Below are 57,671 nucleotides of genomic sequence, written 5' to 3' on the forward strand. Positions count from 1 at the left end.
AACTCAGAAGTGAAACGCGTCATCGCCGATGGTAGTGTGGGGTTTCCCCATGTGAGAGTAGGTCATCGCCAGGCATTTATTTAGAGAAGCCCCTGATTCCATGAGTCAGGGGCTTTTTGCTTTTACACAATTTAAATTGAAATGAAAAAGAGTACCTTTGGGATGATTTTAGGAAAAACTCCTATATACACACCAAGGTGAATCGCTGAAAATAGCCTCAAGACAGAGTGCAAAGGATTGCGACAGCCCACAGGGAGTGGGCCTCTGTCTCCTTCAAGGAAGGTGTATGGCTGCAAGGACGCAGCTGCATGGATGCAAAAACACTCTCTATCAAATGTCTCTACTAAGATTTAAATCCCTTCGCAACAACAAATATCTCACGCGAGCGCGCTCTTGAAGCTTCTGGTTTTCGGACGACTACGCTTGTAAATGATTCACGTATGTCTTTGATGAATTCTTCATATCCTTCGCCTTGAAACACCTTGGCAACAAATGCGCCATTCTTCTTCAACACGCTTCGTGCCATATCTAAGGCCAACTCTACAAGATACATTGACGCAGCTTGGTCAGCGGATGCAACGCCACTAATATTGGGTGCCATGTCAGAAATGACGACATCAACAGGCTCTTCACCTATCGCATCCAGTATCTGTTGGAAAACGCTTTCCTCTGTGAAATCCCCTTGAATAAACTCGACGTCAGCTAGCGAATCCATTGGCAAGATGTCCGAGGCAATAACACGTCCGTTCGGTGCAACTAATTTAGATGCAACTTGAGACCAGCCACCAGGAGCAGACCCTAAGTCAACCACCAGCATTCCAGACTTTATGAGCTTATCTTTTTCGTTAATGCCGAGCAGTTTATAACTGGCCCTTGAGCGATACCCATCGACTTGAGCTTGCTTAACATAAGGATCATTGACATGCTCCATTAACCAACGACCACTGCTTTTAGAACGCGCCATAACCGAATAAAACCATCAAATTAAAAAGCGAATTGTACTCTGTCCATCCTTAATGAGCAAAAAGCTAAGGGTCTCGTCCATCGCACAGCCTGACTTTAGATAAAGGGACAGGTATAATCACGCACCTGTTTTGTTGACATTTTTACTTGCTGGAACCCCTTAATGATTCGTCTTATTGAGCTGTCGTTACCTCTTGATCATACTGATTTGGATTTGAAATCTGCCATTCTACGGCGCTTGAATATTTCCGAAGACAAGTTGGTTGATTACACGATTTTTAAACGCAGCTACGATGCACGAAAAAAGAATACAGAAATTCGCTTTGTCTACATTATTGATCTGACCACTGACGACGATGAACGTCTTCTGCAGGATTTTAAAGATGATGTTCATATTACCCGATCGCCTGATACTCACTATTATACTGTTGCGAATGCGCCTGCCAATTTAACGGAACGTCCTATAGTCGTCGGCTTGGGTCCTTGCGGTCTATTTGCAGCCTTATTGTTGGCGCAAATGGGGTTTAAGCCAATCGTTCTGGAGAGAGGTCGTGATGTTCGTCAGCGTACACAAGACACTTGGGCTTTATGGCGTAAAGGTGAACTGACTCCGGAGTCAAATGTTCAGTTTGGAGAAGGTGGGGCTGGGCTTTTTTCTGATGGAAAGCTCTATAGCCAAGTGAAAGATCCAAAGTTTTATGGTCGAAAGGTCATGTCTGAGTTTGTCAAAGCCGGGGCGCCAGACAATATTCTCTATGTTAACAAGCCACACATTGGCACCTTTCGCTTAACGGGTATAGTCGCAAAGATGCGGGAGGAAATCATCGCGCTCGGTGGTGAAATTCATTTCGAAGCGAAAGTAGCCGATGTTATGTTGGAAGACAATAGGGTGCAAGGCGTTCAACTGGCCGATGGTACTCAGTATTTCAGTCGTTATGTCGTATTGGCTTTGGGTCATAGCGCGCGTGATACCTTTCGCATGCTGCATGAAAAGCAAGTGTTTATTGAAGCCAAGCCCTTTGCCATTGGCTTTCGTATCGAGCATCCACAATCACTGATTGATCAGGCCCGCTTAGGTAAGTATGCCGGGCATCCAGAGCTTGGGGCCGCTGATTATAAACTGATTCATCATGCCAAAAATGGACGTGCTGTATACAGCTTTTGCATGTGCCCAGGCGGCACTGTGGTTGCAGCCACATCTGAGGTAGGGCGTGTAGTAACGAATGGCATGAGCCAATATTCTCGTAATGAGCGCAATGCGAACTCAGGTATTGTCGTGGGAATTAGCCCTGAACAGGATTTTCCAGGTCATCCACTTGCCGGTATTGAGTTGCAAGAGCGTTTAGAGTCTGTAGCTTACACCTTAGGTGGCAGTGATTATAAAGCGCCTGCCCAACTAGTGGGTGATTTTCTACAAGGGGTTCCGTCAACGTCGCTTGGCGGTGTAGAGCCATCCTATAAGCCAGGTGTTCATCTGTGTGATCTTGCTGCTGCCCTGCCAGAATATGTAATCGATGCCGTTCGCGAAGCCTTACCTGCTTTTGGCAAGAAGATTCGTGGCTTTGATCGCCATGACGCAGTGTTAACAGGCATTGAGTCTCGTACTTCATCTCCGATTCGAATCACTCGAGACGCAGAATCTTTTGAAAGTTTAAATACCCGTGGTTTATATCCAGCAGGTGAGGGTGCAGGCTATGCTGGTGGAATTCTTTCAGCCGGCATCGATGGCATTAAAGTGGCAGAAGCGGTTGCTTTAAAAATGTTACGAGACATGAGTGAATCTGCATGAAGCTGGACGATATCAAAAAACTCCATCAGAAGAAATATCGTTATGAATTCGGATATTGCCTTGTAGAAGGTGAGCATTTGATACAAGAGTTGCAGGCGGTTCATCAACAGCAGCCAACGTTGTCGTCGACTGAAATTTACGTAACCAGTGCCTACGAAAACTGGGACACGCCTTTTAAAAAGCATCTGATCACTTCAAAGCAAATGTTGGCAATATCCGATACTAAATCCCCACAAGGAATTGTGGCGGTTGTACCCATTTCAGCAATAGAACCGAAAGCTTCAAATGCTGATATCGGTATTTATCTGCACGAAGTGCAAGATCCTGGAAACTTAGGCACGATTTTACGAAGTTTAGCTTGGTTTGGCGGTTTTCGATGTCTATTGGCTCCAGGTAGCGTTGATCCATTTAACCCGAAAGTGATTCGTTCAAGCATGGGGGCTGTTTTTCACGTGCCGATCGAGCAAGACGTTTCAATTGCCGAGCTAAGCCAACGTTATCACACAATTGGTTGTTTGGATTTAAGTGGCAAAGGCTTGGACTCCAAGGAGTTCAAGGAGTGTGATTGTTATCTGTTTGGTAATGAAGCGCGCGGTATTCCGAAAGAATTAATCATGGATCTCAAAACCAACGTCTTCAGTATTCCAGGTAGCGGTGCGATTGACTCCCTAAATCTCGCCAGTGCTGTCAATATTTGCATTTACGAACGGCAGCGTCGTTCGTAGGCTATCGTTCGTCAGTCCTGTTGACTGCCCTCCATTTTCTAGGTTGTGCATTTAAACCTTCAGCCGTATTAAGGTTTGTTTTTTATGATGGGTTATTCTCACATCGTTGTTGGTGTTACCAGTTGGACTGTGGTTGGGCATCTATTCTCTATTCCTGTTGATCTTCCAACATTAAGTATGGCGGTTCTGGGTAGCTTGTTGCCCGACATTGATCACCCCAAGAGTATGATCAGTCGTCATTTCAGACCCTTTAAATTAGTCGGTCGGCTGATTCCACATCGAGGTCCAACGCATTCTTTACTGTTTATGCTGGTCTTAACGATTGGTTTGGCGATGGCGTATGAACGCTACGATGCCTATTATCAAAATTGGTGGATAGCAATATGGGTGGGGAGTGTTTCGCATCTTGTAGCGGATTGGATGACACGTGGTGGAGTGCCGCTTTTTTGGCCGAAAAAAACTCGGATCAGCATGCGCTTTGCTTTTTTAACGGGAAGCTGGCAGGAGCGATTGATCGTTGCGTGCTTGATGGCAGGGCTGTTTCTGTTTTATGCGGATGTTCTTCCTGAGCATTTGCTTAGCTCGTTTTAGAAAAAACGCGTAAACCCTCAAGATGCCCCAAGGATTCTTCCATTGGGGCGTGGAGCTGATAGTCTTAAGCATCAAGCGCAATGCGTCCTGTTGCAACCACTTGCCTACGAATCCCCGGTTGCGGAGCGATTAGGTATAAATCGCCATTTAAGCCAGCCAATTGAATGGGGACACCGTAGCTTTTTGCGAGCTGAGCATGCTTTTTAATGTGCTCAGCTTCACCATGCACGGGGATAGATATTTTGGGTTTTACCCAGGAATAAAGTGCTTTGAGCTCATCCTGACAGGGATGCCCTGATGCATGAATGCAATACTCAGCGCTTTCTGCCTGCAGGGTTTTAATCCCCCTATGTTTAAACTCTTTTACCAAGCGCTCAATTAACAGCTCATTGCCCGGAATAATAATGGAGCTGAAAATCACTGTGTCATCTGGCTCAAGCAATAGATCTGGGTGATGTCCCGATGCAAGACGGCTTAAAATAGCTCTGGGTTCGCCTTGGCTTCCTGTCGCGACGGCTAAGACTTCTTCTTTCGGCAAATAGCCCAAATGGCTTGAGTCGATTAAGATCAAATCCTTTGGCCAGTGCCCTGTGACTTTTGCTGCGCTCACCATATTTTGCAATGAGCGTCCTAAAACGGCCATGTAGCGTCCCGTCTGCTGTGCAATCCGTGCTAAGGAAATTAACCTGGCGATATTACTACTGAAGCATCCCACCACCACGCGCCCCTTAGCTTGCTCAACGACTTTTAAAAGACCCTCTGCACACTCTGCTTCGGATGCTGAATGCCCTTCACGAAGAGCATTGGTTGAATCACACACCATCGCCGTAATATCTTGTTGTCCAAGCTCTTCAAATATTTGAGGTGCGAAGGCTTTACCCGTAACAGGCTGCGCATCAATTTTCCAATCTGCCGTGTGAAAAATACGGCCTGCCTGGGTTTTGATAAGCAAACCGTATGGCTCAGGTATTGAATGCGTAATGGCTTTCCATTCAACAGAAAAGACACCTATTTGTTGAGGAGTCTGAGGATTGACTTCAATAATGGGAACCTTGCCCGCAAGCCCTGTTTCGGCCAATTTACGTCGTAGAATCTCAGCCGTAAAACGTGTTGTGTAGACAGGGCATTTAAATCGACGCCATAAATAAGGCAGAGCACCTAAATGATCTTCATGTGCGTGTGTGATGACGATGCCCGCCAGCCGATTAATTTGTTGGGCAATAAACTGCGGGTCGGCACAGACTCGGTCATGTAAGGTTGGATCTGTCTCAGAGAGTGGTGCTTTAAAGGTAAGGCCGCAGTCTACCATTAGCCATTGATGGTCATGACCAAAGAGGTTCAGGTTCATACCAATTTCACCTGTACCACCCAACGGCAGAAACCAAAGATCAGAGGCGTTAGGGACTAAACTATTAATACATAATCTCCTTTTATCGTTTGGCTATATTCTAAACCTCCAGTCGTAATATTTCATCAGATGTTTTAACGCACATTGAAAAGGCAAAGAAGGTGTGTGCTGCCTTCTTTGCCGCTTACGTGTTACAGGGTTTTTGCTTTCTCAAACACGACGTGAGTGTAAGCACCTGTTGGACGCTCGGTAATGACAGGGGTGGAGTCACTGTCTAACAACACATCTACGGTGCGTTCGAAAGCAGCAGGATCAAGATATCCGATGCCCATCTCTTGAGTGCTGAGCAGTTTAGCAACTTCTTGCATCATCCGAACTTGGTGAGCTTCTGTTTGAGCACCTGAGTCATCATTATCAAGTACGATCATCGCGGCCGCTTCAGGGTTTTCTTTTGCCCATTCCCAACCCTTGATAGTGGCACTTAAGAAACGCGCCAGTGCATCAACCTTCGCGTCATCCTCAAGGCTGGATTCCAAGACATACAAGCCATCTTCAAGGGTTGCAACACCTTCGTCTTCATATGGAAATAAAACCAAATGATCGGGTGTGAGCCCGCCGTCTAAGACTTGGCCGTATTCATTGTAGGTCATGGTGGAAATGCAATCCGCTTGGCCATTAAACAGTGGATCAACGTTAAAGCCCTGTCTAAAGACTCGCACACCCTCGGCACTACCGTCGGTTGCATAACCGAGCTTAGACATCCAACTTAAAAAGGGATACTCATTGCCCGAAAACCAGACACCCAGTGTTTTTCCTTTGAAGTCATCAGGGCTGCTGATCTCACTTGATTTAAGGCAGGTGAGCATCATGCCTGAGCGATCAAAAATTTGCCCGATATTGACGAGCGGTAAGCCTCGTTCACGTGTTGCCAGCGCAGACGGTAGCCAATCAACGACAACATCAGCGCCACCACCTGCTAAAACCTGTGCAGGTGCAATATCAGGTCCACCTGACTTGATGGTTAAATCAAGGCCTGCATCCTTATAAAAGCCTTGATCCAATGCGGCGTAGTAACCTGCAAATTGTGATTGCGTTACCCACTTTAACTGTAATGTAAGCTTATCATTGGCTTGAACAGTCAAAGCAGATGCCATAAATGCCAGTCCAACAGCGGTACTCATTAGATTTTTTTTCATGCTCTACACCTCTATAGTTTCTTGATTTACTGACAACTTAAGAACGTTTATCTCGAATAGACGGGTGCCAGAAGGTCACCCATCGTTCCAATAAGGCCAACGCGCCATAGCTTAATGAGCCAGCTAGAGCTGCGACAAAAATAGTGGCCCAGACCATATCCATATTCATGCGGCCCACTTCAGCGGATATTCGAAAGCCCATGCCCACAATGGGTGTTCCAAAAAACTCGGCCACGATGGCACCGATTAGCGCCAGTGTAGAGTTGAGTTTTAATGCGTTAAAAATAAAAGGCATGGCTTGGGGGAGTTGGCTTTTAAAAAAGATTTGGCTTTTTCCGGCGGCATAGGTATGCATAAGGTCCGCGTGCAGCGGATCAACAGACTTGAGCCCCGCTAAGGTGTTAATGAGCATTGGGAAAAAGGTCATGATCACGACGACCGCTGCTTTTGACTGCCAGTCAAAGCCAAACCACATCACCATGATGGGCGCAATGCCGATGATCGGAATCGAAGCCATAAAATTACCCAAGGGTAAGAGACCCTTTTGCAAGAAGGGACTGCGCACGACCCATTTAGCCGTGACAAACCCCAACCCACAGCCCATCAGATAGCCGGCAATGACCGCTTTCAAATAGGTTTGCTGAAAATCAGCCCACAGGGTTGGCAGATTGTTTAACAGCGTGCTCATAATGCGTGAAGGGGCTGGCATCAACACTAAGGGAACATTAAAACCACGAACAATGGCTTCCCAAAGCATCAAAACCATAAAGCCAAACAGTGCTGGCACAAGCAGTTGAGAGAACTTTGCCCCTGCTGAGCGAGAGGAGGTGATGTTTGCAAGTCGTTGCATTAAGTACACACATGCCATTACCGCTAAGGCTAGGAGTAAAAGCCAGAACCTCTGCTGGTAAAATCCGATAGGAAGTTGAAAGACCAATACCGACTGAAGACATACGCACACAAGTGCGGCAAGGGTAAGTATCCGAGTATTCATAGTACGGCCCCCCGTCTTTTTAAAATCCAGCGTTCAGCGAGACCAACCAGCGTTATTAAAAACCAGCCTAACAGCGCCGACATGATTAAGGCCGCCCAAATTTGTATGGTTTGACCGTAATAAGAGCCACTGAGTAAACGAGCCCCCAATCCTCCCTGAGCACCTGTCGGGAGTTCTGCGACTATTGCACCGACCAAGGCTGCTGAAATCGCAATTTTAAGGCTGGCAAATAGATAGGGTTGTGCCGAAAACCAGCGCAACTTCCAAAACATTTGCTGGGCACTGGCGTTGTAGGTCATCATCAGCTCCATGTGCAGTTTGTCTGCAGAGCGTAGGCCTTTAACCATCCCGATGGTCACAGGAAAAAAGGATAAATACATCGAGATCATGGCTTTAGGCAGTATGCCCGTTATGTTAATGGAGCCAAGCACCACCACTATGATGGGCGCTATGGCTAGAATGGGAACGGTTTGTGAGGCAATTACCCAAGGCATTAAGCTGGCATTGAGTGTTCGGTTATGCACGATGCCAACAGCAATTAAAATGCCAAGTATTGAGCCCATGGCAAACCCGAGAAGGGTGGAGTTCAATGTAATGATCGTGTGATAAAGCAAGGATCGCCGCGAAGTAATCGGCTGATTGACAATGCTGTTGTAAAGTTCGACGGCAATTTGGTGTGGGACGGGAAGCGGTGGGCGCGCTATGCCATACGCATTACGAACAATCTCTAGATACGTCCAGGGTTGTTGCGTGCGTTCGAGGGTCATAATCAGTTGCTGACCGTTCATCCACAACGCAGCCATATACCAGACAATCAATAGCGCCAGTACGACCACGGCCACAGCAAAGCCTGTGTGTTGTGTCAGTGACTTCAATCGCTGCATGACATCCTCCTTAATCCAGTTGATGGTCTTCAGCAAGTGCCTGACGGATTTCAGAGGCTAGCGCGTGAAAGGCATCGGTATCCCTCAAGGCAAGTGTTTTGTGTCGAGGTAGCGGGCTTTCTATGACCTTGACGATCCGCCCAGGTCTTGGCGACATAACCACAATATGCGTTGACAGTAAAACGGCTTCCGGAATGGAGTGGGTGACAAAAACCAGTGTTTTCCCAGTGGCCTCCCAGATTTTTAGCAACTCGATGTTTAAATGATCACGTGTGATTTCATCCAATGCCCCAAAAGGTTCATCCATTAATAGCAGCTCAGGTTCAAGGCAAAGTGCTCTTGCAATCGATGCACGTTGTTGCATCCCTCCCGACAGTTGCCAAGGAAACTTATTATGAAAGTCTTGCAGGCCGACCATCTGTAAGTACTTATCAATTTGTGCGTGTTGATGTGTTTTAGACTGCGCTGAAATTTCCATGGGTAGGGCACAATTGCTGCGGATGGTGCGCCAAGGAAACAATGCCGGGGCTTGAAAAACATAGCCATACATACGATTAAGGCGGGCATCATTTGGTGAAGTTCCCCCGACTTTTATTTCACCACTGGTTGCCTGTTCTAAATCGGCAATCACGCGCAGTAAGGTCGTTTTCCCACAACCGGACGGGCCAATAAACGAGACGAAGTCACCCTTGTGTATCGTGAGATTGATCTCAGACAGGGCATGGACGGGCGCATCATTTGCCTCGAAAATCAGTGAAAGGTTGTTAACCTCCACCATAGATCGACCTGAGGTCGTCGGTCGATTCATAACATCTGGGTGCAATGCATTCATGCTGAAATTTCCTAAACTCGTATCCAAAAAGCACGATTACCTTATCGAGTGACGGCTTTGGGCTGTTTATTGAGATTTTGCTTTTCGACAGCATCAAAAATGACGGGGAAGGCGGGACGTTTGATGTAGCGCCCAGCACCCCGCTCGGCGAACAGCTCACCCAGTTTATAAACAATTTTTCCTTGGCTGATGGTGTGGCTGGGCGCACCGACGACAGTCCGGCCTTCAAAAATGTTGAAATCGATATTTTGATGATGCGTTTTGGCCGATAAGGTATGGTGTTTGTTAGGGTCCCAGACCACGATGTCGGCATCCGAGCCCACTGCTATATGGCCTTTCTGCGGGTAAAGGTTGAAAATCTTGGCCGTGTTCGTCGAGGTCACCGCGACAAACTCGCTTTCGGTTAAGCGCCCTGTATTTACCCCAGAATCCCATAGCACCATGAGTCGATCTTCAATACCGGCTGTTCCATTTGGGATCTTTGAAAAGTCATCTTTACCGGCGGCTTTTTGGGGCTCACAAAAACAACAGTGATCGGTTGCCGTGGTTTGCAAGGTTCCACCCTGAAGGGCTTTCCACAAAACCTCCTGGTGACCTTTGGGTCGAAAGGGTGGGCTCATGACATGAGCTGCTGCAAATGCCCAGTCGGGGTGTTGGTATACACTGTCATCTAGCTCTAAGTGGCCAGCTAAACACTCACCATAGACACGTTGACCCTCGTGGCGAGCACGGGCAATTTCGTCAACCGCTTCTTTGCACGAAACATGTACAAGATACAAAGGTACGCCCAAGGACTGTGCAATCCGAATGGCCCGATTGGCTGCTTCGCCTTCGACTTCAGTGGGTCGAGAGAGTGGGTGTGCTTCTGGCCCTGTTAACCCTGCCGCTAAGAGCTTTTGTTGTAAATGATAGACGAGTTCACCATTCTCAGCATGGACGGTGGGCATGGCGCCGAGTTCTAAGCAACGATTAAAGCTATTCACCATGGTTTCGTCGTTCGCCATAATTGCATTTTTATAGGCCATAAAATGCTTGAAGGAGTTAACGCCTTCTTCCGTCACCAATGTCCCCATGTCTTCGTACACACTGTCATCCCACCAGGTGACCGCCACGTGAAATGAGTAATCAGCGGCAGACTTGGCCGCCCACTCGCGCCAAATATGATAGGCTTCCATCAGCGGTTGTTGCGGACTTGGGATGACAAAGTCGATGATCATCGTCGTACCGCCCGCTAAACCCGCTGCGGTACCTGTGTAAAAGTCTTCGCTAGCGACGGTGCCCATAAATGGCAGTTGCATATGAGTATGAGGATCAATCCCCCCAGGCATCACAAATTGACCCGTAGCATCAATGCACTCAGTTCCTTCCGGTATCGATAAATCCTTCCCTATGGCCAAAATTTTACCGGCCTCACAATACACATCGGCTTCAAAGCGTTGATCAGCGTTAACAACCGTACCGTTTTTAATTAGGACACCCATCGTTTTACTCCACTTCGTCAAACTCTATGCTGTTCGAATACGTCTGTAGCATTGAGGTATGTGTTGGTATGACAAAAGCAATGCAATTAACTGACCAAATGGACAGAAGTTTGATGAATATTTTTTAACTAAATGTTTTTTAGATAGATTTTGAAGGGTGTGCCTAATTATTAAAATGACGATGTTGGATGAGCTGTCTGAAAAACCTGCACAAATATGGGGCTTTCCTCGATAAGTGCGAGCGAAAAAAGTACAGATATGCAGCGTGAAATTCTGTATCAAGCCGTATTTGTATTCAAAATCAATTGATTGCTATGGGTAGAATAGGTGTTGTCCAATTGGTCAGGACTTTGCATGGTAAAAAGACACATTAAGGCAGTCGCCATATTTAGCGGCTATTTCTCCAAGTCAATGCAATAGGTGAGACAATGCAGGCGTATACAATTAACAAAGCGCGTTTATGGCAAAGCTTGATGGACATGGCCAAAATTGGTGCAACGGACAAGGGGGGATGCTGTCGTTTAGCCTTGACGGATCTGGATAAGCAAGCACGTGATCTATACATTCAGTGGGCAAAAGAGGCAGGATGTGACATCAAAATAGACCAAGTGGGCAATATTCGGGCGACCCGCCCTGGGACCGATAGCACGTTGCCGCCTGTCGGTACCGGCAGTCACTTGGATACTCAACCCACGGGGGGCAAGTTTGATGGTGTCTTTGGTGTACTCGCAGGCTTGGAAGTGATTCGGAGTTTGAATGATCACCAAATCAAAACACGGCATCCTATTGAAATATCTGTTTGGACGAATGAAGAAGGGTCAAGATTTGCCCCTGCCATGATGGGGTCGGGTGTCGTGTCTGGACGCTTCACCCTAGAGGAAATTCTCAATAAAACGGATGTAAACGGCGTTCGCCTTGGCGATGAACTGGAACGCATTGGCTATGCTGGCGCTGAGCCCGTCACTGGGCGAGCCTATAAAGCCTTTTTTGAGACTCACATAGAGCAAGGCCCTTATTTAGAAGCCGAAGGAAAAATGATTGGTGTTGTTACAGGCGGACAGGGGCAGCGTTGGTACGATGTCGAATTAACCGGCCAAGAGTCCCATGCGGGAACAACGCCCATGCACTTACGAACAGATGCCTTAACCTGTGCCTCATCACTGATTCTAGCGGTGCAGTCTATCGCAACAGCCAACAAGCCGGGGTGTGGCACGGTCGGCTATATGCAGGTGTTACCCAACTCTCGGAATACAATTCCCGGCAAAATAACCATGAGCATTGATCTGCGCCACCCAGAGGATCGGGCGCTTACGGTAATGGATGAAGCATTGAAAGCCAAGATTGAAGCACTTGAAGCCGAAACAGGAGTCAAGATAGCCCTGACGCCCATCTGGTACTACGCGCCAATTCCATTTGACCCTGACTGCATTGACGCCGTGCGCGAAGCAGCCAAAGCGCTAGACTATTCGCATATGGACATAATTGCTGGGGCTGGACACGATGCTTGTTACGTGTCTGACTTTGCACCCACCAGTATGGTCTTTACGCCCTGTTTAAATGGAATCAGCCACAATGAAATTGAATCAACAACCGCTGAGGAGTGTGAAGCGGGGTGCGCCGTATTGTTTAACGCCATGTTGACCCTGGCCCAAATAGAAGCATAACCCGCCTATATCGATCACCCCAGCGTCACACGGGATTGATGCCACAGCCTTTTAGCACCATCCGGACAAGGAAGTCCGCTCCATCATTAAAGTCTTGATCATCCAGCTCACTTTTACTGAGCAAAATGCAGCTTTGAACCTGAACATCGGCATAGGCTTGCGTGGATGACCACAGCATAAACATCAGATGTTCTGGGTGAACCGGATCCATCCATTTCTTTGCAATCCATTGTCGAAATACATCACAGGTTTTATCAAACTGCTCCTTTAAGTCAGTTTCTAATTGCTTGCGCAAAAAAGGCGCACCGTGCAACACCTCGGCGGCAAAGATTCTGGATGCATGCGGGTATTCTTTGGATTGACGAATTTTTTTAACGATATAATCTCGCAGCGCATCACGCGGGTGCTGCTCGGGTGTCATATCGTTCATGCTCAGCATCCAAATCTTTAGAATGTTGCTTAACACCCCCTGGTAAAGGGCTTCTTTGGTGTGAAAGTAATAGAGAATATTGGCTTTGGGCAAGCATGCTTCTTCAGCGATGGCCATAATCGTCGTGCCACTGTAGCCTCGTTCACTGAATAAACGCTCGGCGACGCGAAGAATGTGTTCGGAGTTGTCTTGTCGAACTTGAGCAAGACTGCGTCGATTGTGTTTGGATTTTGCGGTTGAGTCAGGGCGTTTACTCACAATAATTCACCGATAAAGTGCATGGTAATGGGTGGAGCGGTGTTCTATCTGCTTAAAAAGAGTGCAGAAAAAAAGCATGAGGGGCAAGTCATTCAGAACAAAAAATGCATAAAAAAATATCTTACATGAAATTTAAGATAATTTACTCATTCATTTTCAAGTGCTTATATCTTCCTGCTCTATCTTCTGACCAAATGGTCAGAAGTTGGCATAAGGTCTGCATCTCTTAAGATACAATGATCGTCAACCTACCTTAGGGTAGATATTGACGGAACAAAAAAACTGTCTTGGGAGCGCCTGTCAATGAGCCTGCAACCCCCGTTAATTTCGATTTCCCCAACACGGGAACTCAACGAACTGTTTAGTGATATCCATCCCCCTTTAACGCCACGCCAAGCCGAGCTTGAAAGTGCACGTTGTCTATATTGCTATGATGCACCATGCGTCAAGGCATGCCCTAGCGAAATTGATATACCGAGTTTTATTAATGCCATCCACCATGACAATATCGAGGGTGCTGCACAGACGATTTACTCAAGCAACATACTCGGCGGTACCTGTGCTCGTGTGTGCCCGACAGAAATTTTATGTGAACAGTCCTGTGTTCGTAATAAAGAAGCCGAATGTGCACCGGTTTTGATTGGTTTGCTTCAACGCTATGCGACAGATCATGCCCAATTTGAAGGGCATCCGTTCTCGCGTGAACCTGACACAGGCAAGCGGATTGCCATCGTAGGGGCGGGCCCTGCAGGTTTGAGTTGTGCGCATCGCTTGTCGATGAAAGGGCATCAGGTTGAGATTTTTGAAGCGCATGAGAAGGCCGGCGGGCTAAATGAGTATGGCATAGCACGCTACAAAATGACCCATGATTTTGCCGCCAAAGAGGTGGATTTTATTCTGGGTTTGGGCGGTATTACCCTGCATACAGGAACAGCCTTAGGTCGCGATGTGAGTCTGGTTGATTTGCAGGCTGAGTTTGATGCCGTCTTTTTAGCCATAGGTTTACAAGGGACGCGTCACCTGATGCTCGACAATGAAGACTTAGACTCAGTGCAAAATGCCGTGGACTATATTCGTGAACTGCGACAGGCCTCAGATCTGTGTGAACTGGATGTGCCGAAGCGTGCTGTGGTCATCGGAGCTGGCAACACCGCCATCGATATTGCTTGCCAATTAAAACGCTTAGGCAGTGAAGACGTCACATTGGTGTATCGACGAGGTGCTGAAAGCATGAGTGCGACGGGACATGAACAAGCGATTGCAAAAGCGCACGAAGTTCAAATCAAAACCTGGAGCAAACCCGAACGCTTATTAGTGGATGAAGCGGGCATGTTGATGGGAATGGAGTTTCGCTCTACGACACTGGATCAAGGAGAGTTGATCGATCTCGATACAACCTACTCAATACACTGCGATGCTGTGTTTAAAGCTGTGGGTCAAACACTGGTCCTGCCTGAAAATGAGACAGACCTATTAAGCCAGGTTAAATCAGGAAAGCTGGTCGTTAATTCTGAGTTCCAAACGGCAATACCCAAGGTCTATGCTGGTGGAGACTGTACGGCGATTGGGCAAGATTTAACCGTCGAGGCTGTGCAGCAAGGTAAACGTGCAGCTGAAGCCATCCATTCATCCCTCATATTAGCAGACAAGGCTTAAGCCGCAGGAGACGTACCATGGCGAATTTAAAAACGACATTTGCGGGTATTCAAGCCCCCAATCCTTTTTGGCTAGCCTCTGCGCCGCCAACCGACAAAGCCTATAACGTTGAGCGAGCTTATGAAGCTGGATGGGGAGGGGTGGTTTGGAAGACACTTGGTGAAGATCCTGCCGCGGTGAATGTGTCATCGCGTTACTCTGCGACCTACGACGCGAAGGGACAGGTGGTCGGCTTTAACAATATTGAGTTGATTACCGATCGCTCACTTGAAATCAATCTAAGAGAAATTGAAGCCGTTAAAAAACACTGGCCCGAACAGGCACTGGTTGTCTCTTTGATGGTGCCCTGTGTCGAGGACTCTTGGAAGCGAATTGTTAAGCTGGTCGAAGAAACCGGAGCGGATGGGTTGGAGCTAAACTTTGGCTGCCCACACGGTATGCCAGAGCGCGGTATGGGTGCTGCGGTAGGGCAGGTACCTGACATTGTTGAACAGGTAACGCGTTGGTGCAAGCTTCACAGTCGCTTGCCTGTGATTGTAAAACTTACCCCCAATATTACCGATATTCGCTTTTCAGCACGGGCGGCCAAAGCAGGTGGGGCCGATGCCGTGTCTCTGATCAATACGATTAACTCGATTACGGGTATCGATCTGGATCAGATGGTAGCAAGGCCAATTGTCGATGGTAAAAGTACCCATGGTGGGTATTGTGGACCCGCTGTTAAGCCCATTGCTTTGAATATGGTGTCTGAAATTGCGCGTGACCCTGCAACCTTTGGGCTGCCCATCTCCGGCATAGGGGGGATCAGTAATTGGCGGGACGCTGCCGAGTTTATTGCATTAGGGGCAGGTTCAGTGCAGGTGTGCACCGCTGCGATGATTCATGGATTTCGAATTGTCACCGAAATGAAAGACGGTTTGAGCCGGTGGATGGACTCGAAAGGGTATGAAAAACTGGAGGACTTTAGAGGTCTGGCTGTGGCCAATACAACCGACTGGAAATACCTCAATATGAATTATAAGGTGGTGGCGAACATCAATGATGACAGCTGTATTGGCTGTGGCCGCTGTTACATTAGTTGTGAAGATACCTCTCACCAAGCCATTGCCAAATTGCCACAGCCAGATGGAAGCAACCGTTACCAAGTGATTGAAGACGAGTGTGTTGGTTGTAATTTATGCGAGATTACCTGCCCAGTGTCGGCGTGCATTACAATGGAGCAACGTGAAGCAGACAAACCTTACTTGAGCTGGATTCACGATGAACGTAACCCTCATCGTGAGGTTGGGCATTAGGCGCTGACGGTTTTCCGCCTTAACGAAGGTTTACGCAGGTGTCAGCAAACTGAAGTTGAGGTATTGCCCCCCAGCTTGTTTCGTGATCAAAGTCGACGATAGCACCTCAAATCGAGGTGCTATCGTCACCTTTAGGGCAGTATGGAAGCTGTTGGTGCTAGTCTTCGTTGGCCGCTCGTAAGCGTTCCAAACGTTCCTGCTCTTCGGTCGTGGCGGCCTCGATGACACTCATTAATTCATCAACATCCGCCAGATCCTCACGCTCAGCAAATTGACCGGTCAGTTGGGATTCAGGCGTTAATTTTCCGGATTCGTATAAGTCCCACATCTCTTTAGCGTACTGCGTGGTTAGCAGTTCTGGCGCAAATTGACCAAAATATGCCCGCATATTGTTGACGTCACGTGCCAACATACGCTCGGCATTATTGTTTCCAGCAGCGTTCACAGCTTGGGGAAGATCAATGATGACGGGGCCTTCTTCATTTAATAGCACATTAAACTCAGACAAATCGCCGTGCACGAGACCTGCACAAAGCATCCGTACAATTTCTTTAATAATCTGTTCATGCCAGCGCAGTGCATCTTCTCGACTGAGGGTGACGTCATCAAGCCTTGGCGCAACATAGCCCTCTGCATCGGTAATCAGCTCCATTAGCAGCACGCCGTCAATAAAACCATAGGGTTTAGGAACGCGAACCCCTGCTGCAGCCAATTGGTAAAGGGCATCCACCTCGGCATTCAGCCATGCGTTTTCTTGCTCTTTTTGACCGTATTGTGTTTTTTTAGACATCGCACGTGCACGGCGGGTGTTGCGCACTTTACGGCCTTCTTGGTATTCAACGGCTTGTTTAAAGCTACGCTGCTTCGCTTCCTTAAACACTTTTGCGCACTGCACGTGATCGTTTGCGCGGACCACAAACACTTGCGCTTCTTTACCACTCATTAACTGACTGATGACTTCATCAATCATTCCATCTTCTACCAGAGGTTGTAATCGTTTTGGGACTTTCATCAATAAAATTCCGATAAAGCAGCCGAATCAAAAGCGTTGAGCGTCGGTGATTGAACACACCCAGCTTAACGCTTATCCGAGTTTAGTCGATTCATCCAAATTTATGGACATGGGTTGGGTTGTTGCAGATGAATCGCTTCAATGTCCCCAAGCACCTCTGTCGACAATACAATATCAGCCGACTCAATATTTGACTTCAATTGCTCAAGCGTAGTGGCACCAATAATATTGGCTGTCACAAAGGGGCGATCATTTACAAATGCCAATGCCATTTGCGCAGGGTCTAGGCCATGGCGTTTTGCGATTGCAACATAGGCACGTGTTGTACTTTCAGCGCGCTCAGATGTGTAACGCTTAAAGCGCTCATAAAGGGTTAAGCGTCCCTTGGCAGGGCGTTGGCCATCGAGATACTTACCACTCAGCACACCAAAGGCTAAGGGTGAGTAGGCAAGAAGGCCTAGGTTTTCACGTATTGACATCTCGGCCAGCCCCACCTCAAACGAACGATTAAGCAGGTTGTAGGGGTTTTGAATGGACTGAATTCGCGTCAATTCCAGCTGATCACTCAGGCGAAGATACTCATGCATTCCCCATGGGGATTCATTGGAAATACCGATATGACGAACTTTGCCACTTTTGACGAGCTCATTGCAGGCGCTAAGCGTCTCTTCAATCGAAATCGCATCGGGTGATTCTTGATGTTGATAGCCAAGTTGACCGAAAAAGTTGGTGTGGCGTTCCGGCCAGTGCAGTTGATAAAGATCGATATAGTCGGTTTGTAAGCGCTGAAGGTTGTCATCCACCGCCGACAAAATATGCTCTCGCGACAATCTAGGCCCGTTGCGCAGATAGTGAAAGGATTCGCCAGGGCCTGTGACTTTAGTGGCTAAGACAATTTTATCTCGAAGGCCGCGTTTTTTTAACCAAGTGCCTAGAAACCTTTCGGTCTGGCCTTGTGTCTCAGGTCTTGGGGGAACGGGGTACATTTCAGCAGCGTCAACAAGATTAATGCCCAGGTCCCAAGCCATGTCCAATTGCTCGTGAGCCTCTGACTCAGTATTTTGCTCACCCCATGTCATGGTGCCCAATGCAATTTTTGAAACGCGGAGATCAGTTTTGCCTAATTGTCTATATTCCATACGGCCCTCGGTAGCGGTTTCCCTAGACGAATATCAATGATTGGCTTGAAAGGTTTGCTTGCTGACCTGTCAACTCATCATAAGCCTGAGTAGAATACCATATCTTGTTCAATCAATAACGAACGAGCCTGAGTCTAACAGACAAAAACAGTTGGTTAAAATGCCCCTAGAAGGTTTAAAGACAAAAATGCAGTCCCCCTTTAAGTACGTATCACGTGTGCTTTGTGCTTTATTAATGTGTGTATTGCTGAGTTATTCACTCACTGCAACGGCTAATCAACCCAGTCATGAGGTGCGTTTAGTTGAATCTCAGCAAGGGTTAACCCAGGCGCTCGAAACGCTGGATGAGCGACTCGCACCGATGCTTTCAGTCATCGACGACACTGAAGCGAAGCAGTGGTTAGCAACGCCTTTGTCAGAGTCACTTGAACAGTTAAAACAAGCCAGCGAGACCACGGAAGAGCAGAAACAAGCGCTTCAGGCAGCAGCAGACATTGAAAAATCATCAACGGAACGCTTGCTAGGGGCATTGGAGCGAGTTGACGTTGCGAAAAATATCAACGAGCGCAGGCGGGTCCTCGAAGAGCGCATTGCTGAGTTTGAGTTACAACTGCGTCAGTTACCGCAAACACAAGAGCAAATGAGTTTATCGGATATCGAATCGCGTATGTCCGAACTTAGGGTCTTGCGTGATCAGCTTGCACAAGATACTGAGCAAAAGCAGCAATCCTTGGGTCGGCTGGAGGAGCAAACACGAACTCTTGCTACGCAATTATCGGATCTATCCCGTGAGCTATTAACTCGACACCCCACGGATCTTCCCCTTGAAGGGCTTAGTCCGATCGAGGAGTTGGTTAAGCAGGTAGATGATCGTCGGCGACAAGCTCGTCTCTTGAGTTTACGTCTTGATCAGCAAAGCGTAACCCCAAGAATTGAGCTTCTCAAGCTTGAGATCCTCGCACAAGAATACCAAAGTGTATTACTGGCTGAATTGCTTCGTCAGTTGGAAAATGAGTTTAATCTTCGAACGTCTGAAGAAATCAGAGAGCTGAATACCCAGCTGGTGCGTTTAACCGAGCGTGACCCTCAAGTGCTGCTTGATTTTCCTGATGAGATTCAGGACTTACGCAAACGTATTGATCAGATTGCAGTGAACTATGAAGTGACGCGCAGCTTACAGCAGCGACGTGATGAGTACACCCGACTCCATGAGGGCTTACTGCAGACGCTAGCAAGTGTTCAAGAGCGCCTGGAAGTCAGTGGGCTAACCGATGCCTTGGGAGTTCAGTTCTTAGAGGAGCAGCGACGGCTCAATGACTTAAAAGAGCAAAGGGGCGTTGTCCGTGATTTAGAACGGGAGTTAGCTCAATCGCGGCTCAGAAGTATCTCCTTGCGTGACGAGATACGCTTGGCTCCCTCCGTACAGTCAATCTCAGTAGAGGCAACCGCACAGCGGCAGCTGTCGACGTTGCGGCGTGACATCTTAAATGCACAGCTGATGTCTGAGCAGCAGTTGAGTGAGCAGTTACGTCAAAATGAAGAGCGTCTGAAAATTCTCAACACCGTGATTGATCAGTTAGATCAGACCTTAAAAGAAAGCTTACTCTGGTGGCCCAGTCACTCAGCAATGAGTCTTGAATGGGTTCGGAGTCTGCCGGCGGCACTTGTCCAGCTGCTTGATCCTTCCGTTTGGTCGGGTATTTTCAGTTCACTCTACCTAATGCTGATTTATAACCCGCTGCTCAGTGCGTTAACACTGATTGCTGTCTTGGGAGTTTACCTGTGGGGGCGGCGTGCTAAAGCGGAATTAGAGGCTTTGGCCGAACAAGTTTCGCATCGCTATACCGACAACATCATGCTCACGTTAAAAGCCATAGGTTGGAGCTTATTGCGTGTTTTACCCATACCGATGTTGTTGTTTTTAAGTGCATTTAATTTGCGACGTTTGGATGAGGCTGTTTTATCCAATGGCGTTCAAGTTCTGGGCAGCGTCCTGAACAGTACCGCTGCTTGGTGGTTGGCCGGTCATTTATTCCTGTTGTTCACCTCCGAAAAGGGTGTCGGACGTGCTCACTTTAAGTGGGACCCTATTTTATTAATACGTTTGCGTCGTAGTTTGACTTGGTTTTTACCGGTGCAACTGCTGCTGATTATCTTTTTGGCTCTGGCGTTTGGACATCCGAGTGAGTTGGTTTACGACGTCTTTGGGCGCTTAGGCTTGTTCTTAGTGGTGTTCTTAAACGGTTTGATAGCCTGGCAGGTGTTGGCGCCGACCACACAGACCTTAGAAGGGTTTTTAGCCAGTAAACAACGCAAAGTGCTGCGTTTCGGATTCCTTTTAGGAACCTTAGCCCTGCTGGCATTGACCTTTGCCGGTTACTTATTGACGGTCGGTGAGTTGCTGCCCAAGTTGGTTGATACGCTGATGATGTTAAGCCTTGTGTGGCTTGTGCATTGTATTGCAGCAAGAGCCCTCATACTCAGCGAAACACACCTCAGGCTCAAACGTTTCCGTGAGCAAAAGGCCAAACAAGAGGCAGAAGAACCAAGCAATGTTGTGGGAGAAGGGGCGATAGAGCTGCCAGAGCAGCAGTTGAGCATTGAGCATATTAGTCAGCAAACGCGGTCATTGTTAAGAACGTTTACCTTCACGGGCCTAGTGTTTGTACTGTTTTTGGTATGGGCAGATGTATTGCCGGCACTGACTTGGTTAGATGGTATCACCCTTTGGTCACGCATCACTGTTGTAGGTGAAGCCGAGTTACTTAGTCGAGTGAGTTTGCAGGACTTTATGCTGGCACTATTGCTGGCCGGCGTCTTTACCTTGGCTTCGCGCAATTTGCCGGGCTTAGTCGAAATTCTCTTGGCGCGCAGTCACCTCATGGAAGCCGCCCACAGCTATACCGTGACGACCTTACTGCGTTATGCCATTACGGTGGTGGCTGTTGTCACCATTTTCTCGCTGTTGGGATTGCGATGGAGTGAGTTGCAGTGGATGGTGGCTGCATTAACCCTAGGTTTGGGATTTGGTCTTCAAGAAGTGGTGGCCAACTTTGTCTCGGGTCTGATTATGCTGTTTGAACGTCCGGTTAGGGTGGGCGATACCATCACAATTGGTGAGTTCAGTGGCACGGTCGCGCGTATTCGGACACGGGCAACAACCATTATCGATTGGGATAACCGCGAAATCGTGGTGCCGAATAAAAACTTCATCACTGAGCGCTTGATTAACTGGACACTATCGGACAATGTGACACGCCTTGTGTTACCCATAGGTGTTTCCTATAGCTCAGATCCAGAACAAGTGATGGAGATTTTATTGCAGATTGCGAATGAGCACCCATTAACCTTGGAAGATCCTGCGCCTTCCGTGTACTTCACGCGTTTTGCTGACAGTACTTTAAACTTCGATCTGCGAGTCTACGTCTGTCAAATGTCAGATCGCTTGGTGACGACCAGTAATTTGAATGTGGCAATCCTAAAAGCCTTCCGTGAAGCCAATATTGAGATTGCCTTCCCGCAAATGGATATTCATATTCGAGATGTTCCGAGAGAGATGCAGCCGCCTATTGAAACACGGAAGCCTTGGCAAAAAGGCATAAAAAAGCCGAATCTAAACTAGATTCGGCTTGAGTGGCTGAGATGCCTGGCGAAAGCTAGGCATCTTGCGAGCATTAAGCGGCTTTGAAATTCGCCAGAATGCTGTTGAGTGTAGCGCTTGGGCACATGACAGCAGATGTCTTCGCAGCATCTGGATGGTAGTATCCACCGATGTCCACTGGGTGTCCTTGAGCGTCGCTCATTTCTTTTAGAATAGTATCCTGATTGTCGGTCAACGCTTTAGCTAAAGGCTCAAAGCGTGCTTTCAACTCAGCGTCTTCATCCTGTGCTGCCAACTCTTGAGCCCAGTACATGCCTAAGAAGAAGTGGCTGCCACGGTTATCCAACTCGCCAGTTTTGCGTGAAGGAGACTTGTTGTTTTCCAGCAGTTTCTCGGTGGCGGCATCCAACGCTTTACCGAGTAGCTGAGCTTTCGGCAGGTTTTCTTTGATGCCTAGCTCTTCTAAAGATACGGCAAGGGCCAAGAACTCACCTAAAGAATCCCAACGCAGGTGGTTTTCTTGAACCAACTGCTGAACGTGCTTAGGCGCAGAGCCGCCTGCACCTGTCTCGTACATTCCACCGCCAGCCAGCATCGGAACGATTGACAGCATTTTTGCAGAAGTGCCGAGTTCCATGATTGGGAAGAGGTCTGTGAGGTAGTCGCGCAATACGTTACCGGTAACAGAGATCGTATCCATGCCACGAATCAAACGTTCCATGGTGCGGCGAATCGCAGGAATGTAAGACATGATACGAATATCAAGACCGTCGGTATCGTATTCTTTCAGATACTCTTCAACCTTAGCGCGTAGCTCTCTATCGTGAGCACGTTCTTTATCCAACCAGAAAATAGCAGGCGTGTCTGATTGACGTGAACGTGTAACGGCCAATTTAACCCAGTCACGGATCGCTGCATCTTTAGTTTGGCATGCACGCCAAATGTCACCTTTTTCAACCTGATGTTCCATAATCAGTGAACCATCGGCAGCGTTTACGATTCTCATCGTGCCGTCAGCGGTCATTTCAAAGGTTTTATCGTGCGAGCCGTACTCTTCGGCTTTCATGGCCATCAAGCCAACGTTGGGCACAGTACCCATGGTTGTTGGATCGAAAGCGCCATTGGTTTTGCAGAAGTTGATCATTTCTTGGTAGATACGTGCGTAGGTGCTCTCAGGCATAACCGCTTTTGTATCTTTAGGCTTGCCGTCTTGTCCCCACATTTGACCAGAGTTACGGATCATGGCAGGCATCGACGCATCGACGATAACATCGCTTGGGATGTGAAGGTTAGTGATGCCTTTTACCGAATCAACCATCGCCATTTCAGGACGGCCCGCATAGCATGCGTGGATATCTTCTTCGATTTCTTCTTGCTTAGAGTGTGGCAGCGTTTTGATTTTGTCGTAAACACTGCTTAGACCGTTGTTCGGGTTAACGCCCAGATCTTTGAACAGCTCTGCATGTTTTTCGAACACGTCTTTGTAAAAAACGGTCACAGCGTGGCCGAACACGATCGGGTGAGACACTTTCATCATGGTGGCTTTAACGTGTAAAGACCACATAACGCCTGTTTCTTTGCAGTCGTTCAAGGTGTCTTCAAAGAAATCACGCAGTGCTTTAGCACTCATGAACATTCCATCTAGCACTTCACCTTTCAACAGGTGCAGTTCTTTTTTCACAGTAACGGTGCCGTCTTTAGCAACAAACTCGATGCGCACGTCTGTGTCATCTTGCATGGTTGTTGATTTCTCGCTGGAGTAGAAATCACCGCCTTTCATGTAGGCAGCGTGTGAGCGAGATGCAGGGCTCCATTTACCCATGGAATGTGGGAATTTGCGAGCAAAGGCTTTAACCGCTGGTGGAGCACGACGGTCAGAGTTACCCTGGCGAAGTACAGGGTTAACGGCGCTGCCTAAAATCTTGCTGTAACGATCACGGATTTCACGTTGCTCAGCGGTAGCGGGCTCGTCTGGGAAGTTTGGAATGTCGTAACCTTGAGACTGAAGTTCAGCAATAGCGGCCTTGAGTTGCGGAATTGAGGCGCTGATGTTCGGTAGCTTTATGATATTTGCTGAAGGGTCTAGCGTTAACTCGCCCAGTTCTGCGAGTGTATCCGTTACACGTTGAGACTCGGTTAATCTTTCGGGGAAAGAGGCAAGGATACGTGCCGCTACGGAGATGTCACTGGTTTCTACACTGATTTCAGCTGCAGCTGTGAAAGTTCTAATAATGGGAAGAAGAGAAAAGGTTGCAAGAGCTGGAGCTTCATCAGTAAGCGTATAAATAATTTTCGGACTTTTTTCTGTCATTTTATTCCCCAAGTTGCATGGCTGAATGGCCTTCGTCTTAATGCGAAGGTGTCTGTTATGATCAAAGTAGCCTGATTTTATTCTTTTTTAGTAAAAAAACTACAAGGATATTGTAACTAACTACAGGTAAATTTTATACGCTAAGAGTATAGACGTTGGACTAAAGTCAGTACAGAAGCGATGAATGGTCCATCCTTATTGGCGGAATGCGCGAGGTTTATGCTCGGAAGTTTAGGTGTTTTTCAAACAATCAAGGTATTTCAGATCACTTTACTAGGATATCTGTGCTATTCTTTCAAACAAATAGGTATGTAAAGCGGGGGCTTGTTGATGTCGAATTCATCTGCCGAGGGTGATGCTTCTTATCAGCAAATAAAACGTCTAAATCAAATTGGCATCGCGCTCTCTTCACAGCGGGATAAGCGCCAGCTTTTGTCCCTCATACTAACGAGCGCTCGTGAGCTTACGGGCGCTGAAGCAGGCACTCTCTATATCCGCGAAACCAGCACGCTGTACATGCGTGAAACGGATGTGCCATCACTCAGATTTGATATCGTTCAAAATGATCGTCTTAATATTAATCTGGGTGGTCGAGATCAATCCCCAGTGGATAATTTCCCCCCGATTCCCTTGTTAACAGAAGACGGCAAACCCAATAACAAAATGGTCGTGGCTTGGTCTGTGAATAACAACCGAACGGTGAATATTCCAGACGCCTACGCCCATGAAGGCTTTGACTTTTCGGGGACACGAGCCTTTGATCAGCGCACGGGCTATCGTTCCTGCTCATTTTTAACGGTGCCACTTTCTGACCACGATGGACACGTGATTGCAGCCCTGCAGTTGATTAATAAGCTAAACGACAAGGGCAAGATCTCCGCATTTACACAAAAGGACCAAGAGTTAGCAGAGTCTTTGGCCTCCCAAGCGGCCATGGCTATTATTAACCAGCGTCTGATTAATGAAATGAAAACGCTGTTCGATAGCTTTACACGTGTTATTGCAACCGCTATCGACAGCAAGTCACCGCATACGGGTAATCACTGCCGCCGCGTACCTGACGCAACACTGATGCTGGCCGAGGCCGCTTCGCGTTCAAACCATCCCGCCTTAAGCGATTTTAAAATGACCGAGGCCGATTTTTATGAGCTAAAAACGGCGGCGTGGTTGCATGACTGTGGAAAGGTGGTAACCCCCCACCATGTCATGGAAAAGTCGCGAAAACTTGAGACAGTTATCGATCGAATCGGCTGGGTAGAGGATCGGCTTGAAATTCTGTTGCGTGATTTACGCATCAATGCTTTAGAACTAAAAATTCAAGTACTAGAGCAGGGGGCGAATGTCTTAGCAGACCTTGAATCCCTCAAGGAAAGAGAGCAAACCCTCTTAGAAGATATGGCGTTTTTACATCAGTGCAATATGGGTGCGGAATTTGTAACAGATGAAGATTTGCAGCATCTTGAGCGCATTCGCAATTATGTATGGGCAGATAAAAAAGGCCATAAGCGCACCTTCTTAACCGACGATGAATATCGCAATCTCTGTATACGCCGTGGCACGTTAAATCCCGAAGAGCGTAAAATCATGGAAGGCCATATGACCGCAACCTTGAGCATGCTGGAGCAACTGCCATTTCCTGAACACCTGAAAAATGTTACTGAGTATGCCGTGTGTCACCATGAGCGCATGGACGGTAAGGGCTATCCACGTGGCTTGTCACGCGATCAAATGTCTATACCGGCTCGAATTATGGGCATAGCGGATGTGTTTGAAGCCCTAACAGCACCTGAGCGTCCCTATAAGCAGCCAATGAAGCTGTCGCAAGCGCTCGCCATCATGGGGCGAATGGTTGAGGATAACCACTTGGATCCTGACTTGTTTCAAGTCTTCGTTGAAGAAAAAGTATACATGACCTATGGAGCTAAGCACATGAAACCTGAGCAAATGGATGAAGTGAATCTTCAGGAGCTTAAGGGACTGAACAGGAGTGTTGTATGAAGGTGCAGGTGCTGGGGTGCAGTGGTGGAATCGGAGTCGGTGAATTTACGACCTGTGTTCGCATCAATGAGGATATTCTCTTGGATGCAGGAACCGGTTTGGGATGTTTAACTCAGGCTGAGTTAACTCAGTTGCGTCATGTGTTTATCACGCATTCGCATTTGGATCATGTGTGCTTGCTTCCCATGCTCATTGATAATCAGTTCGAGTTGTTAACATCCCCTATCCACGTATATGGCGTGTCGCCAGTATTGGAAAGTCTGCATCAACACATTTTCAATTGGAAAATTTGGCCTGACTTTACGCAATTGCCATCTGCAGATGCACCTGTGATGGCCTTTACGACCTTAACGTCAAATGAGCCCTTTGAGCTGGGTGGAGTGTCCTTTACGCCCTTTGACGTTGAGCATGTGGTGCCAACGACAGGTTATGCGATTGTTTCGGAAGGCGGTCGACTGTTTGTATTTACCAGTGACACCACGTTAAATGAAGGATTGATTAAAAGCCTTAATCAGATGGGCCCCATTCATAGTCTGATGATTGAATGTGCCATGCCCAGTCGGATGCAAGACCTGGCCATCGCTTCAAAACACATGACACCCACCATGTTGAAAGAATTATTACTCTGCTTGGGAACGATGCCTGAACGAATTCTTATTTCTCATATCAAGCCATACTATGTTGATGAAGTGGAAGCTGAGTTAATGTCATTGCACCTCAAGTCAGAGCTGGTGCTTTTGTCGTCGGGCCAGTTTTTTTTCCTTTAGCATAATCGATGCACGCCAGAAACCGAGCTTGTCACCATCAATAAAATGCACATGCTCATCTGCTTGAAAATCTTCAACTAAACAGGTGAGCGAGGTCGCCTCGCTGAAGGCATAGCCGTAAATGATTTCATTTCGGCTTTCGCCTTTGTCGAGCAATGCCAGAAGTTGGCCAATTTCTTCCAAGGAAAGGTCAAAGACCATTCTGGGGCCTCCAGCTTGCTTGCGAAAGTCACTGTGCAACACGAGAGTATTCAGATAGCGCTTCGCATTAATCGATAAAAACTGTCCTCCAAGTCGCCATCCAAGCCAGAGTAACGCAGAGCCTAGATAAGCACCTAAAATGCGCATGGCTTTTGGCCGAGTAGAAGGGGTGGATAACTCACGTTTCAGAGATTGAATAGAAGGGTGAGTCGGTGGAGAAAGCGCATCACTATTGCCCAAAGGGGATGCTCTGCGCTCTTGGATTAACACGTGGATTTGATCCATCAACGCGCGTATGTGTTCAATACCCACGTCTCCTTCATCAACAGGGTCGACGATTAATGAAACGATTTTCCCTTGTCGGCTTGGGATGGGGTGCCAGCGGCAGGAGAGATTATCGAGGCCCAACAATTCCCCAGACTTGGGTTGAAGTTGACGTTCGGGTTGTTCTTTAACCCAACGATCGGCCTCTGTGATCCCTCTACCTAAAAATAATCCAAACGCATTGCGTGCGCCGACCTGTTGCAAACTGGCATACACAGGAAAGCCAGACGCCTTAAGCTCTTTGACGGCGACAATCCCAACGCGCAAATGAATTCCAAATGCGTCCTGTGCCCAATACGCGAGCGCGGCCAAAACATCAGACATGCGCTCCTGCAAGTCAATCGGGCAGGCGGCTATGATGCCATCCCCACCAAACTGAACAATCGGTAAGGTTGTGCTTGGTTTTAGCAGATGGCTAACGGCGGCTACCGCACCTGCCGCAATAAAATTAATATCTCGATCGCGTCCCTGGCTGGCCAGATCGGTGCTGGAAACAACATCGGCCACTGCAATGATCCACTGATCATCCAGCTCGTCATACCAGCTAAGGTCCGCTGAGTTGACTTCAAAGTTGACAATTCGCTTTAGGCCCATAGAAATTGGTCGTCCGATTTGTTGTAGATCTATGATCAGCATACAGGTGCTGATGTGTTTTGGATCATTACATACAACTTCCGTCGAATATACAATTGAATAGGGTCTTAAAAGACGGATAATTATTTAAAGTTAAATAACAATCATACTTATTTGTATTGACCTTTTGTAAAGAAATGAGAATAATTGCCTTTAAGGTTATGTCGCTGGTCTAAAATGCCAACCGCTTAACGTCAATTCACTTGAACGCTAAAAAGGTTATCTCTTATGCAAAAGAAACTGCTTACGGGTATCGCACTGCTTGGATCTCTGGTCATTGCTCCATTGGCCTCGGCTGCGAGTTTGACAGTCTATTCTGGCCGTGGTGAAGCGCTGGTTCAGCCGATTATCGATCAGTTTGAAAAGCAAACAGGCAATAAAGTTAACGTGCGTTACGGTGATACGGCTCAATTGGCGGTTCTCATTCAAGAAGAAGGTGATCGCTCACCTGCTGACGTATACTGGGGGCAAGATGCAGGTGCAATGGGCGCATTAGCCAATGCAGGTTTGTTAGCCACTTTGCCAGAAGACATCTACAAAGATTTACCGGGTGTATTTACCAGTAAAACCGGCCAGTGGGTTGCGGCCAGTGGTCGTTCACGTGTGATCGTCTATTCAACTGAGCGTGCATCTGCAGATGATATCCCAGCATCTGTATTTGACCTGACAGACGAAAAATTTAAAGGCCGCTTTGGCCTAGCACCAACAAACGGCGGTTTCCAGTCATTTGTAACAGCTATGCGTGTTAAGCACGGTGATGAAGCAACCTTGGCTTGGTTAAAAGGCATGAAAGCCAATGAGCCAAAAATCTACCGCAACAATACCACTCAAGTACAAGCGGTTGGTGATGGTGAGATAGACTTTGCGTTGGTAAATAATTACTATTTACCCCGTTTTGTTGCAGCGAACAGTGAGTACCCTGCGAAGCAGACGTATTTTGCTGAAGGCGACATCGGAAACTTGATGAACGTTGCGGGTGTTGCAGTCCTGAAGAGCAGCAAAAATCAAGACGCTGCCAATGCATTTGTTCAATACATGCTAACGCCTGCTGCACAACAATACTTCACATCGTTTGTGAATGAGTACCCAGTGGTTGAGGGCATTATCCCGAATGCAGTATTGGGTGATCTTGACGAGATGCTGAAATTGGCGCCTGAAATTGATCTGGATCAGTTAGCTGATTTGGAAGGCACATTAAAGCTTCTGCGTGATGCTGAATTGCTGTAAGTATAGTTCAAATACGAAGCGTTGTTCTTGGCAGCGCTTTGTTTAAGTAGAGTCGAAGCCAGTGTTACTTGTAACATTGGCTTTTGCCATTTTTAAATACCAGTGTTTTCGTAAATAGATACTGTGTCAGATCTAACAATAGTGAGACCTAATGAGTAGTACAGTCGTAAAGTCCGTTGCAGTATCAGAGGTGCTAGCGTCCGTTAAAAGACCGCCACTTTATATTCTGGTTCCGGCTTTATTGGTTGCGCTATGCATGCTGATTCCCCTGGTTTACCTTTTTTTACGAGCAGGGCAGGCGCAGCCTGATCAACTGCTTGAGTTGGTGTTTCGACCGCGAAACGCACAACTGCTACTCAACACACTTTCCCTAACGGGTGGTGTCTTGCTAATTTGTACCTTTCTTGCGTTGCCTTTGGCTTGGCTGGTCACGCGCACAAATATTGCAGCGAAGCGCTTTTTAACGATTTTAGCCGTTGTGCCTTTGGCTGTTCCCGGTTATGTCATGGCCTATGCTCTTCTGGGAGTGGGCGGCAATATGGGCGCTTTAAATCAGCTTTTTGGTATCCGGGTGAATAATATATCGGGCTACTGGGGCGCTGTCTGGGCCTTGTCCCTTTACACCTATCCGTACATTTTTTTGAACGTGCGCGCGGCATTGCTAGGCTTGGATTCAAGCCTCGAAGAAAGCGCGCAAAGTTTAGGCTACTCAAAATCCATGGTCTTTTTAAAAATCATCTTGCCGCATCTTCTGCCTGCGTTATTGGCGGGGTACATGGTGGTTGGGTTATATGTTTTAGGGGATTTTGGTGCTGTTGCGTTAATGCGATACGAAGCATTCAGTTACGCTATTTTTACGCAGTATTCAGGTGCATTTGACCGAATCTATGCAGCTTGGTTGTCCATTATGCTGTTAGCACTGGCGGTTTCATTTTTAGTGGTCGAGGCCTTGATCTTAAAGCGTAAGCGCTTAGCCAGCGTCGGCAGTGGGGTTACGCGTCCGGCGCGTATGTTTGAATTAGGTAAGGCATCACCGATTGCGTGGCTTTATATCCTGGTCGTGTTAGGCACTTCAATTGGGTTGCCAGTGGCTATGTTGTCCTACTGGTTACTCATCGCCCCACCGGATGTGAGTATTTTTTGGCAAGTGCCTTGGACCTTTCTTCGCTCGGCCTCGGCCGCTGCACCTGCGGCGATTCTTGCCGCCGCCTTGGCGCTGCCCGTGTGCTACTTATCGGTTCGTTATCCCTCTCGCTTAACCAGCATGATTGAACGTTCTACGTATATTGGTTACGCGCTACCGCCGTTAACCTTGGCATTGGCCATGGTTTTCTTCTCATTGCAAACGGCGTATTTCTTTTATCAAACGCTTGGGCTTTTGATTGTGACCTGGACCTTGGCGACGCTCGCGCTCGCGATGGGGCCTATTCGCAGTGCCATCATGCAAACGCGCGCCAACACCGAAGAAGCGGCCTATGCGCTTGGATACAGCCCAGCGGCTACGTTTTACCATGTTATGTTTCCTCGCTTAAGACGAGGAATTTTGGCGGCACTTGCCCTTGTGTTTCTATTTTGTATGAAAGAACTGCCGATCACCTTTTTACTTGCACCTACGGGTTATAGCACGTTGGCGGTCACCGTCTTCTCGAGGACGTCGGAAGGGATGATGGCGGAAGCCGCTCCTTTTGCGGCCGCCATTGTGATCTTTTCCAGTTTATCCGTGGGTATGGTTCTTAACCGTGAAAAAATTAAGGGGAGCCGATGAACAGTCGTCAAACAGTTGTTGATGGTATTCAGATAGAAGACCCCAATTTAGATCATCGTCCTGAGCAGATTCAGGTTGATCATCTTTGTAAGCGATATCGGGCCAATGATGCGTTTGCTGTCGAGGATTTGTCTTTCACACTGCATAAAGGTGAAATCTTGGCTCTGCTAGGTCCAAGTGGTTGTGGTAAGACGACGACGCTCAGGATGATTGCTGGCTTTGAGCGGGTGGATTCGGGTCGAATTTTTTTGCATGGGCGTGATGTCACTCACTTGTCGCCCCAGCAGCGAAAAATAGGGATCGTGTTTCAAGACTACGCGCTTTTTCCGCATATGACGATTGAGCAAAATGTGATGTTTGCTATGCGTGAAGTTCCGAAGTCTCAGCGTCCTAAAAAAGCCGAATATTGGCTGGATTTGATGGGCTTGGCGGACTTGAAGGTGCGTTACCCGCATGAACTCTCGGGCGGGCAACAACAGCGTGTTGCGCTGGCGAGGACCTTGGCTGCTGAGCCGGATTTAGTGCTGTTAGATGAGCCTTTTTCCAACCTGGATGCATCCTTACGAGAGTCAACGCGCAATGAAATGCGGGCGCTTTTCAAGCGTGCGGAAACAACCGTTATCTTGGTGACGCATGATCAAGCGGAAGCCTTAACCTTCGCTGACACGGTCGGAGTCATGCAGAAAGGGCGTTTAGCTCAAATTGGAACGCCTCAGCATGTCTATCAAAATCCGGCCAATGCCTTTGTTGCGCGTTTTCTTGGGCACACGAATTTGTTGGTAGGAAATGCCGATGGTGGGCGAGTCAAAACCCCCTTAGGTGAGGTGTTGATTGCCGATGGGATTGCAACGGGTGAAGTAAAACTATCCTTGCGCCCTGAAGATCTTCACTTGAGCCCGGCGCCAAGTTGTGATGCGGCGGCGCGTATTATTGCGCGTGAGTTTAGAGGGCACGATTATTTTTACACGCTAGAACAAGATGGTTATCAATATTGCGTGATTACCCCGAGTCATCATTGTTATGATGTCGGCAGCTGGGTCAATATTAATGTATTGCGCAGTGGCTCAGTGTTACCAGAAGCGGGTTGAGCCCGCTGCTGGTTGAGTCGAAGGATAGCTTTGGCAGCCTTCTTATTTAGCTGTCACAGCACTCTGCTATAAGTACCAAGACAAAATAGGTCCACCCCATAAAATAGCGCACCAGCCGGCGAGGGCTAGATAGGGACCAAATGGCATGGGATTGTTGGCTTGATGCTTGCCCGTTGCCATCATAATGATCGCAAATAGAACTCCCGCAACTGAAGAAAACAAAATGGTCATCGGCAGGGTAAGGACACCTCCCCAAGCACCAATCGCCGCCAGTAGCTTGAAGTCGCCAAACCCCATACCTTCTTTGCCTGTTGCCAGCTTAAAAAGCCAATAAACGGACCATAATGACAAATACCCCAGCATGGCACCCCAGACGGCATCCTCTAGCGTGGTAATTAACTCAAAACTGTTCAAGAGAAGGCCAAGCCATAGTAAGGGGAGCGTAATGGCATCGGGCAGTAGCTGATGATCAATATCAATAAAAGTCAGGGCTATCAGCGCCCACGTAAAGACCAGCAGTCCTAGTCCAAGGGTTGTAAAGCCAAACTGCCAGCCGATAAAGCCACCGACACAGGCTGAAAACAGCTCAATTAAGGGGTAACGAGTCGAAATAGACGTTCCACATTGGCTGCATTTACCTTTCAGAAGAATCCAGCTGACAACAGGGATGTTTTCAAACCAGCGAATCAGATGTCCGCATTCTTGGCAGCGAGATCGGGGGTGAGCAAGATTAAATGTACTTGTATCCTCAGGTGTAGCGTCTGGCTGATTAGCCGATTGAATGGCCTCTTGCCATTCACGCTCCATCATAACGGGTAGGCGATAAATAATGACATTTAAAAAACTGCCAACCAATAAAGATAAAGCAAAGGCGGCAATGGCCGCCGATGCTGTATATGCGGGAAAGAGTTCGAACAATATCATGCGTTTTTTTAGACCACGTTACCCAACTGGAAGATTGGCAGATACATCGCAATAACCAACCCGCCCACAAGGGTACCCAAAACAACCATGATCAGTGGCTCAAGCAGGCTGGATAGGTTGTCTACGGCGTTATCGACTTCCTCTTCATAAAAAGACGCGATTTTATCCAGCATGGTATCTAGGGAGCCTGCTTCTTCACCGATTGCAATCATTTGCGTCACCATGGGTGGGAAAATACCTGTGATGACCGTTGCGTTTTGCAAGGATTGTCCCGTTGAAACACCGTTGCGAATTTGAATAATGGCATTTCTGAACACGACGTTGCCTGCGGCACCCGCCGCGGAATCCAATGCTGCCACTAAGGGTACACCCGCCGCAAACGTGGTTGATAAGGTTCGAGTAAAACGAGCAATGGCGGCTTTGAACAGTATGGGGCCAAGGATCGGAATCTTTAACACAAACCGATCCACCGCATCAGAGAATTTTTGCGACTTTTCGAGGAGCTTGGTAAACCCAAAGCCAGCAGCCACAAAGCCAATCAGAGCTAAAAACCAGTATTTTTGCGCCAATTCAGATAAGGCAATAACAAACAGCGTAAATGCGGGGAGGTCTGCGCCAAAGCCTCTAAAGATATCTTGGAACTGCGGCACAACTTTGACCAGCAAAATGGCGGATACAACAATCCCGACCGCCACAACCGCTGCAGGGTAGGTCATGGCTTTTTTAATTTTTGCTTTAAGTGATTCAATTTTTTCTTTGTAAGAGGCGATCCGGTCCAACATCGTCTCGAGAGCACCGGACTGTTCACCCGCTTTGACCAAAGAGCAGGTCAGGTCATCAAAAAACTTGGGATGATTAGCGAGTGCGGATGAAAAGTCAGCACCACCATTCACATCGTTGCGAATGGCATAGATCATTTCTTTTAGCTTTACTTTCTCAGAACCGTTCGCAACGATTTCTAGACCTTGCAGTAACGGAACGCCAGATTTCATCATCGTCGCCATTTGGCGAGTGAAAAAAGCGATATCGAGCGGTTTAATGGGCTTGTTTTTGTTGCCGAATAAAGAGACAGAGGCTTGCTTACCCACTTTTTGTGGGTTTATTCCCTGTTTTCGTAAAAGTGCTTTCGCGGCTGCAACGTTTTCAGCATCGATTTTCCCTTTGCTTTTATTGCCACTACGGTCTTTGCCTTCCCAATTGAAGGTAAACTTTTTCTTTTCCTTTGCTGCTTGTGCCATCTGTTTTCAATCCCTTATCAGGTCTTAATTACGCGGTTCATCTCTTCAAGGCTGGTTAAGCCTCTGGCTACTTTGATCAACCCTGATTCTCTCAAGGTGTGGAATCCTTGTTTACGAGCCACCTTCAGTATATCAAGAGAGTTCCCATTCTCCATAATACACTGTGCAATTTCAGTCGACATCGCTAACATTTCATAAACACCTACACGGCCTTTGTATCCACGATTGCATTTTGAGCAGCCATCAGGGTTTGCTTCAAACAGGTGGAGGTCGGGTATTTGTTCTTCAGTGAAGCCTTCTTCACGAAGGGTAGCATGCGGTAACGTTAACGGTTTTTTACAGGATTCGCAAAGCCTTCGTGCAAGTCGTTGTGCAATAATCAAACTGACCGATGTTGCGACGTTGAAGGCCGGAACCCCCATGTTTCTTAAGCGGGTCAGGGTTTCGGGTGCACTGTTGGTGTGCAGTGTTGACAGTACCATGTGACCTGTTTGTGCCGCTTTAATGGCAATTTCGGCGGTTTCAAGGTCACGAATCTCACCCACCATGACCACATCAGGGTCTTGACGCAAGAAAGAGCGCAGGGCTTCGGCAAAGGTTAAGCCGACTTTGGTATTCACGTGAACCTGGTTGATACCATCCAAGTTGATCTCAACTGGGTCCTCGGCCGTGGAAATATTGCGCTCTGATGTATTCAGGATATTTAAGCCGGTATAGAGTGTCACGGTTTTACCCGAACCCGTTGGCCCTGTCACCAGAATCATCCCTTGTGGCTCCTGTAGGGTGCGCAAGTAGAGTTCTTGCTGCAGTGGTTCGAAGCCTAAACCTTCTACCCCTATTTTTGCACTCGATGGATCAAGAATACGCAATACGATTTTTTCTCCCCACAGAGTGGGTAGAGAGTTAACACGGAAATCGATAGAGCGAGACTTTGATATTTTCATTTTGATGCGCCCGTCCTGAGGAACGCGCTTTTCAGAAATGTCCATTTGCGACATAACTTTAAGACGGGCAGCCAACCGAGTCGATAAATTCAACGGTGGGCGGTGAACTTCTTGTAAAATACCATCAATACGGCAGCGAACTCGATACATCTTTTCATAGGGTTCAAAGTGTATATCCGATGCACCTGTTTTGATTGCATCCATCAGAACTTTGTTAATGAAGCGCACAATCGGTGCTTCACTGGCGGCATCTTCCGCCGAGGGTTCCTCTTCTTTAGAGCTGGCGGTGTCTTGCAAGTCAATATTGTCAAGATCCGCATCGTCAAGATCACCCAGCGTATCCGATTGCTGTTGATCCAGAAACGCATCCAGCGCATTGTTCAATTTGTCCTCTTCGACAATGACCACCTCAGTGGTGATGCCGGTTTGGAACTTGATTTCGTCAACGCCTTGGATGTTGGTAGGATCGGCAACGGCTAGGAACAAACGATTGTCACGTCGCATCAAAGGGAGAACACGGTGTCGGCTCAATAATTTGTCCGAAACCACATCCTTAGGTAGGCTGGCTGTTGGAATCACATCCAGATCGAAAAGTGGCAAGCCAAACTCTTCGGCAGCCGCTGTAGCTGCGCATTGAGCAGTGACTAAACGATTTTTGATGATATAGCTGACAAATGGAAGGTTCTCTTGTCTGGATTTATTCAACGCATCGGTGGCAACCTCTGCCGTAAATACTCCATCCATTACCAATCGTTTTGCCAGTCCGCTGAGCGGCTGAACCACTTGTACCACTCTGTCTCCCACGCTAATCTACTATATATTTGAATTCAGGCAATAAAAGCACAGTTTATCAAACATATCAATTGATAGATTCTGTTCAGCTTCCGCTTTCTTCACTTTTTTCGAATGGATAGGACAAAGATTAGACAATGGATGAGATAAATCGTGCTTGGCGACTTTTACTGCTGCTGACGCTGTACCGCATTTTTTTAGCGGCGGGGTTTGTTGTATTGATGGTGTCGGGTATGCAGCCCATGCCACTCGCGTCATCAAATGCGGATGTGTTTTATTACAGTACATTAGGTTATCTTTGTGTTTCGATTGCATCTTTATATCCTTTACTGCACCGACGACCTCATTATCTGTGGCAGGCCTATGCACTCACGTTGATCGACATCTTAGTCATCATCGTCTGGATGCACTCTAGTGGCGGTGTCAGCAGTGGAGTTGGTATGTTGTTGGTGATCAGTATTGCCAATACCAGCATGATATCGGCTGGAAGAATATCCGGTTTTTTTGCCGCCTTAGCCTCTTTAGCTGTTTTAGCGGAACAAATGTACAGCGTTGCGTTTGGAATGGGAGATCGTGTTAATTTCTCCATGGCTGGGTTGTTGGGGCTAACCTTGTTCGTCACAGCGATATTGGCGAGTGTGTTGGCGAACCGAGCCAGAGAGAATGAGCAGCTGGCTCATCAGCGCGGAATTGATTTAAAAAACATGTCTAAACTCGCCGAGATGGTTATCCAAAAAATGACCACAGGTGTTGTTTTGATCGACAGCCAACGCCAAGTAGTGCTCACGAACTGGGCCGCTCGACAATTATTAGGCGCTCATCATCAGCAAACGCCGATTCATCTTCAGTACTTTAGCCCGGAATTAAATGTACATTTCTTGCGTTTTGAGCGAACCCAGCCCAAAAACACTAAACTATTAATCAAAAATGGCACAGAGTCTTTATTGATGCAGGTGGTTCGGTTGGATGCTTTTCAAGAGGAAGAGGGTCAAAATCACCTGCTGATCTTAGAAGATGCAAATGCATTGGCACAACAGTCGCAGCAAATAAAGCTCGCCGCGCTTGGGCGCTTAACTGCCGGGATTGCGCATGAAGTCCGCAATCCGTTGAGTGCCATCAGTCACGCCAATGCGCTACTGAAAGAATCCCCAGATTTGTCAGCACAGGATGTACGACTGACCGAAATCGTCGAGCAACAAACGCGCCGCATCAACCGAATCGTCGAAGATGTATTGCAACTGGGTAAGCGTGACTCTGTTCAGGCAGAGCATCTGCGTTTACAGGAGTGGCTTCCCCATTTCTTGGCCGAGTTCTACCAAGCCGTGCCGGAGGCCGAATCAAGTTTTACCTTTGAGTCGCCCAAGCAAGAAATTGAAGGATGGTTTGATCCAGCGCATCTGAGGCAAATTTTACATAACCTGTGTCAAAATGCATTTCGTCATGCCTCGCAAGCGCAAGATCCGGCCAGAGTGTTGATTCGCTTTGGCCATATAACTGAGCATCGGGGTTATATTGATGTATATAATAACGGCCCGTCGATCGATCCTGATCATGTTGATCGACTGTTTGAACCTTTTTTTACCACCTCGCCTAAAGGAACGGGGTTAGGGCTGTATATTTCTCGTGAGCTTGCACAAGCCAATCAGGGTGAGCTGCAGTATCGTTCAGATCAAAATAATGGAACCTGTTTCCGAGTCGTGTTCAACACAGCTTTGGTCAAAATGGAGTGAAGATGGAAGACAGAGAAAGCCAGTGTAACGTTTCTCAAGCCGTTGAACCTGCACCCTGTGTGCTGATTGTCGACGATGAGCCCGATATTCTCGAATTAATCGACATTACCCTATCCAGAATGGGTGTTCAGTGTTTGTTAGCGGAAACACTGGCGCAGGCGAATCAGATTCTAAAAGAGGAAGCGCACCGTTCATTGCGCTTGTGTTTAACCGACATGCGATTGCCGGATGGAAGTGGTATGGAGCTGATTCGGACAATTCAGGCACATTATCCCAGCTTGCCAGTCGCGATGATTACAGCACATGGAAATATGACGTGTGCGATTGAAGCGCTTAAGGCCGGAGCGTTTGATTTCCTGAACAAGCCCGTCGATATCAAAACGCTGCGTGAATTGGTGACCTCAGCGCTGCGGCTGACGTTAGAAAAGCCTGCAAAAGTCACAACCTTTTCACAGCATCCACTCTTAGGTGTGTCGGAGCCGATCGAGCAGGTTCGGCGCATGATTGATAAGTTGGCCAGAAGCCAAGCACCTGTCTATATCAGTGGGGAGTCGGGGACGGGTAAAGAGTTAGTTGCCCGTTTAATTCATGCGAAAGGCCCTAGGGCAGACAAACCCTTTATTCCTGTCAACTGTGGAGCCATTCCCGCAGACCTAATGGAAAGTGAGCTTTTTGGGCACCGAAAAGGCAGTTTTACTGGGGCAACTTCACACAAGGATGGTTTATTCAAAGCGGCTGAAGGCGGAACGCTCTTTTTGGATGAGGTGGCGGACTTGCCTTTGGATATGCAGGTTAAGTTGCTTCGTGTGATCCAAGAGAAAGCCGTTAGGCCCATAGGGGCTGCACAGGAAGAGCATGTCGATGTGCGGATTCTCAGTGCCACGCACAAGGATTTGGCCAAAAAAGTGGCCGAAGGCGAGTTTCGAGAGGATTTGTTTTACCGTATCAATGTCATCCAACTGCATCTACCTAGTTTACGGGATCGTCGCAGCGACATCGACGTGCTGATTAACCATTTCTTAAAACAATTGGCGTCAGAAATGGAAGTGCCAGTTCCGCGTTTAACAGACTCGGCCCGCGACGCTCTGAATCAGCATGATTTCCCGGGTAATGTCCGTGAGCTTGAGAATATTCTAGAGCGCGCCATGACCCTGTGTGACAGTCAGCAAATCAGCTGTGAAGACTTGTCTTTACGTATGTCAGCACCGTCTGCTAAACCGTCCCAGGCACGAGACACCCAGTCATCATCCGACTGGCGCGATGAATTCACCTACGCGCAGGAAATCGGTTTAGAAGCCTACTTAGAAACCATCGAGCGCGAGATGTTGACGCACGCCCTTAATGAAACCCAGCACAACAAAACAGCGGCGGCTGCCTTGTTGGGGATTTCATTTCGAACGCTTCGCTACCGACTCAAAAAGCTTAACCTTGAATAGTAAGCTCCAGTGCATGAGGGCTAGACGGCGCGCCGGACTAGCCCAGCATTGGCCATAATACGGGTTGCAATCTCTTCAACGGAGAAGTGCGTCGTGTTAATCGAGGGGATACCCAGTTGAATAAAGCGCTTTTCGACTTCACGAACCTCAAATTCGCATTGCTCCAACGACGCATAGCGGCTATTGGGGCGTCGTTCGTTGCGAATCGCGGCTAAATGGAAGGGGTCAATCGTTAAACCGAAGAGTTTTTGCGAATGTGCCATGAGCGCCTCGGGAATGCCAGGCATCTCAAGATCGTCGATCGTGAGAGGGTAGTTGGCGGCGCGAATACCAAACTGAAGTGCCATGTATAGGCAGGTTGGTGTTTTACCGCAGCGAGACACACCAATCAAGATCACATCGGCTTTTCCATATTGTTGGATTCGCCCGCCATCATCATTGTCCAGTGCAAAGTTGACCGACGCGATACGCTCTTTGTAGCGACGACTTTCATTGATGGCGTGAGATTTACCAACCGAATAGGACGAATGCAATTGCAGTTCATGCTCTAAAGGTTTTAAAAACGTTTCAAAGACATCGATTTTATAGCCGTTTGACTTTGAAATAATCTCACGTATTTCTGGATTAACGATGGTATCAAACACAATGGCAGCCGCTCCATCTGCTCGTGTCGCTGCATCAATTTGCTCAGCCACTTTGATGGCTTTTTCAAGCGTGTCTACATAGGGCAGTGTCAGCATTTCAAAATGAATACCATCGAACTGAGTTAATAAACTGTTGCCCAGCGTTTCCGCCGTAATACCCGTGCCGTCCGATATAAAAAAAGCAGAACGTTTATTCAAAAAAGTCTCCAAGAAAGTCTTAAGCCTTTGTGAGTGTTTGTAATTTATTTACAAGTCTGTCCAGGTCGGGATTTTTTAACCTAACTACAGTATCATTTGTTCTCTGAGCAGATTATAAGAATAGTAAAGCAGCCAAGAGTATCACTCTTTGGGTCTGATTCAAGCCCCTATCATGGTCGTGATCATGAGTGAAACTCCATAACAACGAAACATAGCAACTAAGTGTCATACCCTTCAACCACGGGAGATTGGGCCTTGCAGACGTATGTAATTCGCCTTGAACAAACTGGCATGCAAGATGTAGATAAGGTTGGCGGTAAAAATGCCTCCTTGGGAGAAATGATTCATCAACTGACCGATGCAGGTGTACGAGTGCCTGGCGGCTTTGCGACCACGGCTGATGCCTATCGTGATTTTCTTAGCTTTAACCAACTCACCGAAAAAATAGCGAACCTCCTGGATTCACTCGACACTAACGACACGCGCGCCTTGGCCGAAACTGGCCGCACGATCCGTCAGTGGATCGTGGATGCACCTTTTCAGCCCGCGCTTGAAGAGGCAATCGACAGTGCCTACGCCGAGATGATGCAAGCACGTGAATGTGCCGTTGCGGTTCGTTCCTCGGCCACGGCGGAGGATCTGCCCGATGCGTCATTTGCAGGCCAACAAGAAACTTTTTTGAACGTACGTGGCTTAACGCAAGTTAAGCGATCCATCAAAGATGTGTTTGCATCGCTTTACAATGATCGCGCGATTTCCTACCGCGTACATCGCGGCTTTGTTCACAGCGAAGTGGCACTTTCTGCTGGTGTACAGCGCATGGTACGCAGTGAAACCGGAGCTTCTGGGGTCATGTTTACCATCGACACTGAATCCGGGTTTCCGCACGTGGTGTTTATTACCGCCGCCTACGGACTTGGCGAAACAGTGGTGCAGGGGGCTGTGAATCCAGATGAGTTCTACGTCTATAAGCCGACTCTCAAGCTCGGTGCTCCGGCGATTTTAAGGCGAACACTCGGCACGAAAGCCATCAAAATGGTCTACGCCAGTGAAGACGGTGGCAGTGCTGTTGAAACCGTTGATGTCTCCCGAGAGGATCGTAACCAGTTTTGCATTAACGATGCTGACGTTGAGGCGTTGGCAAAAATCGCCGTGATTATCGAAAACCATTACGGTCGTCCAATGGATATCGAATGGGCGAAAGACGGCGACGATGGTCAGCTGTACATTGTACAGGCGCGACCTGAAACCGTTAAAAGTCAGAATTCTCAAGCGGTTATTGAACGCTATCTCCTAAAAGAAAAAGGCAAAGTGCTCATTGAGGGGCGCTCTATTGGGCATCGAATCGGCTCTGGTCAGGTTCGAATCGTGTATCATCTTGATCAAATGCACGAAGTTCAACCGGGCGATGTCCTTGTTACCGATATGACCGACCCCGATTGGGAGCCCGTGATGAAGCGTGCGGCCGCCATCGTGACCAATCGCGGTGGACGAACCTGTCATGCGGCGATCATCGCCCGTGAACTGGGTATTCCAGCCATTGTTGGCTGTGGCGATGCCACCGAGCGCTTGCACAATGATCAGTGGGTGACAGTCTCATGCGCCGAAGGAGACACTGGGCGTGCTTACGAAGGGCGTTTGGCATTCGAACATCAAACCAACAGTGTCGAATCCATGCCTGCCTTGCCTTTTAGTATCATGATGAATGTCGGCAATCCAGATCGTGCCTTTGACTTTCAATCCCTACCCAATGCTGGTGTTGGTCTGGCTCGGTTGGAATTCATCATTAACCGCATGATTGGTGTGCACCCAAAAGCCCTGTTGAATTTTGATCAACAAAGCCGTGACACTCGCCAGATCATATCGCGCCGGATTGCAGGTTATGCATCACCCGTTGACTTCTACGTGGATAAGCTCGTGGAAGGAATTTCCACTCTGGCGGCGGCGTTTTACCCACGCAAAGTCATAGTGCGGATGTCCGATTTTAAATCCAACGAGTACGGGCATCTGATCGGTGGTGATCGTTATGAACCAGCAGAAGAAAACCCCATGCTCGGGTTTCGAGGTGCCGCACGTTATATCTCTGAAAGCTTCCAAGACTGCTTCGAACTTGAATGCCGTGCCTTAAAGCGCGTTCGTGACGAAATGAAGTTAACCAATGTCGAAATCATGGTGCCCTTTGTCCGGACTGTGGGCGAAGCGCGTCACGTCGTTGAGCTGTTGGCCGAAAATGGTTTGAAGCGCGGAGAAAATGACCTTCGTGTGATTATGATGTGTGAAATACCATCGAACGCACTGTTAGCCGATCAATTTCTTGAGTACTTTGATGGCTTCTCCATTGGCTCCAACGACCTCACTCAGCTCACGCTGGGCTTGGATCGTGACTCGGGCATCGTTGCGCACCTGTTTGATGAGCGCAATGAAGCGGTCAAAATTCTCCTCGAAATGGCCATTAATGCCTGCCACAAAGCCAATAAATACATCGGTATTTGTGGGCAAGGCCCGTCGGATCATCCAGATTTAGCCCGTTGGCTGATGGAAAAGGGGATCGACAGTGTCTCGCTCAATCCAGACTCTGTTCTGGATACTTGGTTTTTCTTGGCCAATGAAGAAAAAAGCTAGTCGTTATTGCCAAGCCCGAGGCCGTCGCGCCTCGGGCGTCGCATCGGCATAATGACAGCAGATCAAGACCCGCGCCTATAGAGTTAACGCCTAGAGTCCGTATAATATTGAGCGTACGGAAGGCTTCCAAGTTTTCTATCGACACTCACTCAAGGAGCGATACGATTAACCTGATCAACATCCTAACCGCTTGGTTTACCCCTTACCGCGATAAGCGCATGATTACTTTGCTGGCACTTGGTTTTTCAAGTGGCCTGCCAGCTCCGCTTGTCTTTTCGAATTTATCCATTTGGTTGCGCGATGAAGGCGTGAGTCGCTCCGACATAGGCCTGTTTGCACTTGCCGCCACACCCTATGCGATCAACTTTTTATGGGCCCCTTTACTGGATCGCTTGCGGATTCCCTATCTTACCGCACGCTTTGGTCGGCGCCGGAGCTGGGCACTGGTCTCGCAAGTGGGCTTGATGCTGGCCATTTTGTATTTGTCATTGTTTAACCCAGCCGATGGGCTCTTTATGATGGCTGTCGCCGTCTTGGGTGTGACCTTCATGTCGGCCACTCAGGATATTGTGATCGACGCCTATCGTATCGAAATTCTCGACACCCATCAGTACGGTAGTGGTTCGGCAGCGGGCATTTGGGGTTGGCATTTAGGTGGAACGCTGATTGGGGGCGCTGGTGGACTGTATTTAGCGCACAGTCTAGGCTGGAATATTGCTTACCTGCTTCTCGGCTGCATGGTGTTGGTCGGCATTATGGCTGTGTTGCTCAGCCCTGAACCTAAAATCTATGTCACCGATGAAACACGGGCAGAGGAGGCGCGGGCGCTGGCGCATCTGGAGCGTTGGTCTGCGTTGCCGAGGCTGCCGCGCAGAGTGATAGGGTGGCTATACGTGACTTTGTTAGCGCCCTTAATGGAGTTTACGAAGCGAGAAGGCTGGGTGCTGATCCTGGTTTTCATTTTTATCTTCAAGCTGGGTGATGCCTTATTGGGCCGCATGTCCGGTGTTTTTTACCGTGAGCTTGGTTTTACTCTGCCCGAAATCGCAGAAGTTGCCAAGGTGTACGGCCTAACAGCCAACCTGATTGGTATTGTTATTGGCGGGATTCTCGTGGCGCGTATTGGCATACTGCGTGCCTTGTTTTTGGCGGGTTTTTCAACAGCGGCCACTAACTTGACCTATTCTTGGTTGGCGGCTTCCGGTCAATCGATGGGCGTGTTTATATTTGCCGTGGCGTCCGATAACTTTACAACAGGGCTGGTCACTGTGGCCTTGGTCGCTTACTTATCCTCCCTGTGCAACAGTGCCTACACTGCGACGCAATATGCGTTGCTGGCATCTTTGGCGAACCTCGCCCGAATTTGGTTCTCGGCATCAAGCGGTATTATGGTCGATGCCTTGGATGGCGATTGGACAGTATTCTTTACGCTCTGTGCGGTGATTGCACTTCTTGGGCTGCCGTTATTATGGGTGATTATGAGGCGTTATCCGAATGTATCTTGAGCATCTGCGTCAGTTATCCGATCGACTTGTCGCTATTCAAAAACCCATTATGATTCTAGATGCCATAAAATGGCCTGCTCAGGTGCAAACCGAGTTTTTAGAGGGGAAAGGTAAAACCTTACCCAATATTGATCAGGCCTTTTACGAGCAGCAAGCCCTGCGTTTTGCTCCTGACGTTGTCAGAGAAGAGTTAAAGACGCTGAGATCCGATATCTGCCGATTGCTGGGTGGTACGGATGGGCTCGGGCGCATCTTATTGCAAAATATCGAACAGTACCTCTTGGTCATCGACATGCTGGAAGGGCGCGGCACTAAGGCGTTTGGGGTTTGCAGCCAAGCGCTGTATGGTTCTGCGACGGACAAGATGCGTGGTGATAAAAAAACCTTGCTTGAACTAAGCGAGCGCCTGTGTCGAACCTTTTCATCGGCTGCAGCCGAGCATTTAAAGCGTCCGTATGGCAATGATATTCCAGCTGAAAAAGCCGTCGAGATGTTGTCGGCGAAATTGAATGCTTACTTTAACGAAGGCGATATTCGTGTTCAGCTGTCCAATGGTATTGTCTCCGACGCCGCAGCCGGTGGCGACGTTATTAAGCTGAACGAGCGTGCGTATTTCTCCGAATTGGATCTGCAAGTGCTGGAAGTTCACGAAGGTTGGGTGCACGTCGGCACGACGCTAAACGGTCGTCGTCAGCCCTATGCCACTTGGCTGGGTGTGGGGTCGCCCCGTATTACCGCACATCAAGAAGGCTTGGCAGTTCTTATGGAAACGCTGACCTTTAGTTCTTTTCCGCAACGTGCACGGCGAGTGAGTGACCGAGTCGTGGCCATCAGTCTGGCGGAAGACGGTGCTGATTTTGTCGAAGTGTATCGGCATTTTATTGATAAAGGCTTGTCCGAGCATGACAGCTATCGCGTTACCCAGCGCGTATTTCGGGGTGGGTGCGTCGAGGGGGGATCTGTGTTTACCAAGGATCTCTCGTACATAAAAGGCTTTGTCGAAAACGTTAACTTTATCAAAAGTGCAATAGAGTCGGGTGTGCCTGAAATTCTGCCTATGATGTTTGTTGGCAAAGTCACACTCGATGACTTGCCCATACTCTATGAGCGTTATTTAGAAGGCGTGATCGCGGCACCTGATTATTTACCGCCAATGTTCCGTGACCTTAACGGGCTTTTTGTCTGGTTTGGTTTTTCGAGCGGAATGAGCTTGGTGAATTTAGGTCGAGTGCAGGCCCATTACTCAGACGTGTTTGCAAAACTGCCTCACACAACCCCTGTGTATACGACGCAGATTATGACGGAGTTTTAGTGTTTATCAGTTTGAGAAACCTTGGGTTGAGCAATTCCAAGTGCGATTAGCAAAATCCCGCGTAAACCATCGCCCGGGCGGTGAGCAGTCACAGCTTGCCTGCTACAGCTAATGCAGAATGGATTGTTTTGAACGATAAAAGTAACGACAAAGGAGCGTTCAGTAATGGAACTGCTCCGTAGCTTTCATACCAAGTTGCGACGCGATTATTTTTTGCATCAATCAGCAGAGCAACCCCGCCAGCTTGCATTGCAACCAAGAGGCAACGACGCCCGGCGGCGAGTAGTAACTGCCCACCCAAACCTTGCCCTTGCCACGCTATATTAACAGCAAGACGACCCAGCCTAAATACAGGGACTTCATGACGAGCTAGACCGTATTTAATTACTTCAGGTGTACGCTCATACGCAATAGATGCAGGGCTTAGTGTGTAATACCCAAGAACTGTTTTAGCATCATGATCTGATATTGCGAGATATGTTTTAGCACCACCTTTTTCATGATTTTGTCTTGCATGAAGGCGCAGAAATTGATTTAACTGCTTATCACCACAGTCGAATGTTGAACGATTATGAAACTTGCTGACTGGCTCTTCGCGCCAAGCTGGCAAGCTCATGTTCGCTTCGGCAATGCAAAGGCTGCCGCTAATAGCTTTTCATTGGGCGCAGGTGGGTGATCCAATAAATCCAGCACGCGGAGGCTGTCTTTTTCGGACAGAGCCAGTCGTTCATTATCATCAATGACCTTCTGTGCCACAGATATGACATTACGAATTACGAAATCGGTTAAGTTGGTGTGCTGTAATGCAGCTGCGCGCATTAACAATAATTTTTCATCCGATGCGATTCGGAAGGATACGCGGTCATTGGTTCCTATTGGAATTTGAGGCATGGTATGGCCCTCCTACATGTATGTACTGAAATACTACGCTATAAAAGAATTAATTTCAATTTGTACTCATTGAAGGTGTACAGCTTAAGTCAAATCGCTCTACTATCTGACTTGTTCATCACCAACCAATTTCAGACCCATCCCAATGCCAGAAGCGTCCAGATTGCTCAGGAGTGACTTGCTTGTCTAGCACGCTGATTAAACACGCTGCAGCGTCTTGGGGTGTTTTGAGTTGTCCCTCGGGCAGTCGCGCCTGAAAGGGTTGAGACAGTCTTGAGTCGGTTGTACCCGGGTGATAGGACGCAATCGCTGACATAGGGTAGCGACGTTGCCATTCAATTGCAGTGGTTTTCACCAACATATTCAGCGCCGCTTTACTGACGCGATAGGCATACCATCCCCCCAATTTATTATCGCTAATGCTGCCCACTTTAGCGGATATCGTTAACAGCTTTAACGCCGTGTTACGCTTCATTCTTTCGGAAAGGTGCTCTATAACAGCCGCCGTAATCAGTGTATTGGCTGCAAACGCCTCTAAAAAGCGCGACTCGTTCAGATCCTCAAGGCGCTTTTCAGGAGGGTGCTCATCGGTCCAGAGCATGCCGGTGGCAATAATAATCTTGTCGGGCTGTGGAAGGGTCTTTAAGCTGGCTTGGATAGACGCCCAATGCCAGTCAGCCAATTGATACGTGGAAAAATTATCTTCAACAGGGCGACGACTCAATAAATGTACTTCATCACCTTGGTTTGAAAGCGCTTGAGCAACGGCTAACCCAATTCCACCAGAACCTAAAACCCAACTGATCGCCATTATGACCTCAATAGTTTAATGCACATTTGACTTTATATACGAGCAAACAGTCGTGATTGGATTAAAAGTGCCAAAATAGAAACTAATATGTTTCTTTATGATTGATAGCAACATATGGGTTTCACTATGCATTCACTCCTCAAGCAAATTAAACAGCGCCAGAGGGGGGCGCCTAGCTACCAACCCAGTCTTCAACTACAAGCCCAGAAACTCTATTAAATTCTCGAGTATTGTTAGTGACTAGGATGCATTGCGCTGAGATGGCATGTCCGGCAATGGCTGTATCATTATTGCCGATAGGGGTACCTAGGGCGATCAAGGCCTTTTTGACCTCTGTTGTTGCTTCGACAGCGGCTTTATCCCATGGAAGTACGTCGTCAAGGCGTTTTAGAAATTCATTGACAAGAATTGCATGTTTGGGAAGTGCTTTTTTGCCTAACAAACCAAATAGCATCTCTTGATAAGTGATTGCGGAAATAACAATCCTATGTTGATCTGAAGCGATTGCTTGTAATCGTTCAAGAACAGAAATAGGATGCTCTCGCATAATGTATGAGCATATGCAGGTGTCGAGCATGTAAGTAGTGTTATTAATCAAAATTAAAACGGCCTTCGTCTAGTATTATGCTTTCACGCTCGGTTAAAAAGTCTTTATCAGACTTCTCAACATCTTTAAAGGATAACCAGTCTGGACGAGTAGGGCGTAACGTAATAACGTCACCGTACTTGGTTATTTCTAGTTCACTAACTCCTTCAAACTGCATTTCCTTCGGTAAGCGAACTGCCTGATTTTTGCCATTTTTAAAAATAGAAACTGTTTTCATGATCGCCACATTTGTCTTCTATGCCTGATGTTTCGAGTATAGGTGGCAAAAGACATATGTCAAGCATATGTCTGGGTTCGCATTCCTTTGCTCCCTCAATCAACGCACACTGTCTTCTAAATGTTTATCTTTAATTTGCGGATCTAAATTATTGATTTTCATATCCTGAGCGCGTTGATGTGCGTTGAATAGATTCTCGAGAAGTCGGAAAAAGCCAATCAGCACCGCCGTCAAAATCAAATAAATAAAACCCGCCAATAAGAAAAACTCAAGGCTCAGATAGGTCCGAGAAATGGCTCCTCGGGTGGCACCCATTAAATCCAGCAGGGTGATTGTCGATGCCAGTGCGCTGCCTTTTAACATCAGAATCACTTCATTCCCATACGCAGGCAAAATGATGCCAAACGCACGCGGTAGGATGACGTGTTGATACTGTTGGCGCTGGCTCATACCTAATGCCTGAGCGGCCTCCGTTTCACCTTTAGGAACCGCTTGAATTGCACCTCGGAAGAGTTCTGCGATGTAGGCAGACGTATTCAAGCTAAATGCGATGATCGCACACCAATAGGGTTGGGAGAGCACATCGGTCCATATCCAGCCTAAGTTACGCAGGCTCTCGAATTGAGACAAGCCATAATAGACCAAGAAAATTTGCACCAGTAAGGGTGTGCCGCGGAAAAAGAAAATGTAGCAATAGGGGAAGACCCACAGCCAAGGGTTCTTGGAAATGCGCATCAGTGCCAGTGGAACCGCCATCAAAAAGCCAATAACGCCGCTGAGTAGAACCAATTGTAGCGTGATCCATACCCCATCCATTAGACGCGGCAAATAACGCGCATAGGAGTCCCATGGCTCAGCGCCCTGTGTTAATGTCAGTAGCCACTGTGACAGTTGAATTATTAAATCACTCATGAGCGAGCTCCTTGCCATGGGCGGTTGGCACGCTTCTCAAGTAAGCGAATCACTTGCATGCTGATAATGGTCAGCAATAAATAAATCAGTGCAGCCATCAAATAAAAAGTAAAGGGCAGTTTGGTGAAGCCAGCTGCTACATAGGCTTGGCGCATCAAATCATCTAAGCCAATCACCGACACCAGCGCCGTGTCTTTTAACAACACAAGAAACAGGTTGCCAAGACCGGGCAGTGCGACACGCCAAAGCTGTGGCAATAAAATACGGCTAAAGGTTTGCCAGCGTGTCATGCCAATCGCCATGGCAGACTCGCGTTGCCCTTTAGGGATTTCTTGCAGAGCGCTTCTAAATACTTCTGTTGCATAGGCGCCAAATGCGATAGAAAGTGCTGTAACACCTGCAGCAAAAGCACTGATTTCTATGTACTTATCAAACATGCGCAGCAGGATTTCGGTGGTACCAAAGTAAATGATCAGCACCAATAAAAGCTCAGGAATACCTCGAATCAACGTCGTGTAGGTGGTCGCAATCCAGCGTAAAATTCGAATAGGGGACAGCTTGGCTGCCGCGCCCAGCAGGCCAAGAATTAAACCAAAAAAGAGACTGGTAAATGCCAGCTTTAAAGTGATCCAAGTGCCTGCTAACAGCAGGTGACCAAAACCATGAAGATCCATGCAATACTCACAATGCGGATTGGTGAGGGTTGTGATGTCCGTTAAGACATCACAACGAGCTCAAGCCTACGCTGTTCGATCAATAAATAGAGAAAGGAAAATACTTTGCGTTGATTTCGGCATAGGTGCCATTTTCAACAATGGCCTGAATGGCTGCATTAAAACGCTCTTTTAACGCGGTGTCGTTTTGGCGAACCGCAATGCCGATTTTATCGTTAATATCGATATCTTCGCCCTTAAACTCAAACGCGCTACCTGCCTCAGACGTTAACCAATCGTAGGCTGGGAATTTGTCCGACACCATTCCATCCAAGCGGCCAGAAGCCAAGTCCAGATAGGCATTGTCTTGGGTATCGTACAAGCGCACATTCACCACGCTGCCAAGCGTGTCTTCTAAATACTGCCCCGCAATCGTTGCGCGCTGAGCACCGAGTGTTTTGCCTTTTAAGCTGTCAGCATCGGTTGGCATTTCAGTGCCCTTGGGGCCAACAAATGCCAGTACGTTTGAATAGTAAGGCTCGGTAAAGGCGACTACGCGCTCACGTTCTTCAGTGATCGACATGGAGGCGATGATGGCGTCATAACGGCGTGCTCTCAAGCCCGGAATAATACCGTCCCAGTCTTGCGTGACGATTTCGCAGGTGGCTTGCATTTGCTCACACAGCGCATTTGCAATCTCAACATCAAAGCCACCGGGTTGGCCGCTGCTGTCTATGAAATTAAAAGGAGCATACGCACCTTCGGTCGCAATTCGAATCGTATCGGCTGTTGCAGCGGTTGCCATCAAGGCAGACGACGCAACGAGTGCCAAGGACATCGCAAAACGTTTCGTTTTTTGCATGGTTTGTTTCCTTCATTTTCAGGTTGAATCTGATCGTCAGATCAATCGTCGTAATTATGCACTAAAGCAGTAAAGCCCAAAGTTTTATAAATGGCTAGACAAAAATGCTTTGCAACGATCCGAATTGGGTTGAGTAAAGACCTGAGAAGGTGGGCCGAACTCTTCAACACGACCTTGGTGTAAAAACATCACCTGGCTTGATACATCCCGAGCAAAGCGCATCTCATGCGTTACAATCAACATGGTGCGGCCCTCTTCAGCCAGAGATTGCATCACGCCGAGCACCTCATTCACCAGTTCAGGGTCGAGTGCCGACGTAGGTTCATCGAACAGCAAAACCTCTGGGTCCATGGCAAGCGTGCGCGCAATGGCAATGCGCTGTTGTTGTCCGCCCGACAAGTGGCCGGGATAAGCCTTGGCTTTGCTGGCCAAACCGACTTTTTCGAGCAGAGCTTCAGCGCGTTGGCGTGCTTCGGCCTTAGGGCGTCCTTTAACGACCACTTGTGCTAAGACGATGTTTTCAAGAATGGTAAGGTGAGGCCATAAATTAAAGTTTTGGAATACAAATCCAATTCGTGCACGCATCGACTCAAGTTGGCGGCGCTTACGTGCTTCCAGCTGTCCGTCCGATGTTTTCACCAGTTCCAGTTGCTCGCCTTTGAGGGCAATGCTTCCTTGGGAGGGGTTTTCGAGAAGGTTTAGGCAGCGCAAAAAAGTGGACTTTCCAGACCCGCTTGAGCCGATGATGGAAATCACATCACCCTCGTTGGCGGTTAAAGAAATGCCTTTAAGGACCTCTAGGGTTCCGTAGCGCTTGTATAGGTCGTTGACTTCAAGGGTGGGTATCTTTGCGCTTGCCGCTTGAGTCAGATCAGTCTTGTTATTCATCTAGTTGCTTAACTTTTGGTTGCAATCCATTGAATATTAAAATATTCCATGCTTTTTGAGCTGGTTAGCCTTACTCACGGTCCAATTTTTTTGTTGAGTCACATGAGCATTAATAAATTTAATAGGATAGTAATGTTTTTTATGAGGTGCTGTAAATTGTAATTTTCACAGTATCTTCATATTTTTGTGCTCGCGCTTCGATTTCCAGTCGCTATACTGATACTCTGTGCGCAATGCAATTCTTGGAGAGACAGTGTGGTTGAGTTAGGGCGGTTTAATAAGTTAACAGTGATACGTCAAGTTGAGTTTGGTGTGTACCTTGAAGGGGGTAAGCTCGGCGGAATACTCTTGCCTCAGCGTGAGGTTCCAAATGGTTGTCAGCTTGGCGACACGCTCAGCGTATTTGTCTATCTTGATAGCGATGATATGCCTGTTGCGACAACCAAGCGGCCACGCGTGCAGGTTGGCGAGTTTGCCAGCTTACAAGTTGCCGAAACAAATAAAGTAGGGGCGTTTTTAGACTGGGGGCTGCCTAAGCAATTGTTTCTACCCTTTGCCGAACAGCCAAGACCTGTTGAAAAAGGGCAGCATTGCATTGTTCGCGTCTACATCGATAATTCGGGCCGGATTGCGGCCTCTGCTAAGGTTGAAAAATACCTCAATAAATCTTCGCCTGAGTTTGCAGTGGGTCAAGCGGTGTCCCTGTTGATTTGGCGGCGGACCGAATTGGGTTTACTTGTCATTATTGAGCATGAGGCTCAAGGGATTTTGCACACGCAGGATATTTCACGTGATCTGCGTCCCGGTCTAAAAGTCGAGGGGTTTATTAAGCAGCTGCGCGAAGATGGCAAGATCGATGTGATGTTGGATAAGCCCGGCTATGGTAAGGTTGACCCCATCGCAAAACAGCTCTTAAATTATTTGGAACTAAAAAACGGTTTTTGTGCACTAAGTGATAAGAGTTCACCGGATGATATTAAATCCGTGTTTGGTGTAAGTAAGAAAGCGTTTAAAATGGCAATCGGAAATTTACTAAAGCAAGGTTTGATTCGTCAAGATGAAACGGGCTTGCATCTAGTAAATGCAAGTGTTGAGTAAGGCTTGACATGTGCGTCAAACTCCATCAAGCTTGCGCTAATTAAGTTCGCTACTGTATTAAACTCAGCGAGCCTGGCTGTAAAACGGGCGCAGTGAGACCACAGGGTCTGCGTTGTAAGGATGCGACGCAGGCCACCTCCTCTATGAATTTTGTCTAGCGAATTCCCCTTGTTTTTCGTATCATGTTCCCATCATTAAGTAGTAGATGGCGTACAAGGAATTACTCAGCTTGGGCTCAGTTAAACGTAGTTTTCTTTTTCTACAGGGTGTGTCTACGCCATTTTTTTCAAAGTTGGCCGATTATCTTCAATCTGAAGGTCACACGGTGCATCGCATTAACTTTAATGCCGGTGACTGGGTGTATTGGTTTCCACGTAAAGCAATCAACTTTCGCGGCAAGGCCGAGGAATTATCCAGTTTTATCGAAGACATCTGGTTAACGCACGGGATTACTGACCAAATTTTATTTGGTGACAGTCGCAGAGTGCATCGTGCAGCGGTTGATCGAGCCGAATTGTTTGGTGTTCGTACCCATGTATTCGAAGAGGGGTATTTTCGCCCACATTGGGTGACACTTGAGCGCGACGGTGTCAACGGTCACTCCCGGTTACCGAGAGATCCAGAGTGGTTTCGCGAGGCCTATTTACGATTGCCGCCAGAGCGACCTGTACCCCAAACGTTCTACGCCACTTTTCGTCGAAGAGCTGCCTACGATGTGATTTATCATGCGGCCGGTATGTATAACCCGATTTTTTATCCAGGCTACGAAACACATGCACTGCACCCAGCACCGCAAGAGTACGCAGGGTATTTGTGGCGTTTTGCGCGAGAGCCAGGTTGGAAGAAGAAAGAGGCAGTGTATTTGCGTGAGTTAGTGCAGTCAAAGCGCCCCTTTTTTTTGCTGCCTTTGCAGCTGAATTCGGATGCGCAAATTCGCTGTCATTCACGCTTTCAATGCATGAGCGATGTCATCGATGAGGTCATGTATTCCTTTGCAAAGCATTCTTTGCCTGATCAGCTTTTGTTAATTAAAAACCATCCCCTGGACTACGGTTTTGTGGATTATGAAGGCTTGGTTCGACGTCGCGCGCGTGACTATGGGTTAGAGGGGCGTGTGCACTTTATTCAAACCGGATTTCTGGAATATATTCTTAAATATGCACAGGGACAGGTGGTGGTGAACAGCACATCGGGAATTGTGTCATTGCAAATGGGGTGTCCAACCTTCGCAATGGCCGATCCTGTGTACAACTTGCCGGGGTTGACGCAGTCGGCGCCGCTTGATGATTTTTGGCAAAACCCTCAACGCCCGGATGCTGATTTCTTTCATGCTTTCCGCGAAACGCTCATGTACACCACGCAAATTAATGGTGGATTTTACTCAGCAGAGGGCATTGCGCTCGCCGTAAAAAATGCCGGTAAAGTGTTAAATGCCGATATGTCTCCTTTGGAGCAAGTCTTGTAATGAGTGCTGAAGAACAGTATCGAGTGGTGATTACGGGTGCGACAGGTGCTATAGGTGGTGCCTTAGCCTTGGAGTATGCCGAAAAGGGAGTCCAGCTTATTTTGCAAGGTCGACAGGAGGGGCGTCTTCAATCCTTAGCCGACGAGTGCCGTTTGAAAGGGGCGTGCGTAGAGCTGTGTGTTTTGGATTTATCGGACCGTGCAGCGCTTAAGGTTTGGATTGATCAGCTGGAATCAACGGGGGTGCCTGATCTGTTGATTGCCTGCGCTGGAGTCAATTGCAACACAGGGCCGGATCGTGCAGGTGAGTGCTGGGAGCAAGCGCAAGCTTTGTTGGAGCTCAACATTCTGTCGACCTTGATGCTCACTCATCATGTGGCTCAGCTCATGCGTGTGCGTCGGAGTGGGCAAATTGTGTTGATTAGCTCGTTGGCAGCGGGGTTTGGCTTGCCTGTCACGCCGTCGTACAGTGCCAGCAAGGCCGCCGTTAAGGCCTACGGCGAGGCGTTGCGCGGTGGTTTGGCGTCTTCGGGTGTCGGTGTTACGGTCGTGATGCCCGGTTACGTGAGTTCGGATATGTGCGATGCCATGCCTGGGCCTAAGCCGTTTTTATGGGCGCCGGCCAAAGCTGCCAAGGTGATCCGTAAGGGAGTCGAGCGTAATCGTCCTCGAATCAGTTTTCCATTTCCGCTGAACTGGGGTTGTTGGTGGTTAAGTGTGCTGCCAGCCGCTGTGTCGCATCGAATTGTGCGCTGGTTGGGGTATTGAGTATGGTGTTGGCTTGGTTCGGAGTGTTGCTGTTGGCTATGCTGGCAGAAACGCAGATTAAACCCGGTGTTGGCTCTGTCTGGTCGCGCGCCTTCCCGTTACTGCTGGCTCCGCTCGCGATTTGGAGTATTGCTTTTTTTGCATTGCTGCTGATTCTACAGCGTCCGCTGTTTACGCTGGCATTATTGGCGGCGGCGATGCTGTTGTTGGTATTGGTCAATAACGTAAAGTGGAAAAGTTTGCGAGAGCCTTTTGTGCATCAGGACTTTGAATACTTTACCGATGCTATTCTGCATCCACGCCTTTATGTTCCTTTTTTTGGCGTCTGGCGCACACTGATTGCAAGTCTTGCAGGCGTGCTTGCTGTGGTATTGGGGTTGTGGCTAGAACGCTCCCTGACCCAGCAGTCTTCCGGTTATGCTTGGTTTGGGCGTGCATTTTTGGGCTTATTGATCTCCGTTTTGGTGCTGGTATGGCTGAGTCGTCGTCAAACGATTGTTGTGACGTTCGAGCCAGAGCAAGATTTACAGCGATTGGGCTTTTGGGGGTTGTTATGGCTGTATACACTGCAAGCCTTTACGTCGACTGCAACTGCATCAATTGCTAATCCCTATCAAGGTCGTGCGCAGAGGTCTCTATCGAAAGCGTGCAGTCGTGCCGACGGTCTTCAGGAGCGTCGCGGCTCCGAGTCGCAATTTCCAGGTCCAGATCCCACCGACAAGCCTGTATTGCCAACACTGGTTGTGGTGCAAAGTGAATCCTTTTTTGATCCGCGTCCCGTGTATCCATTCATTAACCCTGATGTGTTGAGTGCATTCGACCGCCTGCGTGAGCAGTCTTGGCAAACAGGTGCGTTGAACGTGCCCGCCTGGGGGGCCAATACGGTTCGGACGGAAAGCGCCTTCTTAACAGGCTTAACACCAGAGCATCTTGGTGTTCATCGCTTTAATCCCTATCACCGCTTTGCTCGAGAAACGCATATTCCGGGGTTGGTGGCCGAGTTAAAGGCGATGGGGTATCGCTGCGTTTGCATCCACCCGTACCCTGCGGGTTTTTACCGACGCAATGAAGTTTATCCGAAGATGGGGTTTGATGCGTTTTACGATATTCAGCACTTTTCACCCGAGCAAAAGTGCGGGCAGTACACGAGTGATGAAGCTGTTGCTGACTTTGCGGTCAAATTGTTGGAAAATACAAACGAACAAATGTTTGTCTACATTATTACAATGGAAAATCACGGTCCTTTGCATTTGGAGTCTCAGCCAGAGGGTCCGCTCAGTCGTCTCTATACTGACATTCCCGACACGAATGCATCAAGCGACCTGAGTGTCTATTTAAATCATTTACAAAATGCGGATCGTATGTTGCAGACCTTGCAGAAGGCCTTAATTCAACTGCCCAGACCTGCTGTGCTGGGTTGGTTTGGCGATCACGTACCCATTATGGAGCAGGTGTATGAGCACTATGGATATCCTTCAGGACAAACGGAATACCTTATTTGGCGAACATTCTCTACAGATACGCCACAACAGGCCGATTTAAATGTAGATGAATTGGGTGTTGCATTGCTGGATGCGTTGGTCTGTCGTATTGGGGAATAATTTCAATTTACCTTTTCTCCCTGATTGTTGATAAAATAGAGTTTTTTGCTCTACGTTGGAGTTTTTTTGATGAAAAGACGTGTAGCCATAGTCGGATGTTCACTGCGTATACCCGGCACGTCAGCCAATAGTTTCTGGCAGGATTTGTTGGAGAACAAAGACTTAGTCACAGAAGTAGATTCCGATCGTTGGGGCAAAGACAGTTTCTTGCATCCGGACAAGCGCCACCTTGGCAGCAGCTATACCTTTGCCGCGGGGAGTTTAGGGGATGTGTCCGGCTTCGACGCCGCGTTCTTTGGTTTGTCGCCACGCGAAGTCACACACATGGACCCCCAGCAGCGTTTGCTACTTGAAATGAGCTGGGAGGCCATGGAAAACGCCGGTATTCCGCCATCTTCAATGCGCGGCAGTCAATGCGGTGTTTTTATAGGGATTGCCAGTGTCGACTATGCCTATCGTTACTCTGACGATATGTCGGCCATTGATGCTAATACGGGTACGGGTACCGCCTCCAGCATTGCTGCTAACCGCATCTCCTATTTATTCGACTTGCACGGTCCAAGTATGTCCATGGACACGGCATGTTCATCGTCTTTGGTTGCGTTTCATCAAGCCTGTCGTGCCATTGTCTCTGGCGAAATAGACATGGCGCTGACCGGCGGGATCAGTTTACACCTGCATCCATTTGGTTTTATGGTGTTCTCAAAAGCGACCATGCTTTCCAAAGCAGGCCGATGCCAAGCCTTTGATGAAGCGGGCGATGGGTATGTCCGCTCCGAAGGTGGCGGTGTGTTCCTGTTGAAAGAGTATGAAGCGGCACTGGCCGATGGTGATCCGATTATTGCTGTGGTCGCAGGCACTGCAGCCAATGCCGATGGCAACAAATCAGGCTTAACCATTCCCAACCCGGCGGCACAAATTGCACTCATGCAAAAGGCCTATCAAGAAGCGGGGATTCGTCCCGATCAAATCACCTACCTAGAGGCACACGGCACCGGTACGTCCGTAGGTGATCCGATCGAAACGAGTGCTATCGGTGAGGCGCTGGGTAAGTCGCGTGCGCAACCGCTGCCCATAGGATCGGTTAAGAGTAATGTCGGCCATTTAGAAACGGCATCGGGCGTTGCGGGTCTGGCCAAGGCGCTTTACTCCATTCATCACCGCATAGTGCCTGCAACCATAAGTGTTAAAAATGCCAACCCCAAAATTCTATTTGATGAATGGAATATTGAAGTCGTTACTGAAAACCGTGCGTTGTCTAAAACAGACCCTATTGTCATTGGGATTAACTCCTTTGGATTTGGAGGCGCCAATGCACATGTGATTTTAACCAGCCCGGAATTCGATGCCTCTGAGCCATCTGTGGATGTGGAAGCGGCGGA

Annotated in this window: 47 protein-coding genes and 1 rRNA gene (1 of these 48 running past the window's edge); 23 read left to right on the top strand and 25 right to left on the bottom strand. The window is 48.0% G+C overall.

Annotated features, from left to right (window positions below):
* Nucleotides 1-74: ribosomal RNA gene (rrf, locus tag F5971_RS18850) — 5S ribosomal RNA — on the top strand; the annotation flags it as partial.
* A 269-nt stretch (nt 75-343) separates the two neighbouring features.
* On the opposite strand, the gene rlmE is transcribed toward rrf, so the two are convergent.
* The gene (gene rlmE, locus F5971_RS16915) at nt 344-964 is read right to left on the bottom strand and encodes a 23S rRNA (uridine(2552)-2'-O)-methyltransferase RlmE (RefSeq protein ID WP_036511556.1); all 621 of its coding nucleotides are present in this window, start codon (nt 962-964) and stop codon (nt 344-346) included.
* A 162-nt stretch (nt 965-1,126) separates the two neighbouring features.
* Here rlmE and F5971_RS16920 point away from each other — a divergent pair, with 162 nt between their 5' ends.
* From F5971_RS16920 to F5971_RS16930, 3 genes are all read left to right on the top strand, one after another.
* Nucleotides 1,127-2,752, top strand: coding sequence for an NAD(P)/FAD-dependent oxidoreductase (locus F5971_RS16920; protein ID WP_193496236.1), 1,626 nt, complete (start codon nt 1,127-1,129; stop codon nt 2,750-2,752).
* Nucleotides 2,749-3,477 (top strand): TrmH family RNA methyltransferase, encoded by a 729-nt coding sequence (locus F5971_RS16925; protein WP_193496238.1) that lies wholly within the window; start codon nt 2,749-2,751, stop codon nt 3,475-3,477. The genes F5971_RS16920 and F5971_RS16925 overlap by 4 nt, the downstream gene beginning before the upstream one ends.
* A gap of 84 nt (nt 3,478-3,561) precedes the next feature.
* Entirely contained in the window at nt 3,562-4,068 is a 507-nt protein-coding gene (locus tag F5971_RS16930; RefSeq protein WP_193496240.1) for a metal-dependent hydrolase, read from the top strand.
* Between the two features lie 64 nt (nt 4,069-4,132).
* On the opposite strand, the gene F5971_RS16935 is transcribed toward F5971_RS16930, so the two are convergent.
* From F5971_RS16935 to hydA, 6 genes are all read right to left on the bottom strand, one after another.
* Nucleotides 4,133-5,416: a ribonuclease J gene (locus F5971_RS16935; RefSeq protein WP_193496242.1), complete on the bottom strand. Its 1,284-nt coding sequence runs from the start codon at nt 5,414-5,416 to the stop codon at nt 4,133-4,135.
* A gap of 191 nt (nt 5,417-5,607) precedes the next feature.
* The gene (locus F5971_RS16940; RefSeq protein WP_193496244.1) at nt 5,608-6,612 is read right to left on the bottom strand and encodes an ABC transporter substrate-binding protein; all 1,005 of its coding nucleotides are present in this window, start codon (nt 6,610-6,612) and stop codon (nt 5,608-5,610) included.
* Between the two features lie 37 nt (nt 6,613-6,649).
* The gene (locus F5971_RS16945) at nt 6,650-7,606 is read right to left on the bottom strand and encodes an ABC transporter permease (protein WP_223116353.1); all 957 of its coding nucleotides are present in this window, start codon (nt 7,604-7,606) and stop codon (nt 6,650-6,652) included.
* Nucleotides 7,603-8,490 (bottom strand): ABC transporter permease, encoded by an 888-nt coding sequence (locus F5971_RS16950; RefSeq protein WP_193496246.1) that lies wholly within the window; start codon nt 8,488-8,490, stop codon nt 7,603-7,605. The genes F5971_RS16945 and F5971_RS16950 overlap by 4 nt, the downstream gene beginning before the upstream one ends.
* 10 nt (nt 8,491-8,500) lie before the next feature.
* Nucleotides 8,501-9,322, bottom strand: a complete 822-nt coding sequence (locus F5971_RS16955; RefSeq protein WP_223116354.1) for an ABC transporter ATP-binding protein — start codon at nt 9,320-9,322, stop codon at nt 8,501-8,503.
* A 41-nt stretch (nt 9,323-9,363) separates the two neighbouring features.
* Entirely contained in the window at nt 9,364-10,803 is a 1,440-nt protein-coding gene (gene hydA, locus F5971_RS16960; protein WP_036511577.1) for a dihydropyrimidinase, read from the bottom strand.
* A 428-nt stretch (nt 10,804-11,231) separates the two neighbouring features.
* Here hydA and F5971_RS16965 point away from each other — a divergent pair, with 428 nt between their 5' ends.
* Entirely contained in the window at nt 11,232-12,467 is a 1,236-nt protein-coding gene (locus F5971_RS16965) for a Zn-dependent hydrolase (RefSeq protein WP_036511580.1), read from the top strand.
* 25 nt (nt 12,468-12,492) lie between these two features.
* Here the strand turns inward: F5971_RS16965 and F5971_RS16970 are convergent, their stop codons facing one another.
* Nucleotides 12,493-13,155 carry a TetR/AcrR family transcriptional regulator gene (locus F5971_RS16970; protein WP_051514436.1) on the bottom strand — a complete coding sequence of 221 codons (663 nt, stop codon included), beginning with the start codon at nt 13,153-13,155 and terminating at the stop codon, nt 12,493-12,495.
* A 303-nt stretch (nt 13,156-13,458) separates the two neighbouring features.
* Between F5971_RS16970 and F5971_RS16975 the strand changes: the two genes are divergently transcribed.
* Nucleotides 13,459-14,811 (top strand): NAD(P)-dependent oxidoreductase, encoded by a 1,353-nt coding sequence (locus F5971_RS16975; protein ID WP_051514437.1) that lies wholly within the window; start codon nt 13,459-13,461, stop codon nt 14,809-14,811.
* A gap of 17 nt (nt 14,812-14,828) precedes the next feature.
* Complete coding sequence (preA, locus tag F5971_RS16980; RefSeq protein WP_193496248.1) at nt 14,829-16,106, top strand: NAD-dependent dihydropyrimidine dehydrogenase subunit PreA; 1,278 nt, start codon at nt 14,829-14,831, stop codon at nt 16,104-16,106.
* Nucleotides 16,107-16,263: 157 nt separating this feature from the next.
* Here the strand turns inward: preA and F5971_RS16985 are convergent, their stop codons facing one another.
* Nucleotides 16,264-17,118 carry a PA4780 family RIO1-like protein kinase gene (locus tag F5971_RS16985; RefSeq protein ID WP_036511587.1) on the bottom strand — a complete coding sequence of 285 codons (855 nt, stop codon included), beginning with the start codon at nt 17,116-17,118 and terminating at the stop codon, nt 16,264-16,266.
* 101 nt (nt 17,119-17,219) lie between these two features.
* Nucleotides 17,220-18,257, bottom strand: a complete 1,038-nt coding sequence (locus tag F5971_RS16990; RefSeq protein ID WP_193496250.1) for an NADP(H)-dependent aldo-keto reductase — start codon at nt 18,255-18,257, stop codon at nt 17,220-17,222.
* 187 nt (nt 18,258-18,444) lie between these two features.
* Here F5971_RS16990 and F5971_RS16995 point away from each other — a divergent pair, with 187 nt between their 5' ends.
* A complete protein-coding gene (locus F5971_RS16995) occupies nt 18,445-21,879 on the top strand; it encodes a mechanosensitive ion channel domain-containing protein (RefSeq protein ID WP_193496252.1) in 3,435 nt (1,144 codons plus the stop codon).
* A gap of 52 nt (nt 21,880-21,931) precedes the next feature.
* Here F5971_RS16995 and F5971_RS17000 read toward each other — a convergent pair whose 3' ends face one another.
* On the bottom strand, nt 21,932-24,169 hold the full coding sequence (locus F5971_RS17000) for an NADP-dependent isocitrate dehydrogenase (RefSeq protein WP_036511590.1): 2,238 nt from the start codon (nt 24,167-24,169) through the stop codon (nt 21,932-21,934).
* 330 nt (nt 24,170-24,499) lie between these two features.
* Here F5971_RS17000 and F5971_RS17005 point away from each other — a divergent pair, with 330 nt between their 5' ends.
* Nucleotides 24,500-26,167 carry an HD domain-containing phosphohydrolase gene (locus tag F5971_RS17005; RefSeq protein ID WP_193496254.1) on the top strand — a complete coding sequence of 556 codons (1,668 nt, stop codon included), beginning with the start codon at nt 24,500-24,502 and terminating at the stop codon, nt 26,165-26,167.
* Nucleotides 26,164-26,934 carry a 3',5'-cyclic-nucleotide phosphodiesterase gene (locus tag F5971_RS17010; protein ID WP_193496256.1) on the top strand — a complete coding sequence of 257 codons (771 nt, stop codon included), beginning with the start codon at nt 26,164-26,166 and terminating at the stop codon, nt 26,932-26,934. Before F5971_RS17005 ends, F5971_RS17010 begins: the two co-directional genes overlap by 4 nt.
* Here F5971_RS17010 and F5971_RS17015 read toward each other — a convergent pair.
* A complete protein-coding gene (locus F5971_RS17015; protein ID WP_223116355.1) occupies nt 26,890-28,095 on the bottom strand; it encodes a DUF3095 family protein in 1,206 nt (401 codons plus the stop codon). The genes F5971_RS17010 and F5971_RS17015 overlap by 45 nt on opposite strands.
* 225 nt (nt 28,096-28,320) lie before the next feature.
* Here F5971_RS17015 and F5971_RS17020 point away from each other — a divergent pair, with 225 nt between their 5' ends.
* The 3 genes from F5971_RS17020 (at nt 28,321) to F5971_RS17030 (ending at nt 32,172) form a co-directional block, all read left to right on the top strand.
* Nucleotides 28,321-29,319, top strand: coding sequence for an iron ABC transporter substrate-binding protein (locus tag F5971_RS17020; protein ID WP_036511593.1), 999 nt, complete (start codon nt 28,321-28,323; stop codon nt 29,317-29,319).
* Nucleotides 29,320-29,470: 151 nt separating this feature from the next.
* Nucleotides 29,471-31,084, top strand: a complete 1,614-nt coding sequence (locus F5971_RS17025) for an ABC transporter permease (RefSeq protein ID WP_202806864.1) — start codon at nt 29,471-29,473, stop codon at nt 31,082-31,084.
* Nucleotides 31,081-32,172, top strand: a complete 1,092-nt coding sequence (locus F5971_RS17030) for an ABC transporter ATP-binding protein (protein ID WP_081763835.1) — start codon at nt 31,081-31,083, stop codon at nt 32,170-32,172. Before F5971_RS17025 ends, F5971_RS17030 begins: the two co-directional genes overlap by 4 nt.
* 66 nt (nt 32,173-32,238) lie before the next feature.
* Here the strand turns inward: F5971_RS17030 and F5971_RS17035 are convergent, their stop codons facing one another.
* The 3 genes from F5971_RS17035 to pilB are packed head-to-tail and all read right to left on the bottom strand — an operon-like array spanning nt 32,239 to nt 36,070.
* On the bottom strand, nt 32,239-33,096 hold the full coding sequence (locus F5971_RS17035; RefSeq protein WP_036511596.1) for a prepilin peptidase: 858 nt from the start codon (nt 33,094-33,096) through the stop codon (nt 32,239-32,241).
* Nucleotides 33,097-33,104: 8 nt separating this feature from the next.
* Entirely contained in the window at nt 33,105-34,334 is a 1,230-nt protein-coding gene (locus F5971_RS17040; RefSeq protein ID WP_036511599.1) for a type II secretion system F family protein, read from the bottom strand.
* Between the two features lie 17 nt (nt 34,335-34,351).
* On the bottom strand, nt 34,352-36,070 hold the full coding sequence (gene pilB, locus F5971_RS17045) for a type IV-A pilus assembly ATPase PilB (RefSeq protein WP_281348361.1): 1,719 nt from the start codon (nt 36,068-36,070) through the stop codon (nt 34,352-34,354).
* A gap of 137 nt (nt 36,071-36,207) precedes the next feature.
* Here pilB and F5971_RS17050 point away from each other — a divergent pair, with 137 nt between their 5' ends.
* Both F5971_RS17050 and F5971_RS17055 read left to right on the top strand, forming a co-directional pair.
* The gene (locus F5971_RS17050; RefSeq protein WP_051514442.1) at nt 36,208-37,800 is read left to right on the top strand and encodes a sensor histidine kinase; all 1,593 of its coding nucleotides are present in this window, start codon (nt 36,208-36,210) and stop codon (nt 37,798-37,800) included.
* A gap of 2 nt (nt 37,801-37,802) precedes the next feature.
* Nucleotides 37,803-39,236 carry a sigma-54-dependent transcriptional regulator gene (locus F5971_RS17055; RefSeq protein WP_193496261.1) on the top strand — a complete coding sequence of 478 codons (1,434 nt, stop codon included), beginning with the start codon at nt 37,803-37,805 and terminating at the stop codon, nt 39,234-39,236.
* Between the two features lie 20 nt (nt 39,237-39,256).
* Here the strand turns inward: F5971_RS17055 and ppsR are convergent, their stop codons facing one another.
* Nucleotides 39,257-40,078: a posphoenolpyruvate synthetase regulatory kinase/phosphorylase PpsR gene (ppsR, locus tag F5971_RS17060; protein ID WP_036511602.1), complete on the bottom strand. Its 822-nt coding sequence runs from the start codon at nt 40,076-40,078 to the stop codon at nt 39,257-39,259.
* Between the two features lie 255 nt (nt 40,079-40,333).
* Here ppsR and ppsA point away from each other — a divergent pair, with 255 nt between their 5' ends.
* From ppsA to F5971_RS17075, 3 genes are all read left to right on the top strand, one after another.
* Complete coding sequence (gene ppsA / locus F5971_RS17065) at nt 40,334-42,700, top strand: phosphoenolpyruvate synthase (protein WP_193496263.1); 2,367 nt, start codon at nt 40,334-40,336, stop codon at nt 42,698-42,700.
* A gap of 107 nt (nt 42,701-42,807) precedes the next feature.
* Nucleotides 42,808-44,205 (top strand): AmpG family muropeptide MFS transporter, encoded by a 1,398-nt coding sequence (locus F5971_RS17070; protein ID WP_246187834.1) that lies wholly within the window; start codon nt 42,808-42,810, stop codon nt 44,203-44,205.
* Nucleotides 44,195-45,517, top strand: coding sequence for a flavohemoglobin expression-modulating QEGLA motif protein (locus tag F5971_RS17075; protein WP_193496266.1), 1,323 nt, complete (start codon nt 44,195-44,197; stop codon nt 45,515-45,517). Before F5971_RS17070 ends, F5971_RS17075 begins: the two co-directional genes overlap by 11 nt.
* Nucleotides 45,518-45,605: 88 nt before the next feature.
* On the opposite strand, the gene F5971_RS17080 is transcribed toward F5971_RS17075, so the two are convergent.
* From F5971_RS17080 to F5971_RS17120, 9 genes are all read right to left on the bottom strand, one after another.
* Nucleotides 45,606-46,133, bottom strand: coding sequence for a GNAT family N-acetyltransferase (locus F5971_RS17080; RefSeq protein WP_193496269.1), 528 nt, complete (start codon nt 46,131-46,133; stop codon nt 45,606-45,608).
* The gene (locus tag F5971_RS17085; RefSeq protein WP_193496271.1) at nt 46,130-46,408 is read right to left on the bottom strand and encodes a type II toxin-antitoxin system TacA family antitoxin; all 279 of its coding nucleotides are present in this window, start codon (nt 46,406-46,408) and stop codon (nt 46,130-46,132) included. The genes F5971_RS17080 and F5971_RS17085 overlap by 4 nt, the downstream gene beginning before the upstream one ends.
* A 118-nt stretch (nt 46,409-46,526) precedes the next feature.
* Nucleotides 46,527-47,219, bottom strand: coding sequence for an SDR family NAD(P)-dependent oxidoreductase (locus F5971_RS17090; RefSeq protein ID WP_193496273.1), 693 nt, complete (start codon nt 47,217-47,219; stop codon nt 46,527-46,529).
* Nucleotides 47,220-47,391: 172 nt separating this feature from the next.
* Nucleotides 47,392-47,796 (bottom strand): type II toxin-antitoxin system VapC family toxin, encoded by a 405-nt coding sequence (locus tag F5971_RS17095; protein WP_036511720.1) that lies wholly within the window; start codon nt 47,794-47,796, stop codon nt 47,392-47,394.
* 13 nt (nt 47,797-47,809) lie between these two features.
* Nucleotides 47,810-48,043, bottom strand: coding sequence for a type II toxin-antitoxin system VapB family antitoxin (vapB, locus tag F5971_RS17100; RefSeq protein WP_036511619.1), 234 nt, complete (start codon nt 48,041-48,043; stop codon nt 47,810-47,812).
* A 99-nt stretch (nt 48,044-48,142) separates the two neighbouring features.
* Complete coding sequence (locus F5971_RS17105; RefSeq protein ID WP_337588634.1) at nt 48,143-48,955, bottom strand: ABC transporter permease; 813 nt, start codon at nt 48,953-48,955, stop codon at nt 48,143-48,145.
* Entirely contained in the window at nt 48,952-49,629 is a 678-nt protein-coding gene (locus tag F5971_RS17110) for an ABC transporter permease (RefSeq protein WP_036511623.1), read from the bottom strand. The genes F5971_RS17105 and F5971_RS17110 overlap by 4 nt, the downstream gene beginning before the upstream one ends.
* A gap of 79 nt (nt 49,630-49,708) precedes the next feature.
* Nucleotides 49,709-50,470, bottom strand: a complete 762-nt coding sequence (locus F5971_RS17115; protein WP_036511626.1) for an ABC transporter substrate-binding protein — start codon at nt 50,468-50,470, stop codon at nt 49,709-49,711.
* An 84-nt stretch (nt 50,471-50,554) separates the two neighbouring features.
* Complete coding sequence (locus tag F5971_RS17120; protein ID WP_051514445.1) at nt 50,555-51,358, bottom strand: ABC transporter ATP-binding protein; 804 nt, start codon at nt 51,356-51,358, stop codon at nt 50,555-50,557.
* A gap of 255 nt (nt 51,359-51,613) precedes the next feature.
* Between F5971_RS17120 and F5971_RS17125 the strand changes: the two genes are divergently transcribed.
* The 5 genes from F5971_RS17125 to F5971_RS17145 form a co-directional block, all read left to right on the top strand.
* Nucleotides 51,614-52,456, top strand: coding sequence for a CvfB family protein (locus F5971_RS17125; RefSeq protein WP_036511629.1), 843 nt, complete (start codon nt 51,614-51,616; stop codon nt 52,454-52,456).
* A 205-nt stretch (nt 52,457-52,661) separates the two neighbouring features.
* Nucleotides 52,662-53,921, top strand: a complete 1,260-nt coding sequence (locus tag F5971_RS17130; RefSeq protein ID WP_193496276.1) for a capsule biosynthesis protein — start codon at nt 52,662-52,664, stop codon at nt 53,919-53,921.
* On the top strand, nt 53,921-54,688 hold the full coding sequence (locus tag F5971_RS17135) for an SDR family NAD(P)-dependent oxidoreductase (protein WP_036511632.1): 768 nt from the start codon (nt 53,921-53,923) through the stop codon (nt 54,686-54,688). Before F5971_RS17130 ends, F5971_RS17135 begins: the two co-directional genes overlap by 1 nt.
* Nucleotides 54,628-56,289: an LTA synthase family protein gene (locus F5971_RS17140; RefSeq protein ID WP_193496278.1), complete on the top strand. Its 1,662-nt coding sequence runs from the start codon at nt 54,628-54,630 to the stop codon at nt 56,287-56,289. Before F5971_RS17135 ends, F5971_RS17140 begins: the two co-directional genes overlap by 61 nt.
* Nucleotides 56,290-56,358: 69 nt before the next feature.
* Nucleotides 56,359-57,671 carry the 5' portion of a type I polyketide synthase gene (locus tag F5971_RS17145; RefSeq protein WP_193496280.1) on the top strand. Its footprint extends 6,220 nt past the window's final position, so only the first 1,313 of its 7,533 coding nucleotides appear in the window; the start codon lies at nt 56,359-56,361; its stop codon lies off the right edge, out of view.

The organism is Nitrincola alkalisediminis, assembly GCF_009821115.1.
Classification (GTDB): Bacteria; Pseudomonadota; Gammaproteobacteria; order Pseudomonadales; family Balneatricaceae; genus Nitrincola; species Nitrincola alkalisediminis.

What these genes read in the sequence shown, in the direction of transcription:
- rlmE (WP_036511556.1), bottom strand. Translation starts at nt 964, where the DNA reads ATGGCGCGTTCTAAAAGCAGTGGTCGTTGGTTAATGGAGCATGTCAAT.
- F5971_RS16920 (WP_193496236.1), top strand. Translation starts at nt 1,127, where the DNA reads ATGATTCGTCTTATTGAGCTGTCGTTACCTCTTGATCATACTGATTTG.
- F5971_RS16925 (WP_193496238.1), top strand. Translation starts at nt 2,749, where the DNA reads ATGAAGCTGGACGATATCAAAAAACTCCATCAGAAGAAATATCGTTAT.
- F5971_RS16930 (WP_193496240.1), top strand. Translation starts at nt 3,562, where the DNA reads ATGATGGGTTATTCTCACATCGTTGTTGGTGTTACCAGTTGGACTGTG.
- F5971_RS16935 (WP_193496242.1), bottom strand. Translation starts at nt 5,416, where the DNA reads ATGAACCTGAACCTCTTTGGTCATGACCATCAATGGCTAATGGTAGAC.
- F5971_RS16940 (WP_193496244.1), bottom strand. Translation starts at nt 6,612, where the DNA reads ATGAAAAAAAATCTAATGAGTACCGCTGTTGGACTGGCATTTATGGCA.
- F5971_RS16945 (WP_223116353.1), bottom strand. Translation starts at nt 7,606, where the DNA reads ATGAATACTCGGATACTTACCCTTGCCGCACTTGTGTGCGTATGTCTT.
- F5971_RS16950 (WP_193496246.1), bottom strand. Translation starts at nt 8,490, where the DNA reads ATGCAGCGATTGAAGTCACTGACACAACACACAGGCTTTGCTGTGGCC.
- F5971_RS16955 (WP_223116354.1), bottom strand. Translation starts at nt 9,322, where the DNA reads ATGAATGCATTGCACCCAGATGTTATGAATCGACCGACGACCTCAGGT.
- hydA (WP_036511577.1), bottom strand. Translation starts at nt 10,803, where the DNA reads ATGGGTGTCCTAATTAAAAACGGTACGGTTGTTAACGCTGATCAACGC.
- F5971_RS16965 (WP_036511580.1), top strand. Translation starts at nt 11,232, where the DNA reads ATGCAGGCGTATACAATTAACAAAGCGCGTTTATGGCAAAGCTTGATG.
- F5971_RS16975 (WP_051514437.1), top strand. Translation starts at nt 13,459, where the DNA reads ATGAGCCTGCAACCCCCGTTAATTTCGATTTCCCCAACACGGGAACTC.
- preA (WP_193496248.1), top strand. Translation starts at nt 14,829, where the DNA reads ATGGCGAATTTAAAAACGACATTTGCGGGTATTCAAGCCCCCAATCCT.
- F5971_RS16985 (WP_036511587.1), bottom strand. Translation starts at nt 17,118, where the DNA reads ATGAAAGTCCCAAAACGATTACAACCTCTGGTAGAAGATGGAATGATT.
- F5971_RS16990 (WP_193496250.1), bottom strand. Translation starts at nt 18,257, where the DNA reads ATGGAATATAGACAATTAGGCAAAACTGATCTCCGCGTTTCAAAAATT.
- F5971_RS16995 (WP_193496252.1), top strand. Translation starts at nt 18,445, where the DNA reads ATGCAGTCCCCCTTTAAGTACGTATCACGTGTGCTTTGTGCTTTATTA.
- F5971_RS17000 (WP_036511590.1), bottom strand. Translation starts at nt 24,169, where the DNA reads ATGACAGAAAAAAGTCCGAAAATTATTTATACGCTTACTGATGAAGCT.
- F5971_RS17005 (WP_193496254.1), top strand. Translation starts at nt 24,500, where the DNA reads ATGTCGAATTCATCTGCCGAGGGTGATGCTTCTTATCAGCAAATAAAA.
- F5971_RS17010 (WP_193496256.1), top strand. Translation starts at nt 26,164, where the DNA reads ATGAAGGTGCAGGTGCTGGGGTGCAGTGGTGGAATCGGAGTCGGTGAA.
- F5971_RS17015 (WP_223116355.1), bottom strand. Translation starts at nt 28,095, where the DNA reads ATGCTGATCATAGATCTACAACAAATCGGACGACCAATTTCTATGGGC.
- F5971_RS17020 (WP_036511593.1), top strand. Translation starts at nt 28,321, where the DNA reads ATGCAAAAGAAACTGCTTACGGGTATCGCACTGCTTGGATCTCTGGTC.
- F5971_RS17025 (WP_202806864.1), top strand. Translation starts at nt 29,471, where the DNA reads ATGAGTAGTACAGTCGTAAAGTCCGTTGCAGTATCAGAGGTGCTAGCG.
- F5971_RS17030 (WP_081763835.1), top strand. Translation starts at nt 31,081, where the DNA reads ATGAACAGTCGTCAAACAGTTGTTGATGGTATTCAGATAGAAGACCCC.
- F5971_RS17035 (WP_036511596.1), bottom strand. Translation starts at nt 33,096, where the DNA reads ATGATATTGTTCGAACTCTTTCCCGCATATACAGCATCGGCGGCCATT.
- F5971_RS17040 (WP_036511599.1), bottom strand. Translation starts at nt 34,334, where the DNA reads ATGGCACAAGCAGCAAAGGAAAAGAAAAAGTTTACCTTCAATTGGGAA.
- F5971_RS17050 (WP_051514442.1), top strand. Translation starts at nt 36,208, where the DNA reads ATGGATGAGATAAATCGTGCTTGGCGACTTTTACTGCTGCTGACGCTG.
- F5971_RS17055 (WP_193496261.1), top strand. Translation starts at nt 37,803, where the DNA reads ATGGAAGACAGAGAAAGCCAGTGTAACGTTTCTCAAGCCGTTGAACCT.
- F5971_RS17075 (WP_193496266.1), top strand. Translation starts at nt 44,195, where the DNA reads ATGTATCTTGAGCATCTGCGTCAGTTATCCGATCGACTTGTCGCTATT.
- F5971_RS17080 (WP_193496269.1), bottom strand. Translation starts at nt 46,133, where the DNA reads ATGAGCTTGCCAGCTTGGCGCGAAGAGCCAGTCAGCAAGTTTCATAAT.
- F5971_RS17085 (WP_193496271.1), bottom strand. Translation starts at nt 46,408, where the DNA reads ATGCCTCAAATTCCAATAGGAACCAATGACCGCGTATCCTTCCGAATC.
- F5971_RS17090 (WP_193496273.1), bottom strand. Translation starts at nt 47,219, where the DNA reads ATGGCGATCAGTTGGGTTTTAGGTTCTGGTGGAATTGGGTTAGCCGTT.
- F5971_RS17095 (WP_036511720.1), bottom strand. Translation starts at nt 47,796, where the DNA reads ATGCTCGACACCTGCATATGCTCATACATTATGCGAGAGCATCCTATT.
- vapB (WP_036511619.1), bottom strand. Translation starts at nt 48,043, where the DNA reads ATGAAAACAGTTTCTATTTTTAAAAATGGCAAAAATCAGGCAGTTCGC.
- F5971_RS17105 (WP_337588634.1), bottom strand. Translation starts at nt 48,955, where the DNA reads ATGAGTGATTTAATAATTCAACTGTCACAGTGGCTACTGACATTAACA.
- F5971_RS17110 (WP_036511623.1), bottom strand. Translation starts at nt 49,629, where the DNA reads ATGGATCTTCATGGTTTTGGTCACCTGCTGTTAGCAGGCACTTGGATC.
- F5971_RS17115 (WP_036511626.1), bottom strand. Translation starts at nt 50,470, where the DNA reads ATGCAAAAAACGAAACGTTTTGCGATGTCCTTGGCACTCGTTGCGTCG.
- F5971_RS17120 (WP_051514445.1), bottom strand. Translation starts at nt 51,358, where the DNA reads ATGAATAACAAGACTGATCTGACTCAAGCGGCAAGCGCAAAGATACCC.
- F5971_RS17130 (WP_193496276.1), top strand. Translation starts at nt 52,662, where the DNA reads ATGGCGTACAAGGAATTACTCAGCTTGGGCTCAGTTAAACGTAGTTTT.
- F5971_RS17135 (WP_036511632.1), top strand. Translation starts at nt 53,921, where the DNA reads ATGAGTGCTGAAGAACAGTATCGAGTGGTGATTACGGGTGCGACAGGT.